This window comes from Streptomyces sp. TRM49041 (genome assembly GCF_008271805.1).
In the GTDB taxonomy this organism is placed as follows: Bacteria; Actinomycetota; Actinomycetes; order Streptomycetales; family Streptomycetaceae; genus Streptomyces.
In genome coordinates this window covers 113,997-159,293 of record NZ_VSRY01000095.1, presented here as the reverse complement: position 1 = coordinate 159,293, position 45,297 = coordinate 113,997, and the positions used below count along the sequence as shown (strand labels likewise).

36 protein-coding genes and 1 pseudogene (1 of these 37 cut by a window edge) are annotated in these 45,297 nt (G+C 72.7%); 20 read left to right on the top strand and 17 right to left on the bottom strand.

Annotated features, from left to right (window positions below; translation table 11 throughout):
- Positions 1-2,012, bottom strand: a 2,012-nt coding sequence (locus FVS66_RS09795; RefSeq protein WP_149180623.1) for an ABC transporter permease, incomplete at its 3' end; no start/stop codon positions are given.
- On the bottom strand, positions 2,009-2,491 hold the full coding sequence (locus FVS66_RS09790; protein ID WP_149180622.1) for a hypothetical protein: 483 nt from the start codon (positions 2,489-2,491) through the stop codon (positions 2,009-2,011). The genes FVS66_RS09795 and FVS66_RS09790, both read right to left, overlap by 4 nt.
- 103 nt (positions 2,492-2,594) lie before the next feature.
- On the opposite strand from FVS66_RS09790, the gene FVS66_RS09785 reads away from it, so the two are divergent.
- The 4 genes from FVS66_RS09785 to FVS66_RS09770 are packed head-to-tail and all read left to right on the top strand — an operon-like array spanning position 2,595 to position 6,545.
- Positions 2,595-3,140 carry a hypothetical protein gene (locus tag FVS66_RS09785; protein ID WP_262386893.1) on the top strand — a complete coding sequence of 182 codons (546 nt, stop codon included), beginning with the start codon at positions 2,595-2,597 and terminating at the stop codon, positions 3,138-3,140.
- Positions 3,124-4,431 (top strand): ABC transporter substrate-binding protein, encoded by a 1,308-nt coding sequence (locus FVS66_RS09780; RefSeq protein ID WP_149180620.1) that lies wholly within the window; start codon positions 3,124-3,126, stop codon positions 4,429-4,431. The genes FVS66_RS09785 and FVS66_RS09780 overlap by 17 nt, the downstream gene beginning before the upstream one ends.
- Positions 4,432-4,488: 57 nt before the next feature.
- Complete coding sequence (locus FVS66_RS09775) at positions 4,489-5,772, top strand: glycosyltransferase family 4 protein (protein ID WP_149180619.1); 1,284 nt, start codon at positions 4,489-4,491, stop codon at positions 5,770-5,772.
- Positions 5,769-6,545 (top strand): hypothetical protein, encoded by a 777-nt coding sequence (locus tag FVS66_RS09770; RefSeq protein ID WP_149180618.1) that lies wholly within the window; start codon positions 5,769-5,771, stop codon positions 6,543-6,545. Before FVS66_RS09775 ends, FVS66_RS09770 begins: the two co-directional genes overlap by 4 nt.
- Before the next feature lie 250 nt (positions 6,546-6,795).
- Here FVS66_RS09770 and FVS66_RS09765 read toward each other — a convergent pair.
- Positions 6,796-7,429, bottom strand: a pseudogene (locus FVS66_RS09765) (cbb3-type cytochrome c oxidase subunit I).
- A gap of 462 nt (positions 7,430-7,891) precedes the next feature.
- Between FVS66_RS09765 and FVS66_RS09760 the strand changes: the two are divergent.
- On the top strand, positions 7,892-8,110 hold the full coding sequence (locus FVS66_RS09760; protein WP_149180617.1) for an I78 family peptidase inhibitor: 219 nt from the start codon (positions 7,892-7,894) through the stop codon (positions 8,108-8,110).
- 73 nt (positions 8,111-8,183) lie between these two features.
- Here the strand turns inward: FVS66_RS09760 and FVS66_RS09755 are convergent, their stop codons facing one another.
- Positions 8,184-9,212 carry a phosphatase PAP2 family protein gene (locus FVS66_RS09755; protein WP_149180616.1) on the bottom strand — a complete coding sequence of 343 codons (1,029 nt, stop codon included), beginning with the start codon at positions 9,210-9,212 and terminating at the stop codon, positions 8,184-8,186.
- A 503-nt stretch (positions 9,213-9,715) separates the two neighbouring features.
- On the opposite strand from FVS66_RS09755, the gene FVS66_RS09750 reads away from it, so the two are divergent.
- Both FVS66_RS09750 and FVS66_RS09745 read left to right on the top strand, forming a co-directional pair.
- A complete protein-coding gene (locus FVS66_RS09750; RefSeq protein WP_149180615.1) occupies positions 9,716-11,497 on the top strand; it encodes an MFS transporter in 1,782 nt (593 codons plus the stop codon).
- An 88-nt stretch (positions 11,498-11,585) separates the two neighbouring features.
- Positions 11,586-12,776, top strand: a complete 1,191-nt coding sequence (locus tag FVS66_RS09745) for an acyl-CoA dehydrogenase family protein (protein WP_149180614.1) — start codon at positions 11,586-11,588, stop codon at positions 12,774-12,776.
- A 13-nt stretch (positions 12,777-12,789) separates the two neighbouring features.
- Here FVS66_RS09745 and FVS66_RS09740 read toward each other — a convergent pair whose 3' ends face one another.
- Complete coding sequence (locus tag FVS66_RS09740) at positions 12,790-13,224, bottom strand: cell division protein SepF (RefSeq protein WP_149180613.1); 435 nt, start codon at positions 13,222-13,224, stop codon at positions 12,790-12,792.
- A gap of 603 nt (positions 13,225-13,827) precedes the next feature.
- Here FVS66_RS09740 and FVS66_RS09735 point away from each other — a divergent pair.
- Together FVS66_RS09735 and FVS66_RS09730 are read left to right on the top strand one after the other, a co-directional pair.
- On the top strand, positions 13,828-14,733 hold the full coding sequence (locus tag FVS66_RS09735) for a S1 family peptidase (protein ID WP_149180612.1): 906 nt from the start codon (positions 13,828-13,830) through the stop codon (positions 14,731-14,733).
- A gap of 60 nt (positions 14,734-14,793) precedes the next feature.
- On the top strand, positions 14,794-15,276 hold the full coding sequence (locus FVS66_RS09730) for a hypothetical protein (protein WP_149180611.1): 483 nt from the start codon (positions 14,794-14,796) through the stop codon (positions 15,274-15,276).
- Between the two features lie 7 nt (positions 15,277-15,283).
- Here the strand turns inward: FVS66_RS09730 and FVS66_RS09725 are convergent, their stop codons facing one another.
- Entirely contained in the window at positions 15,284-16,183 is a 900-nt protein-coding gene (locus FVS66_RS09725) for a DUF4231 domain-containing protein (protein ID WP_149180641.1), read from the bottom strand.
- 235 nt (positions 16,184-16,418) lie between these two features.
- Between FVS66_RS09725 and fxsA the strand changes: the two genes are divergently transcribed.
- From fxsA to fxsT, 4 genes are all read left to right on the top strand, one after another.
- The gene (gene fxsA / locus FVS66_RS09720) at positions 16,419-16,583 is read left to right on the top strand and encodes an FxSxx-COOH cyclophane-containing RiPP peptide (RefSeq protein WP_262386892.1); all 165 of its coding nucleotides are present in this window, start codon (positions 16,419-16,421) and stop codon (positions 16,581-16,583) included.
- Positions 16,584-16,592: 9 nt separating this feature from the next.
- Positions 16,593-18,776, top strand: coding sequence for a radical SAM/SPASM protein FxsBH, inactivated beta-hydroxylase extension form (fxsBH, locus tag FVS66_RS09715; protein ID WP_187645457.1), 2,184 nt, complete (start codon positions 16,593-16,595; stop codon positions 18,774-18,776).
- A 134-nt stretch (positions 18,777-18,910) separates the two neighbouring features.
- Positions 18,911-20,251, top strand: coding sequence for a TIR-like protein FxsC (locus FVS66_RS09710; RefSeq protein ID WP_262386891.1), 1,341 nt, complete (start codon positions 18,911-18,913; stop codon positions 20,249-20,251).
- Entirely contained in the window at positions 20,235-24,170 is a 3,936-nt protein-coding gene (gene fxsT, locus FVS66_RS09705) for an FxSxx-COOH system tetratricopeptide repeat protein (protein WP_149180610.1), read from the top strand. The genes FVS66_RS09710 and fxsT overlap by 17 nt, the downstream gene beginning before the upstream one ends.
- Positions 24,171-24,183: 13 nt before the next feature.
- Here fxsT and FVS66_RS09700 read toward each other — a convergent pair whose 3' ends face one another.
- On the bottom strand, positions 24,184-25,053 hold the full coding sequence (locus FVS66_RS09700; RefSeq protein WP_149180609.1) for an alpha/beta fold hydrolase: 870 nt from the start codon (positions 25,051-25,053) through the stop codon (positions 24,184-24,186).
- 329 nt (positions 25,054-25,382) lie between these two features.
- Between FVS66_RS09700 and FVS66_RS09695 the strand changes: the two genes are divergently transcribed.
- The gene (locus FVS66_RS09695; protein ID WP_149180637.1) at positions 25,383-26,471 is read left to right on the top strand and encodes a S1 family peptidase; all 1,089 of its coding nucleotides are present in this window, start codon (positions 25,383-25,385) and stop codon (positions 26,469-26,471) included.
- 72 nt (positions 26,472-26,543) lie between these two features.
- Here the strand turns inward: FVS66_RS09695 and FVS66_RS09690 are convergent, their stop codons facing one another.
- On the bottom strand, positions 26,544-27,566 hold the full coding sequence (locus FVS66_RS09690; protein ID WP_149180608.1) for a DUF3533 domain-containing protein: 1,023 nt from the start codon (positions 27,564-27,566) through the stop codon (positions 26,544-26,546).
- A gap of 155 nt (positions 27,567-27,721) precedes the next feature.
- On the opposite strand from FVS66_RS09690, the gene FVS66_RS09685 reads away from it, so the two are divergent.
- From FVS66_RS09685 to FVS66_RS09675, 3 genes are all read left to right on the top strand, one after another.
- Entirely contained in the window at positions 27,722-31,204 is a 3,483-nt protein-coding gene (locus FVS66_RS09685) for a DNA polymerase III subunit alpha (protein ID WP_149180607.1), read from the top strand.
- Between the two features lie 5 nt (positions 31,205-31,209).
- Positions 31,210-32,184: a DNA polymerase thumb domain-containing protein gene (locus tag FVS66_RS09680; protein WP_149180636.1), complete on the top strand. Its 975-nt coding sequence runs from the start codon at positions 31,210-31,212 to the stop codon at positions 32,182-32,184.
- A 252-nt stretch (positions 32,185-32,436) separates the two neighbouring features.
- The gene (locus FVS66_RS09675) at positions 32,437-33,318 is read left to right on the top strand and encodes a triacylglycerol lipase (protein ID WP_149180606.1); all 882 of its coding nucleotides are present in this window, start codon (positions 32,437-32,439) and stop codon (positions 33,316-33,318) included.
- Positions 33,319-33,340: 22 nt separating this feature from the next.
- On the opposite strand, the gene FVS66_RS09670 is transcribed toward FVS66_RS09675, so the two are convergent.
- Both FVS66_RS09670 and FVS66_RS09665 read right to left on the bottom strand, forming a co-directional pair.
- Entirely contained in the window at positions 33,341-34,357 is a 1,017-nt protein-coding gene (locus FVS66_RS09670) for a lytic polysaccharide monooxygenase (protein WP_149180605.1), read from the bottom strand.
- 286 nt (positions 34,358-34,643) lie between these two features.
- Complete coding sequence (locus tag FVS66_RS09665) at positions 34,644-35,117, bottom strand: DUF402 domain-containing protein (RefSeq protein WP_149180604.1); 474 nt, start codon at positions 35,115-35,117, stop codon at positions 34,644-34,646.
- Positions 35,118-35,219: 102 nt separating this feature from the next.
- Between FVS66_RS09665 and FVS66_RS09660 the strand changes: the two genes are divergently transcribed.
- The gene (locus tag FVS66_RS09660; protein WP_149180603.1) at positions 35,220-35,594 is read left to right on the top strand and encodes a GntR family transcriptional regulator; all 375 of its coding nucleotides are present in this window, start codon (positions 35,220-35,222) and stop codon (positions 35,592-35,594) included.
- A gap of 53 nt (positions 35,595-35,647) precedes the next feature.
- Here the strand turns inward: FVS66_RS09660 and FVS66_RS09655 are convergent, their stop codons facing one another.
- Genes FVS66_RS09655 through FVS66_RS09640 form a run of 4 tightly spaced genes read right to left on the bottom strand, consistent with a single transcriptional unit; the run spans position 35,648 to position 39,470 of the window.
- Positions 35,648-36,739, bottom strand: a complete 1,092-nt coding sequence (locus tag FVS66_RS09655) for a DUF5925 domain-containing protein (RefSeq protein WP_149180602.1) — start codon at positions 36,737-36,739, stop codon at positions 35,648-35,650.
- 27 nt (positions 36,740-36,766) lie between these two features.
- Entirely contained in the window at positions 36,767-37,591 is an 825-nt protein-coding gene (locus FVS66_RS09650) for a polysaccharide deacetylase family protein (RefSeq protein WP_149180635.1), read from the bottom strand.
- Positions 37,592-37,611: 20 nt separating this feature from the next.
- Positions 37,612-38,631 carry a glycosyltransferase family 2 protein gene (locus tag FVS66_RS09645; protein ID WP_262386890.1) on the bottom strand — a complete coding sequence of 340 codons (1,020 nt, stop codon included), beginning with the start codon at positions 38,629-38,631 and terminating at the stop codon, positions 37,612-37,614.
- Positions 38,628-39,470 (bottom strand): glycosyltransferase family 2 protein, encoded by an 843-nt coding sequence (locus FVS66_RS09640; RefSeq protein ID WP_149180601.1) that lies wholly within the window; start codon positions 39,468-39,470, stop codon positions 38,628-38,630. The genes FVS66_RS09645 and FVS66_RS09640 overlap by 4 nt, the downstream gene beginning before the upstream one ends.
- Positions 39,471-40,149: 679 nt before the next feature.
- On the opposite strand from FVS66_RS09640, the gene FVS66_RS09635 reads away from it, so the two are divergent.
- A complete protein-coding gene (locus FVS66_RS09635; RefSeq protein ID WP_149180600.1) occupies positions 40,150-40,959 on the top strand; it encodes an SGNH/GDSL hydrolase family protein in 810 nt (269 codons plus the stop codon).
- Here FVS66_RS09635 and FVS66_RS09630 read toward each other — a convergent pair.
- Complete coding sequence (locus FVS66_RS09630; protein ID WP_187645455.1) at positions 40,956-43,085, bottom strand: serine/threonine-protein kinase; 2,130 nt, start codon at positions 43,083-43,085, stop codon at positions 40,956-40,958. The two genes, FVS66_RS09635 and FVS66_RS09630, sit on opposite strands and share 4 nt — an antisense overlap.
- A 198-nt stretch (positions 43,086-43,283) precedes the next feature.
- Here FVS66_RS09630 and FVS66_RS09625 point away from each other — a divergent pair, with 198 nt between their 5' ends.
- Positions 43,284-43,547, top strand: coding sequence for a hypothetical protein (locus FVS66_RS09625; RefSeq protein ID WP_149180599.1), 264 nt, complete (start codon positions 43,284-43,286; stop codon positions 43,545-43,547).
- 251 nt (positions 43,548-43,798) lie between these two features.
- Here the strand turns inward: FVS66_RS09625 and FVS66_RS09620 are convergent, their stop codons facing one another.
- Together FVS66_RS09620 and FVS66_RS09615 are read right to left on the bottom strand one after the other, a co-directional pair.
- Positions 43,799-45,019: a CaiB/BaiF CoA-transferase family protein gene (locus FVS66_RS09620; protein WP_149180598.1), complete on the bottom strand. Its 1,221-nt coding sequence runs from the start codon at positions 45,017-45,019 to the stop codon at positions 43,799-43,801.
- A 102-nt stretch (positions 45,020-45,121) separates the two neighbouring features.
- Positions 45,122-45,297 carry the 3' end of a type ISP restriction/modification enzyme gene (locus FVS66_RS09615; RefSeq protein ID WP_149180597.1) on the bottom strand. 1,033 nt of this gene lie beyond the right edge of the window, so 176 of the gene's 1,209 nt are visible here — the last part of the coding sequence; the start codon falls outside the window, past its right edge; it ends in the stop codon at positions 45,122-45,124.

Sequence of the window (45,297 nt, the reverse complement as noted above, 5' to 3'; positions counted from 1 at the left end):
GCGGCGGGCGCCGAGCCGGGCTCCGGGGCGACCGGAGGCGTCCCGGACGGGGGCGTGGCGGGCCCGTCTCCCGGTTCCACGTTCCCCCGCTCGGGGGCCTCGCCCGGTGAGGGGCCGGTCCGTGCCACGGGGCCGGGAGCGAGCCGCGACGGCTCCGGCGCGTCGGTGGCGCGACGCCCCGGCCGTTTCCCGGGGCCCGCCCGGTCCGCGACTCCCGGGCGCGCGCGCCGTCGCCATGCCGCCGGCAGGGACGTCAGGGGAGGCACCCTCGCCGTCAGAGCCGCCAGCAGGCCGATGACCGCGGCCGCCGCGCCGCCCCGGGCGCCGGCGTCCAGGCCGACCAGGAGCGCGGCGCCCATCAGCGGGGCCAGGAGGCTGTCCGCGCCCAGCACCAGGATCGCGGCGAACCACAGCAGGGCGCGCACCGGGTCGAACGCCGCGGCGTCGAAGGCGCGGACGCCCATGCCCAGGAGGCTGCCGCCCAGCGCGGCGAGGGCGGCGCCCGCCACGAAGGCCAGCACCTTCAGCGCGGGCACCGGTACGCCCGCCGCCGACGCGCCCTCCTCGTGGTCCCGCAGTGCCGCCAGGGCCCGGCCCGTACGGCCCCGCCGCAGTGCCGCCACCGCGGCCAGCGCGCCCGCCAGGAGCAGCAGCTCCAGCAGGTAGTAGCGGCGGTCCGAGACGAAGCCCGCCGGGCGCTGCACCACCAGGCCCGCCGTCGCGTACGGCTGCGCCAGCACGAACCGGCTCACCGCCACCCCGACCGCCAGCGTCACCAGCGCCAGGGCCAGCCCTCGCCGCCGGATCGCCGGCCAGCCGGTCAGCAGACCCAGCGGCGCCACCAGCACCACCGCCACCGCCAGGGCCACCAGCTCGGGCAGCCGCGGGAAGCCCGGCATGCGGCCCGCCGCCAGCAACGCCGTGAACAGCGCGCCCAGCCCCGCGTACGCCGCCTGCCCAAGGGAGATCTGGCCGCCCCGCCCCGTCACCACCACCAGCGACAGCAGGATCACCGCCAGGGCCGGCACCTGGACCGACGTCCGCAGGTCCGGACCGGCGAAGCCCAGCGGCAGCAGGAACAGCAACGCCACGGCCAGCCACAGGCCCGGCGGTACCCCGGCCCCCGCCGTCGTTCCCCGCGCCAGCACGTCCCGGGCACCCGCCGTCACCGTCGGCATGGCCAGCGCCGCCACCAGCAGGGCCACCACGAACAGGTTCGCGCCGACCGCCTGCACCAGCGGCCCCGCCCAGCCGCCCGGGTGCAGCCGCGTCAGCTGCGCCTGGCTCACCCCGATCGCCAGAGCGGCCAGCACCGCCACCGGCAGACTCCGCATCCGCGCCGCCACCGCCACCCCGATGACCTCGACGACCAGCAGCGGCAGCCCGTACGGGTCCAGCCGCACATACGGCGCGAGCAGCACCCCCGTCAGCCCCGCCGTGAAGGACCCGAACGCCCACCCCACCGCCGCCACCCGGTCCGCGGCGATCCCGCCCAGCGCCGCCAGCTCCCTGTTGTCCACCACCGCCCTCAGCTCCCGCCCCAGCCGCGTCCACCGGGTCACCGCGCCCACCGCGCACGCCACCGCGACGGCCGCCGCGAGCTGCACCCACGGGTCGTCACCCAGCAGCACCGGCACGTCCGCCCGCGCCCCGCCGCCCCACACCAGGGCCGCGCCCCCCACCAGCAGCACGAACACACCGATCGACGCGACCAGCGTCCGCGCCGGATCCGAGCCCAGCACCGCCGCGGGACGGAACACCACCCGGTCGAGGACCAGCCCGATCCCCGGCGCCACCACGAGCAGCGTCACGCACGCCGCCCAAGCGAGCGGCCAGCCCCACTCGACCACCAGATGGCGCAGTACATACGCGCAGACCATCGCGACCGCGCCGTGTGCCAGGTTCAGCACTCCCGTCGCGCGGTACGTGACGATCAGTCCGATCCCGGTGAGCGCCGCCGCGCTGCCGATCGCCAGCCCGGCCAGGAAGAGTTCGTAGGTCAGTGAGCTCACGGCCCGGCCCCGGCCGCCCCCGCCGCGCCACCTGCCTCCGGCGTCTCGGGCGTCTCGGGCTCGCACACCGGGCACGGCTCGAAGGCCGCGTCACCCACCGGCACCACACCCGCCTTGCCCGCCACCAGAGGGCAGTCCGGCCGGTGCGCCAGCGTCCCGTCCGGCACCCGTACGGGGGGTTCGTCCGACGACGGGCGGAAGGCCGCGCCGTCCGATGCCGCTGCCTCCCCCTCCTCCCCCTCCTCCGCCGCCCCCGTCCGGCCCGGCCACGCGCCCCGCCCCGCCGTCGTCCGGGCCACCGTCGCCACCCAGACGGCCCCGGCCACGATCAGCGCCGCGCCGGGCACCGTGCTCGACGCCAGATACGGCAGTTGCCGCTCCGCGAACCGCTCGCCCGACACGCCGTACCACCCCAGCACACACAGCACCGCGCCCCCCGCGAGGGCGGCGATACCGCCCCACCACAGCACTCGCGGCATCCGAACTCCTTCGCGGCACTCAGCTGGCGATATGTCCCAGTTCCCTGCACTATGCGGTGAACGCACTCTGTACGCGAAGCAACAGACCCCGGTGGTGAGCCAGATGGTCCACAAGAGCCCCGGCAGGCGCCCGCGCACCACAGCGCTGGCGGCCGCGGCGATCCTCGTCCTCGCACCGCTGGCCACGGCCTGTGGTGACGACAACGGGGACGAGGTCCCCGAACAGGTCCCTGTCCCCACACCCACCGCGACGGTCACCGGGACGACCTCCTCCCCTGCTACGGACCAGCCCGCCGACCCCGCGGCGGCCAGGCAGGAGATCGAGAGGAACTGGGAGACGTTCTTCGAACCGGAAACCGCCACCGACGAGAGGGTCAGGGTGCTGGAGGACGGCGAGGAGATGCGGTCCGTCCTCACGGCGTACAGCGGCGACCCGACCGCCGCCCAGACCTCCGCCCAGGTCCAGAACATCACCTTCACCTCCGCCACCCAGGCGGAGGTCACCTACCACCTGATGACCGGCGGCGCGACCGCCCTCCCCGACGTGCAGGGCACGGCCGTCCTCCAGGACGGCACCTGGAAGGTCTCCCGGAACACGCTCTGCGCGCTGGTGAAGCTCAGCGGCAACCCGGATGTCGAGGGTTGCTGAACTCCTCCTCAGGGCGACGCTCGCGCTCCTGTTCGCGCTGAGCGCCGCCTGCGGCAGCAGGCTGCCGGAGAGCGACTTCGCGTCACGGCGAGCCCCGCAGGCCGGCGGACCGCCGCTCCGCGTCGGCATCATCACCAGCGCCACCAGCCCCGTCGGCGGCGACGCGTTCACGGGCCCGCGCGACGGGGCGCTGGCGTACTTCGCCGAGCTCAACGCGCGCGGGGGCCTCGACGGCCGCCGCGTCGAGGCCATCACCTGCGACGACGGCGGCAGCGGCGTCGGCAACAACGACTGCGTCACCGAACTCGTCGCCGAGCGGGAGGTGTTCGCCCTCGTCGCCACCACCACCCTCGACTACGCCGGCGCCGCGCGCGTCTCCGAGGCCGGCGTCCCCGATATCGGCGGCCAGCCCATCGGCTTCGCCTACGCCACCTATCCGCACCTGTACAGCATCTACGGCAGCTCCGCGCCACGCACCGGCGGCAGACCCGGCTGGGACGGCGTCCTGTACGGCGGCACCGAGGTGTACCGCTACTTCAAGCAGGCCCAGGGCGCCCGTACCGCCGCCGTCGTCTCGTACAACCAGGCCGCGTCCGCCGCCTACGCCCGACTGGTCACCCAGGGCCTGAACGCCGAGGGCTACCGGGTCGTCAGCGAGCAGGTCGACTTCGCCCTGCCCAACTTCCGCGCCGTCGCCGCCGACATGCGCGCCCAGGACGTCGACATCGTCTTCGACGCGCTCGACAGCCACGGCAACGCCCGCCTCTGCGAGGCCATGGACGCGGTCGGCGTCACCCTCACCGCCAAGGTCACCAACGTCCAGAACTGGAACTCGAAGGTCCCCGACGACTACCGGAACGCCCCGCGCTGCCGCAACGCCCTCTGGGTGACCGGCGCCAGCCGCAACTACGACGAGACGTCACACGCCGCCGTACGGGACTTCCGCGCCGCCATGGACGCCCATATGAAGGACACCGCCCTGCGCTCCCAGTGGCAGCTGGAGGGCTGGGCCGCCGCCATGTGGTTCACCGACGCGGCCCGGTCCTGCCTGGAGGAGGGCGGCGAGAGCAGCCTCACGCGCGCGTGCGTCGAGCGGTTCATCAACCGGCCCGAGCCGTACACCGCCCGCGGCCTCCTCCTCCCCGTACGGTTCGAGCGCCTCGCCGAGCCCCCGGAGACCCGCCGTGCCTGTCTCTCCGTGGCGCGCTGGCGGGACGGCGGCGACTGGGTCACCCAGGGCGACATGAACGAGAACTGTGCCACCGTGCCCCAGCTTGGCTACCGCCCGTGACAGCCAAGTACAGTCCCCCTTTGACGACCTATCAACCTGGGGGACCCGGCGAACGCGATGCACATCTCCTTCCTGCTCCACAACGCGTACGGGATCGGCGGCACCATCCGCACGACCTTCAACCTCGCCCAGGCCCTCGCCGAACGCCACGACGTCGAGATCGTCTCCGTCTTCCGGCACCGCGACGAGCCCACCCTCGGCGCACCCGTCGGCGTGACCCTGAAGCACCTCGTCGACCTGCGCAAGCACAGCGCCGGCTACGACGGCGACCACCCCGACCACAAGCGGCCCGCCAAGGTCTTCCCGCGCGGCGACGGCCGCTGGAAGCAGTACAGCCGCCTCACCGACATCCGCATCGCCGCCCATCTGAAGTCGCTGGCGGCGGACGTCGTCGTCGGCACCCGGCCCGGCCTCAACGTGCACATCGCCCGCCAGACCCGGCGCGGCCCCGTCCGTGTCGGCCAGGAGCACCTCACCCTCGACAGCCACGGCTACCGGCTGCGCCGCGAGATCGGCTTCCGCTACCCGCTGCTCGACGCGGTCACCACCGTCACCGAGGCCGACGCCCGCTCCTACCGCACCAGTCTCAGACTGCCCGGCGTCCGCATCGACACCGTCCCCAACAGCGTTCCAGCGCCCACCGTCGGCCCCGCCGACTCCACCGCCAAGTGGGTCGTCGCGGCCGGCCGGCTCACCAAGGTCAAGCGGTACGACCTGCTGATCGAGGCGTTCGCGAAGGTCGTCGCCGCCCGGCCCGACTGGCGGCTGCGGATCTACGGCTCCGGCGACGCCACCGGCAACGAGAAGAGCGCCCTGCGCGCCCTCGTCGAACGGCACGGTCTGCACAACCACGTCTATCTGATGGGCCCCGCCAACCCCCTCGAACCCGAGTGGGTCAAGGGTTCCGTCGCCGCCGTCACCTCCCGCCTCGAATCCTTCGGCATGACCATCGTCGAGGCCATGCGCTGCGGCCTGCCGGTGGTCTCCACCGACTGCCCGCACGGCCCCGGCGAGATCATCGAGGACGGCGTCGACGGACGGCTCGTACCGGTCGGCGACGTGGACGCGATCGCCGACGCGCTGCTCGGTCTCATCCAGGACGACGACCTGCGGCGCCGTACCGGAGAGGCAGCTCTCGCCGCGTCCCGGCGCTTCGACCCGGTACGGATCGCCGAGCGCCACGAGGCGCTCTTCACCGAACTCGTCGCCCGCGGCCCGGGCGCCCGCTCCCGTGGCCGCGTCCACGACACCCTCCACCGGGCCCGTGGCGCCGTTCTCGATGCCGCGTACACCATCCGTTACCAGGCCGCCGACGTCCTCCGGAAGGGGAAGCGCGCATGACCGAACCCACGGCCGCTCCCCACCGTGCTCCGCGCGCCGACTGCGTCGCGGACTCCGCCGGCGGCATCACCTTCGACATAGCGGCCGACGACGCGGCCGAGCCGACCCTCGTCCTGCGCCGCCGCGGCTCCGACCCGGCCGACGAGACCCGGCTGCCGCTCACCCCGGCCGCCGAAGGCCACTCGCGGGCCGTCCTGCCCAGCACGGTCGAACTCGCCGAGGGCCGCTGGGACGTGTACGTCGGCGCCCGCGCCGTCGAGCCGGGCATCCGCGACGTACGGGCCCTCGTCGACCACCTGCCCGAGCCGGCCGGGCCGGTCGCGGCACGCGTGCCCTACCCGACGGCAGACGGGCGGCTCGCCGTCCGCAGCTGGCTCCGCGACCGGCACGCGGAGGCCGGCGACATCACCTTCGGCGAGGACAACTGCACCGTCGAGGGCATGCTGTACGGCACGGAGCTCGGCGAAGGCGCCGTGGCCGAGGCGCGGTTGGGCGACCAGGTCAGGGAGGTCCCGGTGGACGGCGAGAAGGACACGTTCACCTTCACCCTGCCGTACGGCCCGCTCGCCGAGCCGCCCCTGGAGAAGCAGCGGCTGTGGGAGCTGTGGCTGCGGCCCGCCGCCGACGCCGAACCGGTGCGCGTCGGCCGCGTCCTGGACGACATCTGGGACCGCAGGAACATCTTCGTGTACCCGGAGCACCAGGGCAGCGGCTACCGGGCGGCGCCCTGCTACACCACCGACAACGAGCTCTGCGTACGCATCACCCCGTAGGGCCGTAGCCGCGACGACGGCCGTCGCGGCCCGCACCCGTCCGCGACGGCCGGCCGGCGGACTCGCCCCCACGTTTGAGACCTCGGCACGCCTGCTGCGTCCGCTGTCCCTGCTCCAGGCTCGCCCGGGGCGTGTCCACCGTGGCGTACGCGGCCCGGGCCGTGATCCGGCCTCCACGTCCTCGTCAGCCATGTGGTGCTGATGGGCCCGGAGTCCGAGGCGGTGGAGCCGCGCGCGCTCGACGACCACATCAGGTCGGTCCGGGACCGCCTGTCCCGGGCTCCCGACCGGAGTCGTGAGCGGCCCGCTCCGGGCGCTGGAGCGCCGCGTGGTCCGGATGGTGCAGATCGAACGCGGGCGACTCCGAGCGGATGAGCGGGATCCGCAGGAAGTTGTGCCGCAGCGGCGGGGACGACGTCGCCCACTCCAGTGAGCGCCCGATGGTCGACACCGTGTTGAGCGCGGTGAAGCCGTCGGCGGCGAGGTAGTCCGCGTACCGGCGGGGCATGCCCTCGGCGCCCAGCCAGTGTTGCACCAGGAAGGTGAGGTGGAAGCCGATGAACAGAGTCCAGAAATGGATCTTTCCGAGCCGCTCGTCCAGCATCTTTCCGGTGAACTTCGGCCACCAGAAGGAGAAGCCGGCGAAGGTGGCGAAGACGACCGTGCCGAAGACGACGTAGTGGATGTGGTGCGCCCACACGACCACCGACAGTCCGGTGAGACGTCGGCGTCGCGAACAGCAGCAGCATGATCGTGCCGTGCAGCGTGAACGCCTGGTTGAACTGGTCGTTGCTGATCAGCTGGAGCCCGGGGCGGGCCAGCTCCGCCCGCATCACCAGGGCCATCGATCCGGCGATCAGAAAGAACCCGAACGAGGTGATCAGTTAGAGATGGCCGACCCTCTTGTGGTCGGTGGTCGTCAGCCAGTCCACCACCGCCCTGCCGTGTCCCCGGACCGGCGGCGGCTCCTCGGCGGCCCGCACGGTGTCGGTCCCCATGAGTACCCCTCCGTATCGGCTCCGCGTCCGCCGGGACTTCGCCACACGATGCTCGCGGCCGCCCTCGCCCATCTCGCGTGTTCACGCCGACCGGAAATGCGGGAATTCTGTGGAGGGTCCGTGAATCAAACGTGCGCGGTGGTGTTCGACACGGCTGTGCGAGTTGAATTCCCAGGCCGCTGAATTCCCTTGGGAGGCCCCCTGGGAATTACTCCGGAACGCCGCTCACCAGCCCCGTGCGGGTGAAAAACCGCACCGTGATCGCGTGTCGAGTTCCTGTGACAGAGGTGTGACACACCGCGTACAGGAAGATGGCGATACCTGTGTAAGGGCGCCTACGGTGAAGGTATGGCTTCCATACCGACGTCACCCCCCGTACAGCCCGACGACGACCCCGCGGCGTATGTCGGCCTCGACGACCGCGTCGCCGAGCGCCGGGCCCGCTCCCGCGGCTGGACGACCGTGCGGTCGGTGCCTCCCGGCTCCATCATCACGCTGGAGTACGTGGTGGGCCGGATCAACTTCGAGGTACGCGACCACAGCGTCATCCGCTGCTGGGTCGGCTGAGCGAAAGGCCCCGGCGCGTCCGCCGGGGCCTTTCCTGTGCGTTCGCAGCGCCTGTCGGCGCGTCAGCCGCCCGTCAGCCGCCCGTCAGTGGGCGGGAACGGGGTGGCCTTCGGGTGCCCGCCGGTGTGACCGGCGTCCGCTCGGAGCGCAGCACCGCGTGCGTACGGGGCTGTGCCAGCGTCGTCCGGATGGACGACGGGGCAGTGGCGTGACCGCCCGCGGCGGCCGTGCCCACCGGCTCCGCCACCGGCTCGCGCAGCGGCTCGTCCTGGGCTTCCGCGACCTGTCGCTGCGGCTGTAGGGCCGGCAGCGGCCCACCCGGGGCCACCGGCGCCACGGGCAGCGCGGGCATCGCCGTACGGCGCTCCCGCAGCCGGTCGCGCGCCTGGTCGCGGGCGGCGAGGATCAGCACCTCGGCGCGGGCGATCAGCGGCTCGCACCAGGGCAGGCCCAGCAGGATCAGCAGCCCCGCGGCCCAGCCCAGCAGCACATCGCTCAACCAGTGCGTACCGAGGTAGACGGTGGTCAGACCGACGCCCAGGGCCACCACGGCCGACAGGGCGGAAAGGTGTCGGCGTGCCCGTGGCGTCGTTGCCAGATAGGACAGAATGCCCCAGGTCACCACGGCGTTGGCGGTATGTCCCGAAGGAAATATATCGCCGCCCGCGAAGAGTTCGGACGAGCCGATCTGCGTCGCGTAGTGCGGGCCGAGCCGGCCCAGGCCGATCTTGACGGCGCCCACCGTCACGTTCAGCAGCAGCAGTGCCGTGCCGAGCACGAGCAGCGGGCGCAGGGTGTGCTGGCGCCATGACCGCCAGCCGAGCCAGGCCGCCACCATCACCGCGGTCGGGCCGCGCTGGCCGAGCACCACGAAGTAGTCGAGCGGCGCGTGCAGCTCCGGCCACTGCTGGTACGGGCGGAACAGCATGACCTTCCAGTCGATGAGCACCAGCCACGACGACGCCAGCACGGCCACGACGATGGCCAGATAGAACACGGACGTCCCGCCGAAGAGGGCGAGACGCGTGCGGCTCATCCGCGGGATCTCAATCTTCGGCGGTTCCGGCTCCCGGTCCAGTCGGGCAAAGATGTCGGTACGCACCCAATCGACGTTACAGGGAGTGAGCGTCGGGCCCGGCCGTTCCGGTCTCTTTGTGATGACGATGTGATGTGGAGTGGGTCTCGACGCCTGTTTATCCGGGGCTTATCCATAAAGTCGGCCGAGTGCTCGCCCTAATGCCGGACCAGGTTCTTCCGTAAGTGTGTTTGTGTACCGCAGGAAAGGGCGTCCGGCGGAGTGCTGGCAAGGAATTCGTACGCCGTTCGGAACCGTCGACGGCGTGTCGCGGGGTGCCTCCCGCGCTCCGCCCGCGTGTCGCCGCCCACCCCCGCACGTGGCGCACGCCACACTCCCCGGCGAGTCCTGGTGAGAGGTGGGCCACGCGCCACCCGCCCCACGTCACGTAGGCTGACCACTCGCTCGCCCTCCCCAAGGTTCGACTGCGCTCGACCAGGGGGATCCCCAGATGCAGGGCCGCCCCGCGGAACGTCCCCTCCCCGGCCGGCGGCCGCCGAGCGCGAGAGTCCCACGCGGGAGGTACCTACATGTCGGGAACGACCACGGCCGGAGCGCGTCCGCGTGTCGCCGGTGGCGGTGCCAACCGCTGGGTCGTCCTGGTCGTCCTCTGCGTGAGCCTGCTGCTGGTCGCGCTGGACGCGACCGTCCTCCACGTCGCCGTCCCCGCGGTCACCGAGGATCTCCGCCCCAGCTCCACGGGCCTGCTGTGGATCGTCGACGCCTACCCCCTCGTCTGTGCCTCGCTGCTGATCCTCTTCGGCACGCTCGGCGACCGGGTCGGGCGGCGCCGGATACTGCTCGGCGGTTACGCGCTCTTCGGCGTGGCGTCCGCGGTCGCGGCGATGGCCGACACGCCCGCCGTCCTCGTCGCCGCCCGCGCGCTGCTCGGCGTCGGCGGCGCCATGATCATGCCGGCCACGCTCTCGATCCTCCGTGCCGTCTTCCCCGACCGGCGTGAGCGGGCCACGGCCATCGGCATCTGGACCGCCGTCGCCGCGGTCGGCGCCGCCACCGGGCCGGTACTCGGCGGGTTCCTCGTCGAGCACTTCTGGTGGGGCTCGGTCTTCCTCATCAACATCCCGCTGATGGCGCTGATCCTGCCGGCCGGCCGCTGGCTGCTCCCCGAGTCACGGGGCAGCGGCGAGGGCCCGTGGGACGTCGTCGGCGCGCTGATGGCCGCCGCCGGTGTGCTCGGTGTCGTCCTCGGCGTCAAGCGGGCCGGCGCCGGCGACCCCCTGAGCCCGGCCACGCTCGTTCCGCTGCTCGTCGGCGCCGCGCTGCTGATGCTCTTCGTACGGCGGCAGAGGCGCCGGGCGCACCCGCTCATCGACATGCGGATGTTCTCGCGCGCCGCGTTCACCACGGCCGTCGGCTGCATCGTGCTCGCCATGCTGGCGCTCGTCGGCCTGGAGCTGATAGCCGTCCAGTACCTCCAGCTGGTCCTCGGCCTCAGTCCCCTGGAGACCGGGCTGCGCCTGCTGCCGCTGACGTTCGCCGCGATGGCCGCGGGCGCCACCGGCTCGTACACCCTCGCCCGGCTCGGCCCGCGCCGGATGGTGGGCTTCGGCTTCGTGCTCACCGCCGGGTCCGTGCTGCTGCTGGTCCTGATGGGCCAGCACGACCGGCCGCTGCTGCTCACCGTGGGCTTCGTCCTGCTCGGCTTCGGGCTCCAGACCACTCTGTTCGCGGCGTACGAGTCGATGCTCAGCGAGGCCCCCGCGGACTCCGCGGGCGGCGCGGCGGCCATCGGTGAGACCTCCTACCAGCTGGGCGCGGGCATGGGCATCGCCCTGCTCGGCAGCGTCATGAACGCCGCGTACGCGCCGGGGCTCGCCGGTGTGCCGGGCGTCCCCGCCGAGGCGAGCGCCGCGGCGGCCAACTCGCTGGGCGAGGCGTACCAGGTGGCGGCCCGGCTCGGCGGCGCGGCGGGCGAGGCCCTGCACACGGCCGCCCGTCACTCCTTCGTCCACGGCCTGCACATCACGCTGCTGGTCAGCGCGGGTCTGCTGCTCTCCGGGGCCGTGATGGCGCTGCGGCTCCCGCGGGTCATGGAGGCGCAGTCGGCCGGGGCCTGCGAGAGCGCCGACCGCGACGGACAGCCGCACCACGCCGACCCGGCCGTCCCGGCCCAGGCGGCCGCCCCGCGTGTCGTGGCCAAGTCCGCCACGCCCGACACCCCCGTCCCCGCGGCGCGTGAGTCACAGGAGGTGCGCGAGGCTCAGGGGACGCACGAGACCTGCGAGGGCGCGCGGGTCACGGCCCGCCGCGCTCCGGCGGAGCCGGCCGCCTCTGGACGCGCGGCGCGCTGAGCCGTAACGTCAGCGCGCAGCTTGACTATCAACGGTAGTTTCAAGCTCCCCCAAGTTTCTGTGGTGAGCCAGCCGCCGGAGGCCCCGTATGTCCGCACCCTCGAAGCTCCCGCCGTTCGACCCGCACGACCCCCTCGGCGTCGACGACCTCCTCGCCCCCGAGGACCTCGCCGTCCGCGACACCGTGCGCGGCTGGGCCGCGGACAGGGTCCTGCCGCACATCGCCGAGTGGTACGAGAAGGGCGAGCTGCCCGTCATCCGCGAGCTGGCCCGGGAGCTCGGCTCCATCGGCGCGCTCGGCATGTCGCTGGAGGGCTACGGCTGCGCGGGGGCGACCGCCGTCCAGTACGGACTGGCCTGCCTGGAGCTGGAGGCCGCCGACTCCGGTATCCGCTCCCTCGTCTCCGTCCAGGGCTCGCTCGCCATGTACGCGATCTGGAAGTACGGCTCCGAGGAGCAGAAGCAGCGCTGGCTGCCCTCCATGGCGGCGGGCGAGACGATCGGCTGCTTCGGGTTGACCGAGCCCGACCACGGCTCCGACCCGGCCGCCCTGCGCACCTACGCCAAGAGGGACGGCACGGACTGGGTCCTCAACGGCCGCAAGATGTGGATCACCAACGGCTCGGTGGCCGGGGTCGCCGTCGTGTGGGCGCAGACCGACGAGGGGATGCGCGGCTTCGCCGTACCGACCGACACCCCGGGCTTCTCCGCGCCGGAGATCAAGCACAAGTGGTCGCTGCGGGCGAGCGTCACCAGTGAGCTGGTGATGGACGACGTACGGCTGCCCGCGGACGCGGTCCTGCCGGGTGTCACCGGACTGAAGGGCCCGCTGAGCTGCCTCTCGCACGCCAGATACGGGATCGTGTGGGGCGCCATGGGCGCGGCCCGCGCGTCGTTCGAGACGGCGGTCGACTACGCGCGGACCCGGGAGCAGTTCGGCCGGCCCATCGGCGGCTTCCAGCTCACCCAGGCGAAGCTCGCCGACATGGCGGTGGAGCTGCACAAGGGCATCCTGCTCGCCCACCACCTGGGGCGGCGGATGGACGCGGGGCGGCTCCGCCCCGAGCAGGTCAGCTTCGGCAAGCTGAACAACGTGCGGGAGGCGATCGAGATCTGCCGTACGGCGCGTACGATCCTCGGCGCCAACGGGATCTCGCTGGAGTATCCCGTCATGCGGCACGCCACCAATCTGGAGTCGGTGCTCACCTACGAGGGCACTGTCGAGATGCACCAGCTGGTGTTGGGCAAGGCGCTCACCGGGCTCGACGCCTTCCGGTGAGCGGGCCCGCCCGTCAGCTCTGGTTGAAGAAGCCGTCCTCGGAGCGGCCCCCGGGCTCCCCGTTGACGATCTGCGTGTCCGCGGGCGTCAGCAGGAAGACCCGGGTCGCCACCCGTTCGATGGAGCCGCGGAGCCCGAAGGTGAGTCCGGCCGCGAAGTCGACCACACGCTTGGCGTCGTCGGGCTCCATCGAGGTGAGGTTCATGATGACCGGGACGCCGTCCCGGAACAGCTCACCGATCGCCCGGGCGTCGCGGAACCCGTCGGGGGACACCGTGGCGATCCGGCGTCCCTCCTCCTGGGCGGTCTCGGAGGCGACCCGCACTCGCGGGTCGGTCACCCAGGCGTCGCCGGTCTCAGCACCCTCGGCGTACTCGTCGTCGTAGTAACGCTCATCGTTGTCCTCGACGAGTCCCAGCCATGCACTCGCCTTGCGCACCGATCCCATCGACGCCTCCTTTCAACGCGGTCACTTGTGGTTCCGCACCCCTATGGTCGTCCATGATGCGGATCGCGCGCCAAGTGGATAGTCGCCGCGCGAGCGTTTCGTGACGGTACTGGTGCAGAAGATATGGCGATTCGTCAGGGTTCTTGCTGCGTAGCGGCCTTCTTGTAACTCAAATATGAAATTCGGATCGGATGGGCGAGTCGTCGGGCTGTACGGGTGAACGACCACCGTCGATACCATGCCCAGCGAACACCGGGACAGCACACGGGGGAGCGCCGTGTTCGGAATCGTCAGACCATGTGCGCACCGGATCACCGACGGCCTCGGGACCGAGTGGACGGCGCACCTCTGCGGCCTCCGCCCGCCCTGAGGGCCGACCGCGGGCGGTTCGCCTGAGGAGCGCGAGGGCCGCTGCCACCGTGCGCCGGCGCCCACTCCGTGTGGTCGCGGGCTGACCTGCGACGCCCCCAACGCCCTCTTGCGCAGGGGGTTTTACGCACGAATACTTCCCGAGCAGCGCTTGCCGGGCCGCGCCCGGCTGCGCCTCACGGGCCCGACCACCCCCCACGGCGGGCCCCCGATTCCCCTCGGGAGGAATGCGAAGTGAGGATCAAGCGCACCACCCCCCGCAGCGGCGCGACCAGACGGAGCCGTCTGCTCGCCCTCGGCGCCGGACTGGCGGCCGCCGCCGCGCTCACCGTCCCGGCCACCAACGCCAACGCGGACACGGCCGGGACGTTCACCGCCGACCAGCTGTCCGCCGCCGGTGAAGCCGTCCTCGCGGCCGACGTCGCCGGTACGGCCTGGCACGTCGACCCCGCGACCGCCACCCTGGTCGTGACGGCGGACTCCACCGTCTCCAAGGCCGACATCGCCAGGATCAAGCGCACGGCCGGGGCCGGCGCGGGCGCCCTGCGCGTCGAGCGCACGTCCGGGAAGTTCTCCAAGTACCTCTCCGGCGGCGACGCGGTCTACGCCGACAGCTGGCGCTGCTCACTCGGCTTCAACGTCGTCAGGGGCGGCACGTACTACCTGCTCACCGCCGGGCACTGCACCGACGGCGCCGGCACCTGGTACACCAACTCGCGCCGCACCACGACGATCGGCGCGACCGTCGGCTCCAGCTTCCCGGGCAACGACTACGGCCTCGTCCGGTACGACAACACGTCCCTGTCCCACCCGGGCTCGGTCGGCGGCACCGACATCACCGGCGCCGCGGACGCCTCCGTCGGCATGTCCGTCACCCGCCGCGGCTCCACCACCGGCACCCACAGCGGCACGGTCACCGGCCTCAACGCCACGGTCAACTACGGCGGGGGCGACATCGTCCGTGGCATGATCCGCACGAATGTGTGCGCCGAGCCCGGCGACAGCGGCGGACCGCTGTACTCCGGCAGCCTCGCGATCGGGCTGACCTCCGGCGGCAGCGGAAACTGCCGCTCCGGAGGAACGACGTTCTACCAGCCCGTCAAGGAGGCCCTGAAGGCCTACCGCGTCAGTATTTACTGACGGCGGCGGAAAGCCCCCGCCCGTGCGCGCCGGGCGGGGGCCGACGAGCACGGGGGACGGATGAAGCGCATCGGAGTGACGGGCCACAGGAACATCCCCGCCGAGCTCCACGCCCATGTCCGCGCCGCGATGACCGCCGTCTTCGACAGGCACCGCGGGTCCTCCCTGGAGGCGCTGTCCAGCCTGGCCGTCGGCGCCGACACGCTCTTCGCGGACATCGCACTCGCCAGCGGCGCCGAACTGACCGTCGTCGTGCCCAGCGGCGACTACGAGCGGGGCTTCACGGCCCCCGAGGAGCTCACCCGCTACCGCACGCTGAAGGAACGGGCCACGCGGGAGGTGCGGCTCTCGTACGCCCACTCCACCGACGAGGCGTACTACGCGGCCGGCGCGTACATCGCCGACAACTGCGACCGCCTCCTCGCCGTGTGGGACGGGCGGCCGTCGCGGGGGCTGGGCGGGACGGCGGACATCGTGCACTACGCCCGCGCGCTCGGCCGGCCGGTCACGGTCATCTGGCGCGACGGCGTCGAACGCCTCTGACCGGCAGCTACCTCCGGTGCTGCACCAGCCAGTCCGTGTGCTGCGGAGACACCAGGCGCTCCGCCTCGTACACCGCGGCCCCCCACTCCTCCTCCGTGACCACCGTCTCCATCGCTGTGTGCATCGCCGCCAGATCCTCCTCCACCAGCGAGTGCGCGGCGATCAGCGGCTGGTGCCGGCGGATCTCGCTCCACGCCACGGACGACGCCGCCGCGGCCGACAGCAGCCCGGCCACCGTCGGCGACCCGCCCGCGGAGAACGCCTGGAGCAGACCCAGCAGCAGGGCCAGCACCGTGAGCGCGGCGGTCGTCGCCGACCACAGGACGGTCGCGTGGCGCGACACCACCTGGCGCCGGTGGTACCAGGTGCGCTGCTCGATCAGCCGGTCCCGGACGTAGGTCTCCTTGCGCACCCTGAACGGCTTGTCGCGCAGCATCCGCATCGCCGGAGTGATGAGCCCGCCGCCCGTCGCCTTGTCCGTGTCGCGCGGGTCCTGCCAGCCCACCTTCCGCAACTCCGCGAGGCCCTCCTCCAGGCGCGACAGATAGGTCCCGTCGACCTCCGGCGCGTCCGAGTCGAAGGGCGTGCCGTGCACCGCGTACCGCCACGACATCGACTTGATGAACTCCGCCGCCGACCTGTTCAGTTGCCAGTGCGACTTCGCCCGGCGCCGCGCCGCGCGGTACGTGACGACCAGCACACCCGCGTACGCCAGCGCGCTCAGCGCCCCCGCCAGGCGGAATCCCTCGCCGATCCGCCACCCGCCGGGCAGCGCCGCCAGACAGGCCCCCAGCACGAGCAGGAGCAGTTGTAGACGCGTGGCCTGTACGGCCTCCCGCTGACGCGCGACGGCGATCTCATCGGCGCGGTGGAACAGCATCGGCAGATCCGCGTTGCGGAAGACCATGCTCTGGAGCGGGCCGTGATAGCCGGTCATGCGCACCCCCCGTGTGCGGTTTTGTTGTCACTCTTTCAGTGGAATGGCTTCTTCCGGGTCGGTCGGGGAATACTGGCGCAACTCTTCCGTTCCATCCGTATGCGCTTGATTTGCTGCAGGTGGCCACGAGAGTAAAGTCGTGCCGCCGACACCGCAACGGTGCGGTTTCCCACAGATCGACACATATCCCTCAAGGACGGCCGCCGTGAGCGCTCAGACCTCCATGACCTTCGCTGTCGCGAAGAAGAACCGGGTGCCCCTCGCCGAGATCGATGTGCGCGGCACGGACACCGCGAAGAAGATCAGCCGCGTCCTGCCCTCCGAGAACGCCCGTGCACAACGCACCGCCACGTTCAACTCCGCGCTCTAAACTGGCGGAATGACAGGACCCCTGGTCCCATTCCGCGAGGTCGTTCTCAAAGTCCACAGCCGATGTGATCTCGCCTGTGACCACTGCTATATCTACGAGCACGCCGATCACAGCTGGCGCACCCGCCCGAAGACAATCTCCGACGAGGCGATCGCCTGGACGGCCCGGCGACTGGCCGAGCACGCCGCCACCCACTCCCTGCCCTCCGTGTCAGTGATCCTGCACGGAGGGGAGCCCCTGCTCGCGGGCCCCGACCGACTGCGCCGCGTCTGCGCCGAACTGACCCGCGCCCTCGCCCCGGTCACCGCGCTCGACCTGCGGATCCACACCAACGGCGTCCAGCTCTCCCCCCGCTACCTCGATGTCTTCGAGGCGTACGACGTCAAGGTCGGCATCTCCCTCGACGGCGACAGGGCCGCCAACGACCGGCACCGTCGCTTCGCCGACGGCCGCAGCAGCCACCCCCAGGTCCTCCGCGCCGTCGACCTGCTGCACAGCGACCGCTACCGCCACCTCGACCTCGGTCTGCTCTGCACCATCGACATCGAGAACGACCCCGTCGCCGTATACGACGCGCTCACCGCGCTCGACCCGCCGCGTGTCGACTTCCTGCTGCCCCACGCGACCTGGGAGAATCCGCCGCCCCGGCCGGACGGCTCGCCCACCGCGTACGCCGCCTGGATCCTCGCCGCGTTCGACCGGTGGAACAGCCAGGGCAGGCCCGTGCCCGTACGGCTCTTCGAGTCCGTCCTCTCCACCCTCGCCGGAGGGCCCAGCCTCACCGAGTCGCTCGGCCTCGCGCCCACCGACCTCGTCGTCATCGAGACCGACGGCACCCTCGAACAGGTCGACTCCCTCAAGAGCGCCTATGACGGCGCCGCCGCCACCGGCTTCGACGTGTTCCACCACTCCTTCGACGACGTGGCCGCCCACCCCGGCGTACGGGCCCGGCAGCTCGGCCTCGACGGCGTCGGCGACACCTGCCGCGGGTGCCCCGTCGTACGGTCCTGCGGCGGCGGCCTCTACCCCCACCGCTACCGTGCCGACAACGGCTTCGACAACCCGTCCGTGTACTGCGCCGATCTGGAAGCCCTCGTACGCGGCATCGAGGACCGCACCGCCGCCGCCCTCGCGGCCCCCGCGGTCACCGACCCCGACGCGCTCACCGCCGAACAGCACGACCTGACCCGCGTCCTCCTCGCCCGGCTGAACAGCGAGGTCGCGGAGCACGGCGGCGACGACCGCTGGACCGAGGCATGGGAGCTGGCCGGCCTGGTCGAACGCGACCGGCCCGACGCGCTCGACCACGTCGTCGCCCACCCCTACACCCGTACCTGGCTCCTCACCGCCCTCGACGCCCTCCGCGCCCACCGGGCGGACGGCCTCGGTCTCGCACGGCAGCTGGCCCGGTACGTCGCCGCCGCCGTCGTACGGGGTGGGCTGGACACCCCCGTGCGCATCACCTGGAACGGCCGCTTCATGAATCTGCCCACCCTCGGCACCGTGCGCGTCGAGAGCCCGGGGCGGCTCGAGGTACGGGCCACCGGCGACGGCGGATTCCTCGTGCGGAGCGGGGCGGGCGAGAAGCATGTCGCGGCCCCCGCCGAACCCGGCACCGGCTGGCTTCCCGTCCGGGCCGTCGAGGGACTCACGGTCGACGACCACGACTGGTGCCGCGGCTGCTACGGCATCCCCACGGACGGCCCCCTCGACGGCCGCCGGTTCGCCGACTGGGCCGACCGCCTCACCCGCGCCCTGGCCCTCCTGCGGCATGCCGGCATCCCGCGCCTGGAGCACCTCACCACCCTCACACCCCTCACCGGCACCCGACCGGCCGTCGGCCGCCATGGACTCGGCGCCCTGGGGGTGCCGTTCGAAGGCACCCCCGAGGACCTCGCCCGCGCCCTCCTGCGCGGCCACCGCCGTGCCCGGCTCCGTGCCCTGCTCGACATCACCGACCTGTACGCCCTGGACGGCGCCTGGACCCACCCGTCGCCCTGGCACCAGCGGCCCGTCCCGGTCTCCGTCCTCCTCGCCGAGACGGACCAACGCGTGGGCCTCGCGGCGTACGAACCCGGCCACGCCGACCACCTCGGCCGGGCCCTCGGCACCCTGGAGAACGCCGCCGAACTCACCGCGGGCGGCAAACTCCTCGTCTCCGGACTGCGGAAAGAGGCGGAGAACGGACGATGACCGAAAAGGGCTGGTGAATGACTGAACGCCAACGGGGTCCCGCGAACACCGCTCCGTAATGATGAATGAGCTCGTATCCTTCCTTCCCACATCCCAGATACGGGTGTTCGTGTTCACAGCAGGACGGGGGTCGTGTGCACGCGTCACCAGCACAACGAGCGGCGGACCATCGGCCGTACTTCTTTCTCAGTTACGCGCACACACCTCGCTACGAGGCCGCGGGACCCGACCCCGACATGTGGGTCGAGCGGCTCTTCCGCGACCTGTGCGGCCATGTGATGGCCATGACCGACCTGCCCGCCGGTGCCCCGGCCGGGTTCATGGACCGCGAGATACGCTCCGGCGAGGGCTGGTCCGAGCGGCTCGCCGAGACCCTCGCCACCTGCCGGGTCTTCGTCCCGCTCTTCTCGCCCCGCTACTTCGCCAGCGAGATGTGCGGCAAGGAGTGGTACGCCTTCGCCCAGCGGGCCATCTTCCACCAGGCGAGGAACAACAGATCCGCCGACGCCATCGTCCCGGCCCTCTGGGTCCCCGTCCCGCCCGAACAGCTCCCCGGCCCCGCCGAGCGGCTCCAGTTCAACCACCGCGCCTTCGGCGACCGCTATGTCACCGACGGCCTCTACGGACTGATCAAACTCCGGATATTCGCCGAGGAGTACGAGCGGGCCGTCTACGAACTGGCCAAACGCATCGTCTCCGTCGCCGACACCGCCGCCATGGACCCCGGCCGCCCGGTCGACTACCGGCAGGCCCCCAGCGCGTTCGGCCCGCGCGGCAGCGGCTCCCGCCCCCTCCAGGTCACTGTCGCCGCCCCCACCCGGCACGACCTCCCCGAGGGCCGCGAAGCCGACTACTACGGCGACATGCCGCAGGACTGGAACCCGTACCACCCGGAGGCCGCCCGGCCCCTCGCCTACGTCGCCGAGGATCTCGCCCGCTCCCTCAACTACCAGGCGACCATTACCTCCTTCGACCACGACACCGGCCCCCTGGACGCCAAGGTCCCGCCGACCAGACCCGAGCTCCTCCTCGTCGACCGCTGGGCCCTCCAGGACGAGGAGCGCCGCGCCAGGCTCGCCGCGTTCGACGCCGAACACCGCCCCTGGGTCAGCGTCGTCGTCCCCTGGAACCGCATGGACCAGCAGAGCCGCGCGGCCGAATCCGAACTGTCCGAGAAGCTCGAACAGACCATGCCGGTCATGATGGGACAGGGCCGCGCCGCCGGCAGAGCCGCCGCCCGGGGGGTCCCGAGCATGGAGGCGTTCGGCCAGATCCTGCCCCAGGTCGTCGAGGCGGCCGCCCAGCAGTATCTGCGGCACGCCGCCGTCTACCCACCGGCCCCCGCGGGCGGCCGCCCCACCGAGCGGCCCCGGCTGCGCGGCCCCCTGCCCAGCGAGTTCGCCACCACGCACCTCGTCCCCGAGACGCACGAGATCGCCCCCGACGCGGAGGACCCGGATGACCGCCAGTCGTGATGGACGCATCGTCACCTTCTACTCCTACAAAGGGGGAACGGGACGGACGATGGCCCTGGCCAACACGGCCTGGATACTCGCCGCCAACGGCCGACGGGTGCTCGCCGTCGACTGGGACCTGGAAGCCCCCGGCCTCCACCGCTTCTTCCACCCGTTCCTCGACCCGTCCACGCTCGGCGCCACCACCGGCGTCATCGACCTGATCACCGAGTACGCCTGGGCCGCCACCAACCCCGTCCACCGGCCCGACGACTGGCACCGCGACTACACGCGCATCCAGCAGCACGCCGTCTCCCTCACCCCCGAGGCGCTCGGCTGGGAGTTCCCCGCCGGCGGCACCCTCGACTTCGTCTCCGCCGGCAGACAGAACCGCGAGTACTCCGCGACCGTCTCCACCTTCGACTGGGACAACTTCTACGACCGGCTCGGCGGCGGCCACTTCTTCGACGCCCTGCGCGACGACATGAAGGCCAACTACGACTTCGTCCTCATCGACAGCCGCACCGGCCTCAGCGACATCGCCGACATCTGCACCGTCCACCTCCCGGACGTACTCGTCGACTGCTTCACGCTCAGCGACCAGTCCATGGACGGCGCCGCCGCCGTGGCCCGGCAGATCGACGAGCGGTACGGCGGCCGGGGCATCCGCATCTTCCCCGTACCGATGCGGATCGACGAGGGCGAGAAGGAGAAGGCCGACGCCGGACGGGCGCTGGCCCGGCTCAAGTTCGACGGTTTCCCCACCGGGCTCGTCGGTGAGGAACTCGCCGCCTACTGGGGCGCGGTGGAGATTCCCTACCGGCCCTACTACGCCTACGAGGAGACCCTCGCCACCTTCGGCGACGACGCCGGCATCACCAACTCGCTGCTGTCCGCCTTCGAACGGCTCACCGCTGTCATCACCGACCAGCGGATCACCACCATGCCGACCGTCGACGAGGAGGTACGGCTGCGGATACGCGACGCGTTCACCCGCCGGCGCCCCGCCCAGCCCGCCGACCTGTTCCTGTCGTACGTCGCCGAGAACCGCATGTGGGCGGACTGGATCGAGTCCGTCCTCACCCGTGCCGGCTTCCGCGTCGTGCCCCGCGACGTCTCCGCCGAACCGGTCGCCGCGGGTCCCGTCCCGGCCGCGGAGGCCGCCGACACCGCCGCCCGCACGGTGGTGCTGCTGTCCAGCGCGTATCTGAAGTCGGCGCGGGCCGTCGAGTTCTGGCGGCGGGCGACCGCCGAGGACCCCGGCGGCGGGCGCCGCCATCTGCTGCCGGTGCGCGTCGGCGATGTACGGCTCACCGCGCCGTACATCGACCGCGACCCCGTCGACCTGTTCCGCCTCGACGAGGTGCACGCCACCGCCACGCTGCTGCGCGCCCTCGACCGCCCCGTCAAGCTCGCCGACGGGGTGCCGCCCGGGCCCCGGTTCCCCGGGACCGTCCCGAAGATCTGGAACGCTCCGCCCCGCAACCCCGGCTTCACCGGGCGTTCCTTCGTCCTGGAGCGGATGCGGGACCAGCTCGGCGGCGGCATGACCGTCGTACTGCCGCAGCCGCAGACCCTGTACGGGCTCGGCGGCGTCGGCAAGACACAGGTGGCCCTCGAGTACGTGCACCGCTTCATGGCCGACTACGACCTGGTGTGGTGGATGTCCGCCGAGCAGCCCGACGACGTGATCGCCGGGCTCGCCGAACTGGCCGTACGGCTCGGCGCGCAGGTCGGCGAGGACATGGCCGCCGCATCGCGGGAGGCCGTCGACCTGCTGCGGCGCGGGGTGCCCTCGCACCGCTGGCTGCTCGTCTTCGACAACGCCGACGACCCCGACCAGCTCAAGCGGTTCTTTCCGACGGGCGGGCACATCCTGGTCACCTCCCGCAACCAGACCTGGTCGCAGTACGGTGACGCGCTGCCCGTCGACGTGTTCCTGCGCGAGGAGTCCGTCGAGCACCTCCAGCGGCGGGCCAGAGGGCTCAGCGACGAGGACGCAGACCGGGTCGCCGAGGCGGTCGGCGACCTGCCGCTCGCCGTCGAACAGGCGGCGGCCTGGATCGCCGAGACGGCGACGCCGGTCTCCGACTACCTGGAGCAGCTGGAGCGGACCGCGGCCAGCACCCTCTCCCTGAACCAGCCGGCCGGCTACCCGGAGCCGGTCGCCGCGACGTGGAACGTCTCCATCGAACGCCTCAAGGAGCGGTCACCGGCGGCGGTACGGCTGCTGCAGCTGTGCGCGTTCTTCGCCCCGGAGCCGATCCACGCGAACCTGCTGTACAGCAAGGAGATGATCGAGGCGCTGAAGCCCTACGACCCCTCCCTGCAGGAGAAGCTGGTGCTGGGCCGGGTCATCCGCGAGATCGGCCGGTTCGCGCTGGCCAAGGTCGACCAGGTGTCCAACTCGATCCAGGTGCACCGGCTGGTCCAGGCGGTGATCCGGGCCCAGCTCACCGAGGAGGAGCAGCGGGAGGCCCGGCACGCCGTGCACCGCGTCCTGGCGGGGGCCCGGCCGGACGACGACGAGCCGATCGACAACCCGTCGACCTGGCCGACCTTCGCCACGATCTGGCCGCACCTGGCGACGTCGGAGGCGCGGTACTGCCGCGACCCCGAGACCCGCAGGCTCCTCATCGACCGCGTCCGCTATCTGTGGAAGCGCGGCGACTGGAAGTCGGCGTGGACACTGGGCACCGAACTGCGCGACGCGTGGCGCGAGATGCTGGGCGACGACGACCTCCAGTACCTCTACCTCCGCTTCCACCTCTCCAACATCCTGCGCTCCCAGGGCCGTTACGTGGAGGCGCGGAACCTCGACCAGGTGACCCTGGAACGGCAGCGCGCGGTACTCGGCCCCTCGCACCCGCACACGTACATGACGACCAGCGGTCTCGCCATGGACCTCGGCACCCTCGGCGACTACGGCAGGGCGATGGAGCTGGCGACGGAGGCCCACGAGGGCTTCCAGCAGATCTTCCACGAGTCCCACCCGCGTACCCTGGCCGCCGCGAACAACCTGGCGCTGAACCTGCGCATGGTCGGGCAGTACGCCCGGGCGCGGGAGATCGACCAGGACGTCTTCGACCGGCGTACGGAGGTGCTGGGCCCCGACCATCCGTACACCCTGTCGTCCGCCACGTCCCTCGCCCGGGACCTGCGTGAGGTGGGCCGGTACGAGGAGTCCGTCGCGCTGCTCAGCCGGACGTACGCCGCGTACAAGGAGACCCTCGGCCGGGCGTTCCCCGGCACGCTCGCGGCGGGCAAGAGCCTCGCGGTGTCACTGCGCAGGGCGGGCCTCCTCGACGACGCGCGGCGGCTCACGACGGCCACCCGCAACCGCTACCGGGCCAAGTACACGTCGGCGAACCCCGACTCGCTGGCCTGCGACCTGAACCTGGCGGCCGACCTGTACGCGGCGGGGGAGCCGGTCGCCGCCCGGGACCTGGCGCAGGAGGTCGTCGACCAGTACACGAAGGTCCCGGGCGAACGGCACCCCTACACGCTGGCCGCCATCAACAACCTGGGCATCTACCAGTGGGGCTGCGGCGCCCCCGACGTCGCCGAGCAACTGCTGCGGGCCGCGCTGCGGACGATGCGGGACGTGCTGGGGGAGCGGCACCCGCACGCCCTGTTCTGCACGGTCAACCTGGCCAACGCCAAGGCCGACCTGGGCGAGCTGGACGAGGCGCTGGCGATCGAACGCAGCACCGTCGATACGCTGCGCGACGTCCTGGGCGCCCGCCACCCCGAGGTCCTGGCGGTCGCCTCCAACATGTCCGTGACCCTCGGCGCACTGGGCCGCAAGGCCGAGGCGGGCAGGCTCCGCGCCGAGACCGCCGAGGAACTCTCCCGCCTCCTGGGCGACGACCACGCCCTGACCCGTCTCTCCCGCGACGAACGCCGCGTCCACCGCGACCTGGAGCCCCTGGCCGTGTAGGAACGTGCGGGCGTCAGCCGGCGGACAGCAGCCAGGTGAGGACGCGGGGCAGCGCGTGCAGCGCGTCGAAGTGGGCGGCGGCCGGTTCGAGTACGGCCGTCGCCCCCGGGATGCGTTCGGCGAGCCACCGGGAGTGCCCGGGCGGGGAGAAGACGTCCTGCTCACCGTGCCAGAGCAGGACCTCGCCCGGGATGTCCGCCGGGTCGAACCCCCACGGGCTGCAGAACGCCAGGGCGTCGTCGATCCAGCCGTACGGGGAGGTGCGCAACGCCTCCTGGTAGTTGCGGAGCAGCATGGAGCGGACGCCCGCGTCCTTGACGACCAGGCGGTCCGGGAGCGTCAGTTCGCGGCGCAGGTCGTCGAGGAGCTGGACGGGGTTCCGGCGGATCGCCTCCGCACGCGGGGTGAGGCGGGCGGCCACGCCGTCCGGGTCCACCGTGGCGGCCTCGTACTCGCGGACGTTGTGCGCGGTCATGCCCTCGAACCAGTCGAGGCCGTCCGCGTCCCGGGGGGCCAGGGTCACCAGCGTGGCCGTGCGGGTCACCCGCTCCGGGAGGAGCGCCGCGCACGCCAGGGCGTGCGGCGCCCCGCCCGAGCGGCCCACCACGGCGAACCGTTCCAGGCCGAGGGCGTCGGCGATGGCCGTCACGTCGTGGACGACATCGGCGACGCTGCGCCCGGGCAGCCGGTCGGAACCGCCGTAGCCGGGGCGGTCGTACGCGATGAGCTGCATGCCGCGCTGGTAGAGCACCAGGCCCCGGGGTGCGGGGCCGAGTCTGCTGCCGGGCGTGCCGTGCAGCAGGAAGACGGGGCTGCCGTGCGGATCCCCGAGACGTTCCACCATCAGACGCCTGCCGTCCGCGGTGCGCACCCGACGTCTCAAGACCCGCCTCCTGACCCGGAGTTGCCCCGCGTTCGGTTTCCGTCCCCCTTGATGATGTCTCATCGGGGTCTTGCGGGGGAATGGAGAGAAAACAAGACAGGACTAGACCTTACGTGCTGTCCAGCCGGTCATCGCACGCGGTGTTCGCAGTCGGAACCGACCAGTGGTGACCGGGATGGCCCGATGTCTCAGGGGCGCGTTGTGCCGATCGTGTGCACGTCCTGAAGTCGACCTTGTGCGCCGCCTGTTGGCATCGGAATAGTGGAGGACCCATCCTCCGTGCCAGGGCACCCCACTTGCCCGGGCACGGCCCCCACAGGAGGTCGATGTTGAAGCACCGACGCATGCCCAAGAGGAGTGCGGTCATAGCGGGCGGAGCCGTCGTGGCTCTGCTGGGAGCAGCGGTCACGTTCCAGACTGCGAACGCCAGCGACGATGTACGGCAGTTCGAGGTGAAGGTCCTGTCCGCCGACGCGGCCGGAAAGCTCGCCTCCTCGCTCGACGCGAGGCTGGGCGACGCCGGCACCGCAGGCGCCTACTACGACACCGGGTCACGCACCCTCGTGGTGAACGTCGTCGACGAGTCCGCCGCCGACATGGTCCGTGAGGCCGGCGGCAAGGCCAGGGTCGTCGAGCACTCCCTCGCCGAGCTGAAGGGTGCCCGGCAGACGCTGAAGACCCGGGCGACCATGCCCGGCACGTCATGGGCCGTCGACCCGGTCACCAACAAGGTGGTCGTCACCGCGGACAGCACCGTCAAGGGCGCGTCCTGGGAGAAGCTCACTCAGGTGGTGAAGCGGCTCGGCTCGAAGGCGGAACTGAAGCGGTCCGCCGGCGCGTTCAGGCCCTTCGTCGCCGGTGGCGACGCCATCCACACCGGCGGCGGCCGCTGCTCGCTGGGCTTCAACGTCGTCAAGGACGGCGAGCCGCACTTCCTCACCGCCGGCCACTGCGGCGGCACCGGCTCCCAGTGGTCCGACACCCAGGGCGGCCCCGCGATCGGCACGATGGTCGACTCGCAGTTCCCCGGCAACGACTTCGCGCTGGTGAGGTACGACGTGAACGTCGACGCCCCGAGCGCCGTCAACCTCTACAACGGCAACGGCCAGGAGATCGTCGGCGCCGCCGAGGCGACCGTGGGAATGCGGGTGATCCGCAGCGGCTCCACCACCCAGGTGCACGACGGCCAGGTCACCGGCCTCGACGCCACCGTCAACTACGGCAACGGCCAGATCGTCGAGGGGCTCATCCAGACCACGGTCTGCGCCGAGCCCGGCGACAGCGGCGGTTCGCTCTTCTCCGGTAACGCGGCCGTCGGCCTCACCTCCGGGGGCAGCGGCGACTGCACCTCCGGCGGCACGACCTTCTTCCAGCCCGTCACGGAGGCCCTGGAGGCGTACGGGGCCCGGATCGGCTGACCCGCGGTCCTGAGGCGAGGGGCCCGTACGGTGCGACGTTCACCGTACGGGCCCACGTCGTGTCCGGCCGCGTCATGTGCCGATCGGCTTGCCCGGCGTGCCGTTGTCGCGGCGCAGCGACGACACGGTCAGGGCGACCACCGTGCCGGCGAGAGCCCAGATCGCGAGCACCAGGAGTGAGCCCGAGATCGCGTTGCCCTTGAAGTACGCGATCGAGCGCGCCGCCCAGGTGCCCGCCCCCGGCGGCAGGGCCGGGCCGATCGCCCGCCAGAAGTCGGGCAGCATCGGACCCGGGAAGGCGCCGCCCGCGCTCGGATTGCCCGCGATCACGATGATCAGAACGGCCAGGCCGATGCCGACGATCCCGGTCAGCGCCTGGAGGGCGAGGGTGAGTGCGCCGACCGCGAAGACCACCAGGGCGCCCAGGCCCCACAGGGCCGCCACGCTGCCGGGCAGGGCGCCGAGGACGGGGCCGACGATGAGCGCGCCGCCCAGGCCGCCGAGGACCGCCGACAGCGCCAGTACGGCGAGACGGATGATCGCGCGCTGGATGTTCATGGGCCGGGCGCCCGCGCTGATCGCCAGGACCGAGGCGAGCAGATAGCCGCCCACGCACCAGCCCACGACGAGGTAGAACGCGGACAGCCCGTCGAAGTCCTCGTCGGAGGCCGGGGCCACGTCGAGGGTGCGGACCGTGCGTCGCTGGGGCAGCTCCGCCGCCGTGATGATCCGCTCCAGGGAGGAGGCGAGGACCGTCCCGCTGCCGGAGGCGACGAGCAGGGTGTCGGTGGTGCCCTCGGGGTTCACTACGAGGGCACCGTAGATCTCCCGTTCGAGGATCTGCTTCCGGGCCTCCGCCTCGTCGGTCACCGAGCGCGCGTCGAGCGGGTCGCCGGGCAGCCGGTTCAGCCGCTGGGCGGCCTGTTCCCCGCCGAGCCCCGGTGCGGCGACCCCGAAGGGGACGTTCCTGGGCGTGGGGTCGTGCAGGGCGCCCACGTAGGAGGCGATGAACAGCAGCTGGAGCGCGAGTACGCCGATGACCAGCAGCGCGGCCCTGGGCGTGACGGCACTGCGCATCTCGGAGGCGAGCGTCATGCCCCCACGCTGCGGGCCGGGACCCGTTTCCGCAGGTGGGACGGGCCCGAATGGTTGAGGAGCAGTAAGCTCGAACGAAGTCGTACATTAGTTCGAGTTTGGTCTATGGTGGTGCGGTAGGGGGTGGTGAGGTTCGGAACGACCAGGAGGTGCGGATGCCAGGGTTCACGCATCTGCGCACCGTGTCGGGCTTCTCCCTGCGCTACGGGGCCTCGCACCCGGAGCGGCTGGCCGCCCGCGCCGCCGAGCGCGGTATGGACGCCGTCGCCCTCACCGACCGCGACACCGTCGCCGGAGCCGTACGGTTCGCCCGGTCCTGCGCGAAGGAAGGCGTACGGCCCCTGTTCGGCGTGGACCTCGCGATCGGCGGACGCGCCGCACAGGAGCCCACGGGCCCCACCGAGCGGCGCCGCACCCCCGTACGCGGTGGCGCCTTCGTCGACGAGTCCGCGCCCCGCGCCCTCTTCCTGGCCCGCTCCCGGCACGGCTGGGCCGCCCTGTGCCGGATGATCACCGCCGCCCACGCGGCTCTCCCGGGGCACACGGCCGGCGCGCCCGTGCTGCTGCCCTGGGCCGACAACCACGGCGACGACCTGACCGTCCTCCTCGGCCCCGACTCCGATGTCGGCCGCGCCCTCACCTCCGGCCGCCCCGACCGCGCCGCCCGGCTCCTCGCCCCCTGGCGCGAGGTGTACGGCGACGCCCTGCGCCTTGAGGTCGTCCACCACGGCCGCACCGGCACCGGGCCCGGCTCCCTCCGGCAGGCCGCCCGCACCCTCGGCTTCGCCGCCGACCAGCGCGTACGCCCCGTCCTGAGCAACGCGGTACGGTACGCGGACCCCGGCCAGGGCCCGGTCGCCGACGTCCTCGACGCGGCCCGCCGCCTCGTCCCCGTCGACCCGCGCAAGGGCCTGGACAGCGGAGAGCGCTGGCTCAAGGACCCCGCCGCCATGGCCGGCGCCGCCGAGCGTGTCGCCGAGGCCGCCGGGCTGCGCCGCGACTCCGCGCACCGGTTGCTCGCCCTCACCGAGGAGACGGCCGGCGAGTGCCTCGTCGACCCCGAGGACGACCTCGGCATCGGCACCGTCCACTTCCCCGAACCCCACCTCGTCGGCGCCGGCCGCCGCACCGCCGAGCGGGTGCTGCGCTCGCGCTGCGCCGCCGGGATGCTGCTGCGCGGCCACGACCGCAAGCGCGCCTACTGGACCCGCCTCGAGGACGAGCTGCGCACCATCGAACGGCTCGGCTTCGCCACGTACTTCCTCACCGTCGCCCAGGTCGTCGACGACGTACGGGGCATGGGCGTCCGGGTCGCCGCGCGCGGCTCCGGCGCCGGCTCCCTCGTCAACCACCTGCTCGGTGTCGCCCACGCCGACCCCGTCGAACAGGACCTGCTGATGGAGCGGTTCCTGTCGGTGCGGCGGCCCGCGCTGCCCGACATCGACATCGACGTGGAGTCCGCCCGCCGTCTGGAGGTCTACCGGGCGATCCTCGACCGCTTCGGCCCCGAGCGGGTCGCCGCCGTCGCCATGCCCGAGACCTACCGCGTCCGCCACGCCGTACGGGACGTGGGCGCCGCCCTGTCCATGGACCCGGCCGACATCGACCGGATCGCCAAGTCGTTCCCGCACATCCGCGCCCGCGACGCCCGCGCCGCCCTGGACGAACTGCCCGAGCTGCGCGAACTCGCCGGCGAGCGGGACAGATACGGGAGGCTGTGGGAGCTGGTCGAGGCACTGGACGCGCTGCCGCGCGGTGTCGCCATGCACCCGTGCGGGGTGCTGCTCTCCGACTCCTCGCTGCTCTCCCGCACCCCGGTGGTGCCGACCAGCGGCGAGAGCTTCCCCATGTCCCAGTTCGACAAGGACGACGTGGAGGAGCTGGGCCTGCTCAAGCTCGATGTGCTCGGCGTGCGGATGCAGTCGGCGATGGCGCACGCGGTCGCCGAGATCGGGCGGACGACGGGGGAGCGGGTCGACATCGACGACCCGGCCCAGGTCAGGCCGGGCGACCCGGCGACATACCGGCTCATCAGGTCCACCGAGACGCTCGGCTGCTTCCAGATCGAGTCGCCGGGCCAGCGCGATCTGATCGGCCGGCTCCAGCCGTCCACCTTCCACGACCTGGTCGTCGACATCTCGCTGTTCCGGCCGGGCCCGGTCGCGGCCGACATGGTCCGCCCGTTCATCGCCGCCCGGCACGGCCGCTCCCCGGTCCGCTACCCGCACCCGGACCTGGAGGAGGCGCTGCGTGAGACATACGGCGTCGTGGTCTTCCACGAGCAGGTCATCAAGATCCTGGACATCCTGACCGGCTGCGGCCGGGACGAGGCCGACGCGGTACGGCGCGGCCTGTCCGACCCCGAGTCGCAGGGGCGCATCAGGGTGTGGTTCGAGCAGAAGGCGAAGGAGAAGGGGTACGCGGACGACGTCGTCGCGCACACCTGGGAGATCGTCGAGGCGTTCGGCTCGTACGGCTTCTGCAAGGCGCACGCGGTGGCCTTCGCCGTTCCGACGTACCAGTCGGCCTGGCTGAAGGCCCATCATCCGGCGGCCTTCTACGCCGGGCTGCTCACCCACGACCCGGGGATGTACCCGAAGCGGCTGCTGCTGGCGGACGCGCGACGGCAGGGGGTGCCGGTGCTGCCGCTGGATGTGAACCGGTCGGGCGTCGCACACCGTATCGAACTGGTGTCTGGTTCCATGTCAGGTCATGCACCCGGTTCGCCCGGTACATGGGGATTGCGGCTCGCGCTCTCCGATGTCCACGGCATCAGCGAGGCGGAGGCCGCCCGTATCGAGGCGGGCCAGCCGTACGCGTCCCTCCTGGACTTCTGGGAGCGGGCCCGCCCCAGCCGCCCCGTCGCCGAACGGCTCGCCCAGGTCGGCGGACTGGACGCGTTCGGCGGCAACCGCCGCGACCTGCTGCTCCACCTCGCCGAACTCCACCGCGTCCAGCGGGGCACCGGCTCGTACGGCGACCAGCTGCCGCTCGCCGGCGGCCGCAGGTCCGCGCCCGTCGGGCTGCCCGACCTCACCGACGCCGAACGGCTCAGCGCCGAACTGGGCGTCCTCTCCATGGACGCCTCCCGCAACCTGATGAGCGACCACCAGGCGTTCCTGGAGGAGCTCGGCGTCGTCACCGCCCAGCGGCTGCGCACCGCCGGGCACGGCAGGACCGTGCTCGTCGCGGGCGCCAAGGCGGCCACCCAGACCCCGCCCGTCCGCTCGGGCAAGCGCGTCATCTTCACCACCCTCGACGACGGCACCGGACTGGTCGACCTCGCCTTCTTCGACGACAGTCACGAGCGGTGCGCCCACACGGTCTTCCACTCCTGGCTGCTGCTGGTGCGAGGGGTCGTCCAGCGGCGCGGCCCGCGCAGCCTCAGCGTGGTCGGCTCGGCCGCCTGGAACCTCGCCGAACTCGTCGAGCTCCGCCGCGACGGCGGCCTGGACGCGGTCGCCGCCCGGCTGGCGGAAACGGGCCCGGCCGCCGCCGGGCAGCCGACGGGCGACGACCGCCGGATCACGATGCCCACCGGATACGAGATGCACCCCTGGGCGGACCTGCGTCCCGCCGGCGAGGGCGCGGCGCCCGGCCGGAAGCTGTGGCACCAGAGCCAGGGGAGCGCGGGGTGACCGGGATGATCCTCTACGTACGCTTCGCGCTCGAAGCCGCTCACGAGAGGGGAGAGGCCGAGGCGCTGCTGCCGCAGCTCCTCGCGCTCCTAGGCGAGTTCACCCCGGTCGTGCAGGCCGACCCGCCGGACGCCGCGCTCGCCGATCTGCGCGGCGCCGTACGGTACTTCGGGCGTGGCCCCGCCGAACTGGCCGCTGTGATCCGCGTCCGGGCGCTCGCCCTGTACGGCGTGGACTGCGTCATCGGCGCCGGGCCCAACCCGATGCTCGCCCGCATGGCCGCCCGGCAGGCCGGGCCCGGCACCACCCTGGCGGTGACCGACCCCGCCGGCTTCCTGCGCGACCGGCCGGTCTCCGCGCTCGACGGGGTCGGCCGGGTCACCGCCCGCACCCTCCGCTCGTACGGGCTCGACACCGTCGGCCGGGTCGCCGACGCACCCCTCGCCGTGCTCCAGCGGATCGTCGGCGCACGCGCCGGGCGCGAGCTGTGGGAGCGGGCACGGGGCACCGACCGCACCCAGGTCGTCCCCAACGCCGCGGCCTGCTCCGTCGCCGCCGAACGCTCCTTCCCGCGTGACGAACTCGACCACGACCGGCACCGCCGGGCCCTGCTCTCCCTCGCCCAGGAACTGGGCGCCCGTATGCGGGCCGACGGCCAGGTGTGCCGCGCGCTCACCCTCACCGTCCGGTACGCCGACCGCTCCACCACCACCCGCGAGCGCACCCTGCGCGAGCCGACCGCGCACTCCGCGGAGCTGACCTCCGTCGCGTACGCACTGCACGACGGGCTCGGGCTGCAGCGTGCCCGGGTACGCGGTCTCGCCCTGCGCGCCGAGGGCCTCATGCCCGCCGAACAGGCCGCGCACCAGCTCTCCCTCGACCCGGCCGAGGAGAAGGCGCGACGCCTCGAAGCGGCCGCGGACCGCGCCAGGGCCAGGTTCGGACCGGGCGCGGTCATCCCCGGCGCACTCGCGGCATAGCCGGAGCCGACGGCCCACGCCTGGGCCGCGAGGGCGCCCGGCCACGGTGTCGCGGTGATCCGCCGGACACTCCGTAGCGCGGAACGAAGACATCCGGGCATTTTTTACCAGCACGTAACTTCCCTCTTGGGGCTACCCGTACGTAACTTGGCCTGAGCGCGGCCCCCATGCCGCGCCACCCCCCATCAGTGGTCCGGGCCGCTGGGGCGTACCGCCATCGCCCTTTTCCTTGAGCCGCGAGGAGACCACTCGATGCTGCCCCCACGCCTGCCCGCACGCCTCCGCCGTGCGCTCAGAGCCCTGACCACCGCTCTCGTCCTCATCGTCGCCGCCGTTCTCGCCCCGGCAAGCGCGGCACAGGCGACCACGGCGCCCAGCCGGGGCTGGAACGACTACTCCTGCAAGCCGTCCGCCGCCCACCCCCGCCCCGTCGTCCTGGTCCACGGCACCCTCGGCAACTCCGTCGACAACTGGCTGGGTCTCGCCCCCTACCTGGTGCGGCGGGGCTACTGTGTCTACTCCCTCGACTACGGGCAGCTGCCCGGCGTGCCGTTCTTCCACGGCCTCGGCCCCATCGCCAAGTCCGCCGAGCAGCTCGACGTCTTCGTGGACAAGGTGCTGGCCGCCACCGGCGCGCCCGAGGCCGACATCGTCGGACACTCCCAGGGCGGCATGATGCCCCGTCACTACCTGAAGTTCCTCGGCGGCGCCGCCAAGGTGAACGCCCTCGTCGGCCTCGCCCCCGACAACCACGGCGCCTCGCTGATGGGCCTCACCAGGCTGCTGCCCTACTTCCCGGGCGCGGCCGACCTCATCAGCGAGAAGACGCCCGCCCTCGCCGACCAGGTGCCGGGCTCCGCCTTCCTCCAGAAGCTCAACGAGGGCGGCGACACCGTGCCCGGTGTCCGGTATACGGTCATCGCCACCAAGTACGACCAGGTCGCCACGCCGTACCGGTCGAACTACCTCGACGGGCCCGGAGTACGGAACGTGCTCCTGCAGGACCTCTGCCCGCTCGACTTCTCCGAGCACGCGTCGATCGGGCTGTTCAGCCGGATCGCCTTCCACGAGGTCGCCAACGCGCTCGACCCCGCGCACGCGACGCCCACCACCTGCGCGTCGGTCTTCGGCTGACCGGCCGCGCCGCCGCCCGGCGTCAGGAAGCCCGGCGGCGGGCCGCGCCGAACAGCAGGGCCGCGCCGAGGCCCAGGACCGCGACACCGCCGACGGCGACGTACGGGGCCGTGCCGTCGCCGCCGGTGGCGGCGAGGTTGGGCGCGGGGCTGCCGCCGCTGCCCGGTGCGGTGCCCGGCGCGGTGCTCGGTCCGGTGCCCGGCGCGGCGTCGGCAAGCGGCGAGGGCGAGGCCCCTGCGCCCTTGGGCTCAGGAGCGTTGCCGGCAGGGGCGGGCGCCCCCTCCTGGTGGCCCTCGCCGCTGTGGTCGCCCTTGCCGCCGTGGTCGACGGTCGACTTGTCGGCGTCGTCCGCGATCTGCTGCTCACTGGGCGCCGAAGCGGTCGGGCCGGACGCGCCGGCATCGCCGCCGAAGACGACGTCGGAGCAGGTGTAGAACGCCTCGGGGGAGTCGGACCGCTGCCAGATCGAGTAGACGAGGTGGCGGCCGGACCGGGCCGGGACCGTGCCCTCGAAGACATACGAGCCGTTCTCCAGCTTCGGGTCGGTGACCTTCGCGAACGGCTTCTCCTCCAGGTCCGCCCAGGTCAGCGGCTTGGACGGGTCGTATCCCTCCTTGGTGACATACAGCTCGAACGAGCCTCGGTGCGGTGCGGTCGCCCGGTACCGGAAGGTGTGGCTGCCCGCGCTCATGGGGCTGGCCGGCCAGTCGGCGCGCGCCAGATCGAGGCCCTTGTACTTGTCACGGCCCGCGCTGCACAGCTTCCCGTCCGGGATGAGTTCGCGGTGCCGGCCGGCCGCGTCGCCGATGTTGACCTCGTTCCAGTCGTAGAACGCCTGCGTGCCACTGGCCGTGACGGCCGCCTTGCAGGCAGCCGACTTCGGGCTCTCGGGCCCCTCGGCGTGACACGCCGACACCCGGCTGACCGGGTCGGTCATCGACCCGTGCGCGGCGGCGGGGGAGGCGGCCGGTCCGGCCAGGACGAGCGGTACGACGGCGAGGGTGAGCGCGGTGGCTGCGGTTCGCTGAGCAGTGGTCATGGGGACGGTTCTCCTTCGGGGGAACAGCGGGTGTGGGGGGTGGTGCCGAGCCCGGGGGACGCCCGGGCGGCGACCATGGGACCGGACGGACGAGCGGCGCGGCCCCCCGACAGCACCGATGGCCCGAACCAGCCCCAGCGACCAGCACGCTAGCCCCTCGAATCCGCGAATTCGCCTGCTCAGGGCGGTAGATGGCGATCCTTATGCTCCGCTTAAGGTGGCACTAAGCAGCCCCTCAGGAAGATCGACCGGCTGCGGCGCGCGCACCGCGGGCCGAGACCGCCGCCTACCGCAGGACGCCTCCCCGACGGGCCAGGGCCTCCAGTGCGTCCAGCGTCTCCACCGCACGCGCCGCCGCGTCCGGATCGCGCTCGGCGAGGCCGCTCGCCGCGAACTCGTCCTCGTCCAGCCGAAGCACCTGGCCGCGGTCCGCCGACACCCACAGGTCCAGGTCGAGGTCCTCGACGGTCACCTCGGTGGCGGTGACGGACGCGGGCCGGGTGATGTCGCAGTACCAGCCCTTCAGCGAGCCGTCGGCGGCCCGCACCTCCTTCACGGAGTACCAGCGGTCCCGCCAGTAGTGCTCCGTGAACACATCACCCGGTTCGAACCGCACGAACCCGAAGTCCCGGACCACGCCTCCGGCCCAAGCGGCCCGGACGGTGAGCAACACCCCGTCGTCGGCGATGACTTCGGCGGGATACCGGATCTTCGTGCGGCCCGCCTTGACCAGGACGACGTCGATCGGGCGTGCGGACATGCCGTACCTCCGTGGCGCGGATCTCGTAGCGGACCAGCGGCACGCTACGCACTTCTCCGCGCGGTCGCCTCCCGTCTTCGCCGCGTGGGGGAGAATCGGCACGTGACCTTGAAGCTCGCCCTTGAACCGGACGCGGCCACCCCGCCGTACGAACAGCTGCGCGCCCAGATCGCCGAGCAGGCCCGCACCGGCCGGCTCCCCGTCGGCTACAAGCTGCCGACCGTGCGCGGCCTCGCCCAGGACCTGGGCCTGGCCGCGAACACGGTCGCCAAGGCGTACCGGGCGCTGGAGACCGACGGGGTCATCGAGACCCGCGGCCGCGCCGGCACGTTCGTCGCCGCCGCAGGCGACGCCGCGGAACGCCACGCCGCCGCCGCGGCCGCCGCGTACGCGCGTGAGGCCCACCGCCTGGGCCTCACCCGGGCACAGGCCCAGGCCGCGGTGACGGACGCCCTGCGGGCGACGTACGGCTCCTAGACACCGAGGCGCACCGCCACGACGGCCCCGCGACCACCCGGTGCCGGCCACGCCTACAAGTACAGGCCCGCCTCACGGGCTCGTGGTTCCGGCAGCGATGCCGGGCTCGTGCCGCGGCGCAGGGCGTACAGCTCCGCCAGCGTCGCGCCGTCGCGGCCGACGCCCTCCTCGGTGCCCAGCCAGCTCACCGCCTCCGCGCGGGTCAGCGGGCCGACCTCGATGCGGGCCAGGCAGCGGCCGGGGCGGACGACCGCCGGGTGGAGGCGTTCGAGGTCCTCGTTGGTGGTGACGCCGACGAGGACATTGCGGCCCTGCCCCAGCAGCCCGTCCGTCAGGTTCAGGAGACGCGACAGAGCCTGGCCCGCCGTGTGCTTGGCCTCGCCGCGGATCAGCTCGTCGCAGTCCTCCAGGAGCAGCAGCCGCCAGCGGCCCTTCGCCGTGCCGTCGTCCTCGCCGATCGCGATGTCCATCAGGTACCCGATGTCGCCGAAGAGCCGCTCCGGGTCCAGGACGCAGTCCACCTGGCACCAGTCGCGCCACGACCGGGCCAGCGTGCGCAGCGCGGACGTCTTGCCGGTGCCCGGCGGGCCGTGCAGGAGCAGCAGCCGCCCCGCGATGTCGTCGGGGGTGACCTTCATCAGCCGGTCCAGCGCGTCCGCCACGGGCGCGGTGTAGTTGGGCCGCACCTCGTCCCACTCCCCGGCGGCGATCTGCCGTGTCGTACGGTGCGGGCCGCGCCGCGGCGACAGGTACCAGAAGCCCATGCTGACGTTCTCGGGCCGCGGCTCGGGCTCCTCCTGGGCGCCGTCCGTGGCCTCCTTCAGGATCCGTTCGGCCAGTTCGGTGTCGACCGCGGTGACCGTGACGTCCGCACCCCGGTTCCAGCGGGAGACAAGCACGGTCCAGCCGTCGCCCTCCGCGAGGACGGCGCTGCGGTCGTCCGCGCGGGCCGACCGCAGCACCTCGGCGCCCGGCGGGAGCAGCGTCGACGCGGACTTGACGCGGTCGAGGCTGCGGCTGCGCGAGTGCGGCTGCTCACCTGTCGCGAACCGGCCGAGGAACAGCGCGTCGACGACATCGGAAGGAGAGTCGCTGTCGTCGACGGTGAGCCGGATCGGCAGCGCGTCCTGAGGGTTGGCTGGCATGGGCCCCATGATCCGGCACACCCGCGCTCAACGCACCGGGTTTTGGGCCCGCCGCTCCGTATGTGTCCCGCCCCGGCCGCCGCGGTGCTGCCCGGCGAGGACGGCCGCCGCCCGGCGGGTGCGGCGCACCACCGCGTACCCCTTCGTCAGCGCCCGGTCCCTCGCGAACGTCCGGCCGATCGCCCGCCCCTCCACGAGCCGCCGGAACTCCTCCACGCCCGTGGAGCGCCGCACCGTGACCCGCTCCAGCGCGTACGGCCCCTGGGCGCGCCGCGCCAGCGCGTTGCCCACGGCCAGCGCCTGGGTGAACCCGGCGGTGCGCACCGTGTGCCGTACCCGCCGGCTGGAGTAGCCGTACGGGTAGGCGAAGGAGACCGGCGCGGCGCCCAGCTCGGCCGCGACGATCTCCCGGCAGCGCACCGCCTCGTACCGCAGCCGGGCGTCGTCGACCTGGTCGAGCTGGGGATGTGTGTGCGTGTGACCGCCGATCTCGGTGCCCGCCGCGGCGAGCTCCCGGGCCTGGCCCCAGTCGAGCATGGTGTCCGGGGCGCCGCCCTCGTCGTACGGGCCGCGCAGCCACCCGGTGGACACGAACAGGGTGGCGGCGAAGCCGTGTTCAGCGAGGACCGGCAGGGCGTGCCGGTGCACACCCTCGTACCCGTCGTCGAAGGTGATGAGCACCGGCCGGTCGGGCAGCGGTTTCCCGGCCCGCCACGCCTCGGCGAGCGCCGCGGTGGTGAGCGGTGTGCGGCCCTGCTCGGCCAGTACGGCCATCTGCGCGGCGAACGCCTCGGGCGCCACGGACAGCCCGTACGCGGCCTTCGCCGGCCGGTGCGCCACGGCGTGGTACATCAGGATCGGTACGGGCCTGTTCACGTGGGCTCCTTCGGGATGGGGCCCGACGAGAACGTCGCACCACCCTTGAGGCGCGCCCGCAGCGCGCCGCGCGCGTAGCCGGCGGCCGCGGCCGTGACGCCGGTGACGATGGCGACGGCGCGGCCGGCGCCGCCGGGCCTGCCGAGCACGAAGTCGCGCAGGCCGCGTGCGACTCCGGCGGGCAGGACCCGGGTGGTGTAGCGGCGCTCGGTCTCCAGGCCCTTGCCGGCGCCGACGCTCCGTGCGACGAGTGCCTTGGACAGGCCCTCGGCGTAGGCACGGGTGCGGAAGTAGCCGAACCGCTCGCGGGCGGCGGGCACCTTGTGGTGGATGACGGCACGGTCGTCGATGAGCAGGACCGCGTGGGGGAGGGCGGTGCCGAGCCTGACGCAGAGCTCGGTCTCCTCGCAGCCGAGGGGCCGCCTGTCGCCGTCCCGCCCGATGCCGGTGGCGAAGCCGCCCGCCGCGTCGAACGCCTCCCGGCGGAAGGAGGCGTTGCCGCCCAGTACGTTGCGCACGCGCACCCGGCCGGGCGGCAGGCCCCGGTACGTACAGCCGACGATCCAGTCGAACTCCTCGGGGAACCAGGCCGGGCGGCGGCCGGACACCCACGCGGGGACGGTCCGGCCGCCCACGGCGACGACCGCCGGGTCGTCGTACGCGGCGTCGAAGTGGCGCAGCCAGTCCCGTTCGGCGACGGCGTCGTCGTCGAGGAAGGCGACGATGTCGCCGCGGGAGGCGGCGATGCCGGTGTTGCGGCCGGCGGAGAGGCCGCGGGGGCCCGCGTTGGCGAGCACCCGCACCTCCTCCACGTCGGCGCCGTACTCCTTGGCGAGCCTCTCCAGCAGCGCCGGGTTGTGGTCCACGACGAGCAGCGTCTCCAGGGCGGGCCGTGACTGGCGCCGTACGGAGTCGACCGCCGCCAGGATGTCGTCCCAGCGGTCCTCGGTGTAGACGCAGATCACCACGGAGAACCTGCGGTCGTGGCGGTCGCGGGAGTCGCGCGGGTCGCTCAAGAGACCTCCCCCCGCGGCACGTTCACCGAGAAGGTGGTGGGGCGGCGGCGGGCGGCGCGCCGGACGCCCTTCTCGCCGAGGATGACCTTGAGAACGCGGATGCCGTCGCGTACGGCGTTGAGGTTGGACACGCCGTGGATGCGCACGTACTCGTGGCTGGGCACCTCCTGGACCTTCAGGCCCGCCTTGACGACGCGGATGTTGATGAGGGTCTCGATCTCGAAGCCGGTGCAGTCGAGGGTGATCGAGTCGAGGCAGTGGCGCCAGAACGCGTTGTAGCCGTAGCAGAGGTCGGTGTAGCGGGCGCCGAACTTGGCGTTGACGATGGCGCACAGCAGCCGGTTGCCGAGCCGGCGGACGGGCGTCATGTCGTCGGTGCCTCCGCCGTTGGCGAAGCGGGAGCCCTTGGCGAAGTCGGCGCCGCCGACGAGCGCGGAGACGTACGAGACGATCTCCTGGCCGTCGGCGGAGCCGTCGGCGTCGACCATCACGATGATGTCGCCGGTGCAGGCGGAGAACCCGCTGATGAGCGCGTCGCCCTTGCCCTTGCCGACCTGCTTGACGACCTTGACGTCGGGCCAGTGGGCACGGGCCACGGCGACGGTGTCGTCGGTGGAGTTGCCGTCGACCAGCACCACTTCGTGGACCCAGTCGGGCAGTGTCTTGAAGACGTACGGAAGGTTCTCCGCCTCGTTCATGGCCGGGATGACCACGCTGACCGGCGGTGTGATGGCCAGATGCGAAGTGATCGCCCGGTATTCCGCGGAAATCCGGCCGGCCTCCGCCTCGGCGGTTTCGGCCTCGGCGACTTCGGTGGCCGGGCGCAGGAAAGAGTTCATGAGTCGTTCCCTCTCGTCCGGTGGACCGCCCGCCCCTGGGCAGCCCGGAAGTGTGTCCGGTTCGAAAGGGGGGTTCTCACCCTGGACGCGACGGAACGGATCTCCGTACGCAATGGGTGAACTGGCACTGCTTCGCGCGGCACGCGCCTCGGCACACGCCGAGCACGTACCCCCCTACCGCGCACCGCAACGGCGTTGTCGAGACGTGTGACCCCTCCCCTGGAGTCGCCTCGCGTGATGGTCCGTTGCGGGTGGATGTACGACGGTATTGATAATTCAGACTGTATGGCAAGAGCTTGGGTGCGGACTCACGTTTTTGCTTTTTTGTTGCACTTCTTCGGTTGTGGGGCGAAGTCTTGTGATCGCATGTATTTGATCCTTTTTGCGGTCTGATCGAATTCCGCTTCTTCGCGGCGGGGAGTGACCGTGTAGCGCCGGGTGGGGTGCGGGGTGCCGGCGTACGTTCCGGATCGGTCTCCGGCGGGCTGTCGGGGCGGTGGGGTGCACCGGCGCTCTCCATTCCACCGGCGCACAACCGACGTGATCGGGGTGCTCGGACGCGGGGTCGCGCGCCGGGCCGACCGGGTGAACCCTCAACGGATTTGTGCCGCGACTATTGGCATGCACACGGCAGCGCGCTACGAACATTGAGGCGGAGATCCTGCCAAAGGGGGTTTTCATGAAAACGTCCCGCATCGCGGCACTCGCGTCCTCACTCCTCATCGGCGCGGCGCTCACCCTCATCGGGGCCGGCGCCGCGCAGGCCGACTCCTCGGCCGCCGCCGTCGACTACGTGGCTCTGGGCGACTCTTACTCCTCCGGGGTCGGAGCCGGCGGCTACGACGGCTCCAGCGGCTCCTGCAAGCGCACACCCCGCGCCTATCCGGCCCTCTGGGCGTCCGCCAACTCACCCTCGTCGTTCGCCTTCACCGCCTGCTCCGGCGCGCGCACAACCGATGTGACGGCCAACCAGCTCGGCCCGCTCTCCGGAGCGACCGATCTCGTGTCGATCACGGTCGGCGGCAACGACGCGGGCTTCGCCGACGTCATGACCACCTGCGTCCTGCAGTCCGAGGCCAAGTGCATCGCACGCATCAACCAGGCGAAGAACTACGTCGACACGACGCTGCCCGGCCGCCTCGACACCGTCTACTCGGCCATCCGCGGCAAGGCGCCGTCGGCCCGCGTCGTCGTCCTCGGCTACCCCCGGTTCTACAAGCTGGGCGGCTCCTGCGTCGTCGGTCTCACCGAGAACGAGCGGCGCGCCATAAACGGTGCCGCCGACCACCTCAACGCGGCCACCGCGAAGCGGGCCGCCGACCACGGGTTCACCTTCGGGGACGTCGTCCCCACCTTCACCGGCCATGAGATCTGCTCCGGCTCGGCGTGGCTGCACAGCGTCAACTGGCTGAACATAGGCGAGTCCTACCACCCCACGGCCAACGGCCAGTCCGGCGGTTACCTGCCGGTCCTCAGGAGCGCCGCCTAGGGAGACGGGCGCGGGTGCGCGGCGCTGGGGGACGGTGCCGTTCCCCAGCCGGAGGCGCCTTCGTCGGAGCCGTCTCCGCCGGGCGGGCGGCCCGTGCCGGGCGACTCGACGTCCGTGGGGCCGCCGCCTGTCGGGCCCCCGCCCGTGGGACCGCCGTCGGTCGTGCCGCCGCCTCCCGGGGGCTCGTACCGGCACGTCACCGAGAACGCCACCCAGGCGGAGTGCGCGTGGGCCGGGCTCCGGACCTCGAGCCGGATCCGGTCCTCGTGCGTGCCGTTCTGCCGGTACGTCAGCTCGGTGTGGTGGACCCGCGCCCGCTTCCCGCCCGCGGAACCGTCACCGCCGATCTCGACGCTCCGCCAACCGGATCCGGAGCTTTCGCCGCCCTCGGTCGCCCACCGGTAGACGACCGTCGCCGGCGCCCGGCTCACCGTCACCGTCGCCACGAAGGACGGGGCCCGCTCCCGGGGCGGCGGACACCCACCGCGGTAGCTGCCGCGCACCGCCTGCGCCTGCACCTGGACGGACTGCGGGTACGGCTCCGAGGAGCCGCCGCCCATCCCGACCCCCGCGTCCGTGCCCGGCCGGGACGCCGAACCGGCCGCCGTGGGTGACGCGTCCGACGTGACCACCCCACTCGGTGTCGCCCCCGCCGCGGACGCCGCGGGTGTGGGCGACGGGCTGTCGACCACGACCTGGCGGCCCGCACGCGGGCTGTCGCTCCCGCCCCCGCCCCGGTCCTGCCCCCGCAGCACCACGTACACCAACCCCCCGAGCACCAGCACGAGCAGCACGGTGCCCGTGACGAGCACCGCCCTCCGCCCGGGGCCCGGGTCCCCGGCGCCGCCCCCCGCCGACGCCCCGGCGCCGGAACGGCGGCGGGCGTCCGCACCGTCGTGCCCTCCAGCCGGGCCCGTAGCACGGCCCGGGTGCGCGGCGGTGAACCCGGATGTGGCGCCTCCCGCGCCGGCGCCCGTACCGTACTGCCCGCTCTGCCCGGACGCGGCCCCGCCCGCGGCCGTCCGCCCTCCGTCGGTATGTGGACCAGGGCCGGGGGGCGCGCCGGCGGACCCCGGCGCCGAGTCTCCCGTACCGGTGCCCGGCCACCCCGTGCCGGGGCCCGCCCCGGGAGCCGGGTGCGCGACGGTGTGTCCTGCCGCCGTCCCGTCCGGCGGCCCCGCGTCGGGCGGGCCCTCCGGGTCGCCGCCCGGCACCGCGCCCGGCACCGCGCCCGGCACCGCCCCTGTCCCCGGCACCGGGCTCACGCCGGGCCCCCGTACCGTCCCCGTGTCCGCCGTCCCGCCCGCGGCCACCGCCCGCAGCAGGCGCGCCGTCTCCTCCGCCGACGGGCGGTTGTCCGGGTCCTTGTGGAGGAGAACCTCGATGACCGGGGCCAGTCCGCCCGCGCGGCGCGGTGGCGGCAACGGGTCGTCCACCACGGCGCGCAGGGTGCTCAGCGCGGTGTCGCGGCGGAACGGCGAGCCGCCCTCCACCGCCGCGTACAGCAGGACCCCCAGCGACCAGAGGTCCGACGCCGGCCCGGCCGTCCGCCCGAGGGCCCGCTCCGGCGCCAGGTACTCGGGCGAGCCGACCAGCTCGCCCGTGACCGTCAGGTGCGGGGTGCCGGCCACCGTCGCGATGCCGAAGTCCGTCAGGACCACGCGCCCGTCGTTGCCCATCAGTACGTTGCCCGGCTTCACGTCCCGGTGCAGCACCCCCGCCTCGTGCGCCGCGCGCAGCGCCGCCAGCACCTCGCCGCCGACGTGTGCCGCCCGGCGCGGCGGCATCGGCCCCTCCGCGTACAGCGTCTCGGCCAGCGTCAGCCCGCGCACCAGTTCCATCACGATCCACGGCCGGCCGTCCTCGGTCGCCACGTCGTGCACCGTCACCACATTGCGGTGCGAGATCCGCGCGGTCGCCCACGCCTCCCGCTCCAGCCTTGTGTACAGCCGCCGTTCGTCCGCCGCACCGAACCCGCCCGGCGCCCGCACCTCCTTGACCGCGACCTCGCGGCCCAGTACCTCGTCATGGGCGCGCCAGACCGCGCCCATACCGCCCTCGCCCAGCGGGCCCACCAGTCGGTAGCGCCCCGCCACCAGTCGTCCGGCTCCCGGCCCTTCGCTCACAGCGGGTCCCCCTTCGCATCTCCGCGCGGCTACGAAGACACTGTCCAACTCACCCTGGAATCAGACATATTCGGAGAGTTACTGTCAACCCTTGTATCTGTGCGGTGAATCCCGATACCGGGATACCTGACTGCGAGGCGGGGACGATAGGGTTAACGTTGGCCCGGGCCGGGTGCCCTTGTACGGGTGGGGAGTGACATGGAACAGATAACAGTGCGCAGCAGGCCACGCGTGCCTGCGATCACCTGCGGGAGCAGCGCGGCCAGTTCGCGGCTCGACCGCCATCTCTCGGTACTCGCGGGACCTGCCGTCCCGCAGTGCGAGACGGCGGAGGCGACGTCGCTGATGCTCGAGCTGACGACCCGTGATGTTGCGCACAGCCACAAGAGCAAGAGCGCACGCGTCTCGCTCTTCGCGCCGCTGCGCCGACTGCGCCGCTCGCTCTTCGGCAACCACGGCTGAGCGACGAGGCCCGGCCGGTTCCGAAGGCGCATGTGCCGCGTCACGCGCACCCCGCCCGCTCGCAGCCCGACGGCCGGCCGGCCCTCCGCTCACCAGCGATCCCCGGAAGAAGACCCAACCCCCCGCTCTTCTCCCCGCCTTCTCCTCCGCGCTCCCCTGATCGGACGTCCCCGCCCGTCAGCCTCCGGTCCAGCACCCTACGTCCAGTGCCCTCCGGTCCGGCGCGCCCTCGCCGCCGCTGTCACCGCTCCTCAAGCGACCACGCCGTCCCGGCGAAGCGCCGCACACTCCTCCGCGGTCACTCCGAGCTCCCGCAGCACCGCATCCGTGTGCTCCCCGAGCTCCGGCACCGCCCCCATCAGCGGCTCCGGCCCGCCCGGCAGCGTGATCGGCGGCAGCAGCGCCCGCAGCGGGCCCACGGGAGAGCCGATCTCCCGCCACCGGTCCCGCGCCGCCAACTGCGGATGCGCCGCCACATCCGCCACCGTGTTGAGCCGGGCGCACGCGATACCCGCCGCCTCCAGCCGGTCGATCGCCTCCGCCGTGCCCAGCCGCGCCAGCGCCTCGGCGACCACCGCGTCGGTCTTGCCCCGGTTCGCCACCCGCGCCGTGTTCGTCGCGAACGCCGGGTCCTGGCCCAACTCGGCCCGCTCCAGAACCTGTTCCGCGAGCCGTCGCCACTCGCGGTCGTTCTGCACCGACAGCAGCACCTGCCCGCCGTCGGCCGTCGGATAGGCGTCGTACGGGGCGATGACGGCGTGTGCGACACCCGTACGCGCCGGCGCCTCGCTCCCGTGCATCCCGTGGTGCAGCGGATGCCCCATCCACTCGGCCAGCGACTCCAGCATGGAGACCTCCACCGGCCCGCCGAGCCCCGTCGTCGCCCGCCGCAGCAGCGCCGCCAGCACCCCCGAGAACGCGTACATCGCCGCCGCGATGTCGGCCGCCGGGACTCCCGCCTTGACCGGCTGCTCCGGCGTGCCCGTCACCGACACCAGCCCCGCCTCGCACTGCACGAGCATGTCGTAGGCCCGCTTGTGCGCGTACGGGCCGCCCGCGCCGTAGCCGGAGATGTCCACGGCGATCAGGCGGGGGTCCGCCGCGCACAGCGTCGACGCGTCGAGCCCCAGGCGCACCGCAGCACCTTGCGCCAGGTTCTGTACGAACACATCGGCGCCCGCGACCAGCCGCCGTACGAGCGCGTTGCCGCGCGGGTCCTTCAGATCGACGGCGAGGGACTCCTTGCCGCGGTTGCACCAGACGAAGTGCGAGGCGAGCCCGTGCGCGGCGCTGTCGTAGCCGCGCGCGAAATCACCCCCGTCCGGGCGCTCGATCTTGATCACCCGGGCGCCGAGGTCGGCGAGCTGGCGGGTGGCGAACGGCGCGGAGACGGCCTGCTCGACGGCGACGACGGTGACCCCGTCCAGGGGCAGGGGCAGGGGGAGTGGCTGGCGCTGCTGCTGGGTGCTCATGAAGCCGTGCTTATCGTGTACGTACCACCTTTGTCACCCCTTCGGGTGGGCGTACCCGCCGCCCGCCGGGTCGGCTGCCGAGCGGTTCTTCGTCAACCGGCGCTACAAGAGCGCGAACTGGCCCTCCGGACCCTCCTCGTGGTGGTCCAGTACGGAGGCGGGGCGGCGGGTGGCCTCCGGTGGCGGCAGGACGCCCGCCGCGCGCAGGTCGGTGCGGGCGAGTGCGGGGCCGTCGGACAGCCCCTCCGCCAGGGCGGTCCGCTCGTCGGCGAGGGTGC

What these genes read in the sequence shown, in the direction of transcription:
- FVS66_RS09790 (WP_149180622.1), bottom strand. Translation starts at nt 2,491, where the DNA reads ATGCCGCGAGTGCTGTGGTGGGGCGGTATCGCCGCCCTCGCGGGGGGC.
- FVS66_RS09785 (WP_262386893.1), top strand. Translation starts at nt 2,595, where the DNA reads ATGGTCCACAAGAGCCCCGGCAGGCGCCCGCGCACCACAGCGCTGGCG.
- FVS66_RS09780 (WP_149180620.1), top strand. Translation starts at nt 3,124, where the DNA reads ATGTCGAGGGTTGCTGAACTCCTCCTCAGGGCGACGCTCGCGCTCCTG.
- FVS66_RS09775 (WP_149180619.1), top strand. Translation starts at nt 4,489, where the DNA reads ATGCACATCTCCTTCCTGCTCCACAACGCGTACGGGATCGGCGGCACC.
- FVS66_RS09770 (WP_149180618.1), top strand. Translation starts at nt 5,769, where the DNA reads ATGACCGAACCCACGGCCGCTCCCCACCGTGCTCCGCGCGCCGACTGC.
- FVS66_RS09760 (WP_149180617.1), top strand. Translation starts at nt 7,892, where the DNA reads ATGGCTTCCATACCGACGTCACCCCCCGTACAGCCCGACGACGACCCC.
- FVS66_RS09750 (WP_149180615.1), top strand. Translation starts at nt 9,716, where the DNA reads ATGTCGGGAACGACCACGGCCGGAGCGCGTCCGCGTGTCGCCGGTGGC.
- FVS66_RS09745 (WP_149180614.1), top strand. Translation starts at nt 11,586, where the DNA reads ATGTCCGCACCCTCGAAGCTCCCGCCGTTCGACCCGCACGACCCCCTC.
- FVS66_RS09740 (WP_149180613.1), bottom strand. Translation starts at nt 13,224, where the DNA reads ATGGGATCGGTGCGCAAGGCGAGTGCATGGCTGGGACTCGTCGAGGAC.
- FVS66_RS09730 (WP_149180611.1), top strand. Translation starts at nt 14,794, where the DNA reads ATGAAGCGCATCGGAGTGACGGGCCACAGGAACATCCCCGCCGAGCTC.
- FVS66_RS09725 (WP_149180641.1), bottom strand. Translation starts at nt 16,183, where the DNA reads ATGGTCTTCCGCAACGCGGATCTGCCGATGCTGTTCCACCGCGCCGAT.
- fxsBH (WP_187645457.1), top strand. Translation starts at nt 16,593, where the DNA reads ATGACAGGACCCCTGGTCCCATTCCGCGAGGTCGTTCTCAAAGTCCAC.
- fxsT (WP_149180610.1), top strand. Translation starts at nt 20,235, where the DNA reads ATGACCGCCAGTCGTGATGGACGCATCGTCACCTTCTACTCCTACAAA.
- FVS66_RS09690 (WP_149180608.1), bottom strand. Translation starts at nt 27,566, where the DNA reads ATGACGCTCGCCTCCGAGATGCGCAGTGCCGTCACGCCCAGGGCCGCG.
- FVS66_RS09685 (WP_149180607.1), top strand. Translation starts at nt 27,722, where the DNA reads ATGCCAGGGTTCACGCATCTGCGCACCGTGTCGGGCTTCTCCCTGCGC.
- FVS66_RS09680 (WP_149180636.1), top strand. Translation starts at nt 31,210, where the DNA reads ATGATCCTCTACGTACGCTTCGCGCTCGAAGCCGCTCACGAGAGGGGA.
- FVS66_RS09675 (WP_149180606.1), top strand. Translation starts at nt 32,437, where the DNA reads ATGCTGCCCCCACGCCTGCCCGCACGCCTCCGCCGTGCGCTCAGAGCC.
- FVS66_RS09670 (WP_149180605.1), bottom strand. Translation starts at nt 34,357, where the DNA reads ATGACCACTGCTCAGCGAACCGCAGCCACCGCGCTCACCCTCGCCGTC.
- FVS66_RS09665 (WP_149180604.1), bottom strand. Translation starts at nt 35,117, where the DNA reads ATGTCCGCACGCCCGATCGACGTCGTCCTGGTCAAGGCGGGCCGCACG.
- FVS66_RS09655 (WP_149180602.1), bottom strand. Translation starts at nt 36,739, where the DNA reads ATGCCAGCCAACCCTCAGGACGCGCTGCCGATCCGGCTCACCGTCGAC.
- FVS66_RS09650 (WP_149180635.1), bottom strand. Translation starts at nt 37,591, where the DNA reads ATGTACCACGCCGTGGCGCACCGGCCGGCGAAGGCCGCGTACGGGCTG.
- FVS66_RS09640 (WP_149180601.1), bottom strand. Translation starts at nt 39,470, where the DNA reads ATGAACTCTTTCCTGCGCCCGGCCACCGAAGTCGCCGAGGCCGAAACC.
- FVS66_RS09635 (WP_149180600.1), top strand. Translation starts at nt 40,150, where the DNA reads ATGAAAACGTCCCGCATCGCGGCACTCGCGTCCTCACTCCTCATCGGC.
- FVS66_RS09625 (WP_149180599.1), top strand. Translation starts at nt 43,284, where the DNA reads ATGGAACAGATAACAGTGCGCAGCAGGCCACGCGTGCCTGCGATCACC.
- FVS66_RS09620 (WP_149180598.1), bottom strand. Translation starts at nt 45,019, where the DNA reads ATGAGCACCCAGCAGCAGCGCCAGCCACTCCCCCTGCCCCTGCCCCTG.